Origin of the sequence: Kineococcus sp. NPDC059986, from assembly GCF_040702905.1 — a bacterium.
GTDB lineage: Bacteria > Actinomycetota > Actinomycetes > Actinomycetales > Kineococcaceae > Kineococcus.
In genome coordinates this window covers 57,672-113,912 of record NZ_JBFBND010000011.1, presented here as the reverse complement: position 1 = coordinate 113,912, position 56,241 = coordinate 57,672, and the positions used below count along the sequence as shown (strand labels likewise).

The following is a 56,241-nucleotide window of genomic DNA, read 5'->3' as shown; positions in this document are numbered from 1 at the left end:
CGCACGTCCTGCCCGCGGACTCCTCGGTCGCCGTGCTCATGACCCAGACGCTCGTCGACTCCCCCCGGCCGCCGACGTTCCTGCAGGAGTTCTGGTCGGCGGCCTGGTAGTGCTCAGGCGCGCTGCGGGGCGCGGGCGAGCCGCCAGTCGTCCCCGGCGCCCTCGACGACCACGGAGGTCGCGTTCGCCATCCGCGGCAGCTCGACCCCCACGAGGCCCTCGACGGTGGCCCGCAGCAGCGTCCCGTGCGCGACGACGACGAGCGGGACGTCACCGTGCTCGGCGCGGAGCCGGCGCAGCGCGGCCGACCCGCGCGCGACGAGGTCCTCCCACGGTTCCTGGCCCGGCCGCTCCCCGTGCGGGTACCGGGCGGTCAGCTCGGCGAGGTCGCCGCCCTCGGCCTCGCCGAAGTGCCGCTCGACGAGGTCGTCGTGCGGCGGCAGCAGCTCCAGGCCGAGGCGGTCGGCGAGGATCTGCGCCGTCTCGCGGGCGCGGGACAGCGGGGAGGACGTGACCGCGGCCCACGGGAGGTCGTCCCCGAGGGGTTCGGCGAGCAGTTCGGCCAGGGCGCGAGCCTGCGCGCGGCCGGTGTCGTTGAGCGGGATGTCGGTGCGGCCCTGGAGCCGCCCGTCGCGGTTCCAGTCCGTCTCGCCGTGGCGGACGAGGGCGGTCCGGGCGGGGGTGGGGGAGGTCACGTGGTCGGGCACGTGCCCCATGGTCCCACCTGGCACCCTGGTGCCCGTGCCCGTGACCGGACCCCGACGACGCCGCTCCGCCCCGACCTCCCCGCGCCAGGGGCGCCCGGTCGTCCCGCCGCCGCCGCACCCCTCGGGCGCGCGACCGCCGCAGCTGCCGGCCGACCAGGTCCCGAAGCACGTCGCGATCGTCATGGACGGCAACGGCCGCTGGGCGAACCAGCAGGGGTTGTCCCGCATCGAGGGCCACAAGATGGGCGAGGCGTCCCTGCTGGACGTCGTCGCGGGCGCCGTGGAGATCGGTGTCACCCACGTCTCGGCGTACGCGTTCTCCACGGAGAACTGGCGGCGCAGCCCCGAGGAGGTCAAGTTCCTCATGGGGTTCAACCGCGACGTGATCCGCCGGCGCCGCGACGTCATGGACTCCTGGGGGGTCCGCGTGCGGTGGGCGGGTCGTCGTCCCCGCCTGTGGCGCAGCGTCATCAGCGAGCTGGAGACGGCCGAGGAGATGACGCGCGAGAACACCGTCTGCACGCTGACGATGTGCGTGAACTACGGCGGTCGCGCCGAGATCGCCGACGCCGCCCGCGCGCTGGCGCAGGACGTCGCCGCGGGCGTCGTGAACCCCGACCGGATCGACGAGCGCACGTTCGCCCGCTACCTCGACGAACCCGACATGCCGGACGTGGACCTGTTCTGGCGGTCCTCGGGGGAGCAGCGGACGTCGGGGTTCCTGCCCTGGCAGTCGACGTACGCCGAGATGGTGTTCTCGGACGTGCTCTGGCCCGACGTCGACCGGCGGGCGCTGTGGGCGGCGATCGAGACGTACGCGACGCGCAACCGCCGCTACGGCGGGGCGGCCGACGCCCCGGACCCGACGGACGAGCAGGCCGCGGGGGAGTGATCGTTGTCCGGCGCCTTGGCGCCGGACAACGATCCCCCCGGGAGGGCGGTCTCAGCCGGTGTTGCGCATCCCGGCGGCGATCCCGTTGATCGTCAGCAGGAGGGCGCGGCGCAGGGCCGGGTCGACGTCCTCACCGCTGGCGCGCGAACGCGCCAGCAGCGACACCTGCAACGCGTGCAACGGCGCTAGGTAGGCGTCGCGCAGTTCCAGGGTGCGGCGCAGGACGGGGGCGGACTCGAGCAGTTCGTCCTGGCCCGTCAGCCACAGCACCTGCTCGAGCGTCGTGGCGTGCTCGGCCCGGATGGTCTCGAAGGCGCTGCGCGCGTCGGGGTCGACGAGTTCCTCGACGTAGTGCGCCGCGATCCCCAGGTCGGTCTTGGCCAACGTCATCTGCACGTTGGAGACGAAGCTGCGGAAGAACGCCCAGTCGGCGAACATCGCGCGCAGGTCGTCCTCGCGGCCGGCCTCGCGCGCGGCTTTCAGACCCGACCCGACGCCGAACCAGCCGGGGACGTTGATGCGGCTCTGCGTCCAGCCGAACACCCACGGGATGGCCCGCAGGTCCTCCAGCCCACCGGTGCCGCCGGGGCGGCGGGAGGGGCGGGAGCCGATGTTGAGGTTGCCCAGTTCCTCCACGGGCGTGGCGGACAGGAAGAACGGCACCAGACCGGGGTCGCGCACGAGCGCGCGGTAGGCGACCTGGCCGGCGGCGGCCACGACGGACATCGTGTCGTCCCAACCGTCGAGGACGGACCGCGGCTGCAACGGCGTGCGGTGCAACGTGGACGCCTCGAGCGCGGCCGACAGGGCGACCTCGAGGTTGTGCCGGGCCAGCCGCGGCTGCACGTACTTGTCGGAGATCACCTCGCCCTGCTCGGTGACCTTGATCGGGCCGTCGAGCGTGCCGTAGGGCTGGGCGAGGATGGCCTCGCCGGTGGGGCCGCCGCCGCGGCCGACGGACCCGCCGCGGCCGTGGAACAGCCGCAGCGTGACGCCGCGACGCAGGGCCACGTCGCGCAGCGCGCGCTGGGCGCGGTGGATCTGCCAGCGGGAGGCCGCGATCCCGGCGTCCTTGGAGGAGTCGGAGTAGCCGAGCATGATCTCCTGCACGTCCCCGCGGGCGGCGACGACGCGACGGTAGGAGGGGTCCGACAGCAGCCCCTCGAGGAGTTCCTCGGCGTTCTCGAGTTCGGTGACCGTCTCGAACAGCGGGGCGAACCCGATGCGCGCCACGTCGTTGGCCCCGGGCGTCTCGGCGAGGTCGACGAGTCCGACCTCCCGGGCCAGGACGACGACGGCGAAGATGTCGTCGATGCCCTTGGTCATGGAGACGATGTACGTCTCGATGACGTCGTCGCCGTAGCGGTCCAGCGAGGTGCGGATCGTCGAGAACAGCTGCAGCACCCGGGCGGGGGTGTCCGTCAGCGTCCGCGCGGCCGAACCGATGAGCGGCCGGTGCCCCGTGAGCTCCTTCGACAGCAGCTTCGTGCGCGCGGTCCGGTCCAGGTCGGCGTAGGGCGTGATGAGTTCGCCGAGGCGGTCGTAGATCGCGGCCAGCGCGGTGTGGTGCTTGCCGGCGTCCTCGCGCACGTCGAGCGTGGCCAGCCCGAACCCGACGGCGCGGGCCACGCGCAGCAGGCGGGCGACGGCGCCGTCGGCGACGAGGTCACCGTCGTTGACGCGCAAGGAGTCCTGCAGCATCCGGATCTCGGCGGTGTACTCCTCGACCCCGGCGTAGTCGCGGCCGGGGACGTGCTCGGCCCCGCTGTGCAGGCGGGCGCGGGTGCCCTCCAACCGGGCCAGGACGTAGGACAGCTTGAACCGGTACGGCTCTTCGCCGTTGAGGTGGGCGCGCGCGGCCCGCACCTCGGGCATCGCCTGCGCGTCCGCCTCGAGGGAGGCCAGCAGCTCGTCGGAGACGCCGACGATCTGGGTGGAGGCCGCGAGCTCGGTCATGAGGTCGCGCGTGGCCGCGGCGAGGACGTCGAGGGCGGCGTCGTGCTGCATGCCGAGGACCTCGGCGGTCACCTCGGGCGTGACGTTGGGGTTGCCGTCGCGGTCGCCGCCGACCCAGTTGCCGAAGCGCAGGGGCTGGGCGTCGGCGGGGAGCTCGAGCCCGAGCTGGCCGAGCCCGACGGCCAGGTCCTCGAGCAGGTCGGGCAGCACCGTGGAGGTGAGGTTGCGCAGGTAGTGCAGAGCCGAGCGGGCCTCGTCGGCCGGTCGCGGGCGCAGCACGCGCAGCTCGTCGGTCTGCCACAGCTCGTCGACGAGCTCGGCGAGGCGGCGCTGGCCGCGACGGGCCTCCAGCGGACGCTGGGAGCCGTCCTCGGAGGCCTCGACGATCGTCGTGATCCGCAGCAGCAGGTCCAGGACCGAGCGGCGGCTGGACTCGGTGGGGTGCGCCGTGAAGACGGGACGCAGCTGCAGGCGGCCGAGGATCTCCCCGGCGGTGGCCTGGTCGAGGTCGCCCGAGCGCAGGGCCTCGCCGAGCCGTTCGAGCGTGCCGTCGAGGCCGCCCGCGGAGGCGCGGGACAGCTCCAGGCCGCGGTGCAGCTGCTCGGAGGCGTTGGCCAGCTGGAAGTAGGCCGTGAAGGCGCGGGCCAGGTTGATCGCGGTGGCGTCGTCGACGCCGGACAGCAGCTGGGCCAGTTCCGCGCCGTCGTCGGGGCGGCGGGCCAGCTGGCGGACCTGCTCGACGAGGTCGAGGAGTTCGCGGCCCTCGTGGCGGGTGAGGGACTCCCCGAGGAGTTCCCCGAGCTTGCGGACCGACGCCCGCAGTGCGGCGTGGCCCTCGTCCGAGGAGACCCCGTCGACCGTGAGCGCGTCGTGCGACGCGCGGGGGGTCTCGGACGCGGTCTGCTCGGGCGGGGTCTGCAGGTCGGGCTGCAGTCCTTCGTCCGTCGGTGCGCTCATCGACGCCTCGCCTCCCTGCCGAGTGCTCGGAGGTCGACACTGACTCCTGTGCACGTGCTGACTGCTTCTCGCGGGGCAGTCTGGCGTGTCACCCCCCGGAAGCGAAACCGAGGGGGTCCTGCGGCGGGGAGGCGGGCGGCGGGACGGCTCAGCTGCCGTTGGCGGCGGCCTTGAGCTTGGAGCCGGCGGTCAGCTTGGCGCCGTAGGAGGCGGCGATCTCCATGGTCTCGCCCGTGCGCGGGTTGCGGCCGGTGCGGGCGGCCCGCTCGACGCGCTCGACCGTGAGCAGACCCGGCAGCTTGACGGGCTCGCCCTTGCCGACGGCCTCGACGAGCACGTCGCCCAGCGCGTTGATCACGGAGTCGGTGTCGGACTGCGTCAGGCCGGCGCGCTGGGCGACGGCGGTGACGAGCTCGGAGCGGTTCACGGGTACTCCCGGTGGTGTCGACAACGGTGGTTGGAGGCTGACGTTACCGGGGGTCACTGCCTGTGCTCGGCACCCGGGACCGCGTGGGGCGCGTCGGGGCGTCTGCTAGCGTCGTTCTTCTTGAGAACGGATCTCATCAAGGAGTGCTCGTGAGCCTGCCCGTGACCGTGCTGACGTCGATGGACCCCGTGCTGCGCGACAGCGCGACCGCCGCCGCCCTGTGGGGCCGGCCCGGAGCGGTCCTGCTGCGCTACGACCTGGCCCCCGGCCGGTTGCACCGCCTCGCCGCCACCGTCGAGCGGGTCCTGGAGGACGTGCGGGTCCCCGTGGAGCACGCCTGCCTCGGCTGCGCCCTGCGGGAGGACGTGCTGCCGACGGTCGCCGCGCTCGCCCGCGCCGGGACGGCCGAGCACCTCGTCCTCGCGCTGCCCGCGGCCGCCGAACCGCTCGCCGTCCTGCAGGCGCTGACCCACGGCGTCGACGGCCCGGACGCGCTCGCCGACCTCGTCGCGGTCGCCGGCGTCGTCTCGGTCGTGCACGGTCCGGGCCTGCTCGAGGACCTCCTCGGCGACGAGCTCGTGCCCGGCGCCGACGGGGAGGAGGGCGAGCGCGCGGTGGGGGAGGTGCTGGCCCACCAGCTCGACGAGGCCGACCTCGTGCTCGTCGACGGCGACCTGCCCGCGCGCTCGGCCGTGCTGCTCGACCACGTCACCGCCCCCGGGTGCGTCGTCGCCGACCTGCTGGCCGTCGACGCGTCCGACGTCCTGGCTCCGCGCCGCCTCGCCACCCCCGGTCTCGCAGCGGAACCCTTGCGCCGCAGCGACCTGCGCGCCGTCCGACCGAGCGGCGCCCGCGACCGGCTGGGCGTCTTCACGCTCGACCTGCACACCCCGGCGCCCCTGCACCCGGGCCGGTTGCTGGAGGAGATCGAGGCCGTCGGGGCGGGCCGGCTGCGGGCCCGCGGCTACTTCTGGGTGCCTTCGCGTCCGGACGTCGTGTGCGCGTGGGACGGGGCCGGCGGGCAGCTCAGCATCGGCACGATCGGGACCTGGGACGGCCGTCGCGGGGAACGTCCCCGTACGCGCCTCGTCGTCACCGGGGTGGACGAGGGGGACGCCGACCGCGTCAGCGCGGCCTTCGAGCGCATCCTCGCCACCCCCGCCGAGAGCACCGCGTGGACCGCGCCCGAGGACGGCCTCGAACCCTGGCTCGGGGACCGCTGACCCCCACCCCCGCCCTGCCTCCACGCCCTGCCTGCACGCCCTGCCTGCACGCCCCCGGACCCCGGGCGGAAAACACTCTCTCCGCCCCTGAAGTCGTCTTGGAGGGGCGGAAAGAGTGTTTTCCGCCGCGGGTCGGGGCGCCGGGGTAAGGCGCGGGACGGGGCGGGGCGGGGTGCGGGGAGGGTCAGGCCTGGGCGCTGCAGGCGGCGCAGACGCCGAAGACCTCGACGACGTGCTGGACGGCCGTGAAGCCGTGCTCGGCACCGATGCGCCGTGCCCACGCCTCGACCTGCGGGCCCTCGACCTCGACGGTCGCGCCGCAGCGGCGGCAGACGAGGTGGTGGTGGTGACCGGTGCTGCAGCGGCGGTAGACGGCCTCGCCGCCGTCGTCGGTGCGCAGGACGTCGACGTCACCGTCCTCCGCGAGCACCTGCAGCGCGCGGTAGACGGTGGCCAGACCGACGTTCTCGCCGCGTTCGCGCAGCTTGGCGTGCAGGTCCTGGGCCGAGATGAACGCGTCCGCCTCGTCGAGGACCGCCGAGACGGCCGTCCGCTGCTTCGTGGACCGACGAGCCGGCACCGTCACGGTTCCTCGCACTCCTCACGGATCGGCCCGGAGCCCCCGGGCGGGTCAGGTCAGCCTACGGCGGCTGGGCCGTCCGGGCCGAACGGTCGCGACCCGTCGCCGTGGGCGCTCGCTCACCGCGTAACCTCACAGGGTCCGCGCCGGTGGCGCGGGCGCCGCCGACACCCAGCCGGACAGGAGACCCAGCGTGGCCGCATCCCGCCTCGACGCCGTCATCAACCTCGCCAAGCGGCGGGGCTTCGTGTTCCCGTCGGGGGAGATCTACGGCGGTACCCGCTCGGCCTGGGACTACGGACCCCTCGGCGTGGAGCTGAAGGAGAACATCAAGCGCCAGTGGTGGCGCCGGATGGTCACGACCCGCGAGGACGTCGTGGGCCTGGACTCCTCGGTCATCCTCCCGCGCCGCGTGTGGGAGGCGTCGGGTCACGTCGCCGTCTTCACCGACCCGCTCGTGGAGTCCCTGCAGACCCACAAGCGCTACCGCGCCGACCACCTCCTCGAGGCGTACGAGGCCAAGCACGGCCACCCGCCGGAGAACGGCCTCGCCGACGTCCCCGACCCCGACACCGGGGTGCGCGGGCAGTGGACCGAACCCCGTGACTTCTCGGGCCTCATGAAGACCTACCTCGGCGCCGTCGACAACGAGGAGGGCCTGCACTACCTGCGGCCCGAGACGGCCCAGGGCATCTTCGTGAACTTCGCCAACGTCATGGGCTCGGCGCGCAAGAAGCCGCCGTTCGGCATCGGCCAGATCGGCAAGAGCTTCCGCAACGAGATCACGCCGGGGAACTTCATCTTCCGCACGCGCGAGTTCGAGCAGATGGAGATGGAGTTCTTCGTCGAACCCGGCACGGACGAGGAGTGGCACCAGTACTGGCTCGACGAGCGCATGTCCTGGTACACGGGCCTGGGCATCGACGCCGGGAACCTGCGGTTCTTCGAGCACCCCGCCGAGAAGCTGTCGCACTACTCCAAGCGGACCGTGGACATCGAGTACCGCTTCGGGTTCCAGGGGTCGGAGTGGGGTGAGCTGGAGGGCATCGCCAACCGCACCGACTACGACCTGACGACGCACGGCAAGGAGTCCGGCGTCGACCTGTCGTACTTCGACCAGACCAAGGGCGAGCGCTGGGTGCCCTACGTCATCGAACCGGCAGCGGGCCTGACCCGTTCGCTCATGGCGTTCCTCGTCGACGCCTACACCGAGGACGAGGCCCCCAACACCAAGGGTGGCGTCGACAAGCGCACCGTGCTGCGCCTGGACCACCGCCTCGCCCCGGTCAAGGCCGCCGTGTTCCCGCTCTCGCGCAACGAGCAGCTCTCGCCCAAGGCGAAGGACCTCGCGGCGGAGCTGCGGAAGTACTGGAACGTCGAGTTCGACGACGCCGGCGCCATCGGCCGCCGCTACCGCCGCCACGACGAGGTCGGCACGCCGTACTGCATCACGGTGGACTTCGACACCCTCGAGGACCAGGCCGTGACCATCCGCGAGCGCGACACCATGGCGCAGGAGCGCGTCGGCCTCGGTCAGGTGGCCGACTGGCTGGGGGCCCGCCTCCTCGGCGCCTGACGCCCCGGTGGCGCAGACCCGGCCCGGGCCGCTCCGCCAGCCGCTGGCGGCCGGGGCGGTCGCCGCCGTCACGGGGTTCGCCTCCTCGTTCGTGCTCGTCCTCGCCGGTCTCGCGGCCGTCGGGGCGAGCCCGGCGCAGGCGGCGTCGGGGCTCCTGGCGCTGTGCCTGGCGCAGTTCGTCCTGGCGGGGCTGCTGTCGTGGCGCACCCGGTTGCCGCTGTCGTTCGTCTGGTCCACCCCGGGCGCCGCACTCCTCGTGGCGGCCCAGGGCAGGACCGGTTCGCTCGGCGCGGCCGTCGGCGCCTTCCTGCTGTGCGCGCTGCTCGTCGTCGTCACCGGCGCCTGGCCCGCCCTGGCCCGCTGGGTGCGCCGCGTCCCGACGCCCGTCGCCGGCGCGTTGCTGGCCGGTGTCCTGTTCCCGCTGTGCCTGGCGCCCGTGACGGCGGTGCGCCGCACACCGGTCGTGGCGCTGCTCGTCGTCGCCGTGTGGCTCGTGCTGCGGCGGTGGCGCCCGGCGCTGGCCGTGCCCGGGGCGATGGTCGTCGCGCTCGCCGCGACCGTCGCCGACCTGCCGACGGGCACTGCGCTGCACTGGGTCCCCACGCTGGCACCCGTCCTGCCGCAGTTCGACGCGTACCTCCTGGTCTCCCTCGGCGTGCCCCTGTACGTCGTGACGATGGCCGGGCAGAACATCCCCGGGTTCACGATCCTCGAGCAGCTCGGCTACCGGGACGTGCCGACGGGGCGGGTGCTCGTGGGTGCGGGTCTGGGCAGCGGCGTGGCGGCCCTCTTCGGCGGGCACAGCGTCAACCTGTCGGCGCTCGCGGCCGGCATCATCGCCGGGCCGGGCGCCGACCGGGACCCCGGGCGGCGCTGGATCGCGGCCGTCGCCGGGGGGACGGGCTACCTCGTCCTCGGGCTGCTCGCCGCCCCCATCGCGGGCCTGGTCGGCACCACCGACCCCGTGCTCGTCGAGGCCGTCGCCGGTCTGGCCCTCCTGGACTCCTTCGTCGGAGGGCTCGTCTCGGCCCTGGCCGACACCGCGCACCGGGTGACGGCGGGGGCCACGTTCGCCGTCGTCGCCTCGGGGCTCACCTTCGCCGGCATCGGCAGCGCGTTCTGGGGGCTGCTGGCCGGGCTCGCCGTCTTCGCCGTCCTGCGCCGCCCGGACGGGACGCCGCAGCACCGGGCATGACATCCGTCACGGCCCGGGGGTGACGCGGGGCCGGGGTGCGGTGGTGCGGCCGTCGGCAGGGTGGTCGGCATGGAGATGAGCACGCCGGCAGCGCCGGCCACCACGACCGACCCGGGCGCCGTCCCCACGGTGGCGCCGCCCGCGATCGCCATCGAGTCCCTCCACAAGCGCTTCGGTCAGGTCAGTGCCGTCGACGGCCTCGACCTCGTCGTGCGCCCGGGGGAGGTCGTCGCCTTCCTCGGTCCCAACGGCGCCGGGAAGACGTCGACCATCGACGTCGTCCTCGGTCTGTCCCAGCCCACGTCGGGCTCGGTGAGCGTCTACGGCACCAGTCCGCGCGACGCCGTCGCCCACGGCTGGGTCTCGGCCGTCATGCAGAGCGGCGGGCTCCTCAAGGACCTCACCGTCCGCGAGACCGTCCAGATGACCGCCTCCCTCTTCGCCCGCACGCAGCCCGTCGACGTCGTCCTCGACCGCGCCGGCATCACCGCCATCGCCGACCGGCGCGTCGGCAAGTGCTCCGGCGGGGAGCAGCAGCGGCTCCGCTTCGCCATGGCCCTGCTGCCCGACCCGCGCCTGCTCGTGCTCGACGAGCCGACGACCGGCATGGACGTCGAGGGCCGCCGGGCGTTCTGGGGCGCCATCCGCGACGACGCCCGCCGCGGACGGACCGTCGTGTTCGCCACCCACTACCTGGAGGAGGCGGACACCTACGCCGACCGCATCGTCCTCGTGGCCCACGGCAAGGTCGTCGCCGACGGCACGCCGTCGCAGATCAAGGCCCTGTCCTCCGGACGGCTCGTGCGCGCGACGTGGCCGGGGGCGCACCTGGCCGACCTGGACGGCCTGCCCGGTGTCGACGACCTCGAACTCAACGGCGACCAGGTCGTCGTGCACGCCAACGACTCCGACGCCGTCGCGCGGTTCCTGCTGACCCGCACGCCGGCCACCGACCTCGAGATCACGGCCCGCGGGCTCGAGGACGCCTTCGTCTCCCTCACCAGCGCCACCACCTCGGAGGTCTCCCGATGAGCACGCTCACCGTCACTCCCGCGCCGGCTGCGGAGGTCCCGCGGGGCCTGGTCAACCCGCTCTACGTGCAGCTCGACATCCGCCGCGTGCTGCGCAACCGGCGGACGCTGGTCTTCACGCTCGTCATGCCCGTCGTCTTCTACTTCTCCTTCGGCGCCTCCCAGCCCGGGGCGGACGCCAAGGCGTACGTGATGCTGAGCTTCGCCGTCTACGGCGCCATGGTCGCCGCGACGAGCGTCGGGGCGTCGGTCGCGGTGGAACGCGCGAGCGGGTGGAGCCGGCAGCTGCGGCTGACCCCGATGCGGCCGGCCACCTACGTCGCCAGCAAGGTCATCGCCGCCGCGAGCATCGCCGTCATCCCCGTCGCCGTGGAACTCGTCATCGGCGCCGCGACGGGCGCCCGGATGCGCGCCTCGGCGTGGGTCGTGGGCGGGCTCGTCGCGTGGATCGGCTCGCTCGTCTTCGCCGCCCTCGGGCTGGCGATCGGCTACCTCGTGCCGTCCGAGAACGCCATGCAGGTCATGGGTCCGGTGCTCGCGCTGCTCGCCCTGCTCGGCGGGTTGTTCGTGCCGCTGAGCATCTTCGGCCACACCCTGCAGACGGTCGCCTCGTTCACCCCCGCCTACGGGGTCGGGGTGCTGGCGCACTGGCAGCTGTCGCACGACGGGTCCTTCGTCGGGGCGATCGCCAACCTCGTCGTGTGGACCGCGGTCTTCGGCGCGGGGGCGGCCCTGCTGTTCCGCCGGGACACCGGCCGGGTGTGAGCACCTCGCAGCAGGACGAGGTGCGGGACGGGTCGGGCGCGGCGGCGTGGGAGGGTGCTCCCGTGCCGCCGCGCGAACCGCTGGCCCCGTTGGCGGTGCCCCGCATGCGCGGTTCGGGGTACCTGTTCGCGGGCGTCTGGCTGCTCATCCTCGTCCAGACCGTCGAGGACGCCTGGGGCAACCCCGACCGCCGCCTCGGGACGCTGTCCATCCTCGCCACGCTCGCCTTCGGGGTGACCTACTTCCTGCTGCTGTCCCGCGGCTGGGGCCGGATGCGGGTCGCGGGCCGGCTCGAGGTCGCCCCCCGCGAGGCCGTCCTGGGCCTGGTGGCGTTGTCGGTCCTCACCGCCCTCATGGTGCCGGGGGCCGGGACGAGCGGGTTCAACAGCGTCTTCTTCCTCTGCGCGTACGCCGCCTTCGCCCTGCCGTTCCGGCAGGCCGCCGCCGTCGCCGTCTCCCTCATCGTGCTGGTGGCGGCGCTCGGCCGCGTCGTGCCCGGGTGGGACGGGCTCGAGGGCACCGCGATCGGCGCGTTCTTCGCCACGGCCGCCACCCTCGGGACCACCCGGCTCGTCGCCCGCGGCCACCAGCTCGCCGTCGCGCGGCAGGACCTGGCCCGGCTGGCGGTCGCCGAGGAGCGCGGCCGCTTCTCCCGCGACCTGCACGACCTGCTCGGGCACTCCCTCACCGTCATCACGCTCAAGGCCGAGCTCGCCGGGCGCCTGCTCGACACCGACCCGGCCCGGGCCCGCGCCGAGGTGGCCGACGTCGAACGCCTGGCCCGCACCGCGCTCAGCGACGTCCGCGCCGCGCTCGAGGGGTTCCGCGACGTCTCGCTCGGCACCGAGCTCGCCGGTGCCCGGCAGGCCCTCGCCGCCGCCGGCATCACCGCGCAACTGCCGGGAACGGTCGACGAGGTCGACCCCGAACTCCAGGAGCTGTTCGGCTGGGTCGTGCGCGAGGGCGTCACGAACGTCGTCCGGCACTCCGGGGCCCGCACCTGCTGGGTCCGCGTCGAGCCGGGCGGTGTCGTCGTCGCCGACGACGGGACCGGGCCGCGGCCGGCGGGGGAACGGGGGAACGGCCTGGCCGGGCTGGCGGTCCGCGCGCAGGCCGTCGGCGGGGCCGTGACCGTCGGGCGGTCCGAGCACGGCGGGTTCGAGCTGGCGGTGCGGGTGTGATCCGGCTCCTGCTCGCCGACGACCAGGCCCTCGTGCGGGGCGCCCTCGCCGCCCTGCTCTCGCTCGAGGGCGACCTGGAGGTCGTCGGCGAGGTCTCGCGCGGCGACGAGGTCGTCGAAGCGTGCCGGACGCTGCGCCCCGACGTCGTCCTCATGGACATCGAGATGCCGGGCCTGGACGGCATCGCCGCCACGGCCGCCGTCCGCCGCGCGGTCCCCGCCACCCGCGTGCTCGTCGTCACGACGTTCGGCCGCCCCGGGTACCTGCGCCGGGCCATGGAGGCCGGCGCGGCGGGCTTCGTCGTCAAGGACACCCCGGCCCGGGAGCTCGCCGACGTCGTCCGCCGCGTCGCCTCCGGTCTGCGCGTCGTGGACCCGGCGCTCGCGGCCGAGTCCCTCGCCGCCGGTCTGACCCCGCTCACCGAGCGCGAGACGCAGGTGCTGCGCGCCGCCCGCGACGGCTGCACGGTCGCGGACCTCGCCGCCGCCCTGCACCTGTCCGAGGGCACGGTGCGCAACCACCTGTCCGCCGCGATCGGCAAGACGGGCGCCCGCACCCGCGCCGAGGCCGTCCGGCTCGCGGAGTCGAACGGCTGGCTCTGACGCCACTCCGACGGACGGGTCCGCCCGGGGGGTCACAATGGGTGCGTGAGTGCACCCACGTCGACCGCCGTCCGGCCGCTGAGGATCGGCCCCCTCGTCTCGGCGACCCCGGTCGTCCTGGCGCCGATGGCCGGCATCACCAACGCCGCCTACCGCCAGCTCTGCCGTGAGCAGGGGGAGGGGTTCTACGTCAGCGAGATGATCACCTCCCGCGCGCTCGTGGAGCGGACGCCGGAGACGATGAAGCTCATCTCCTTCACCCCCGACGAGCGCCCGCGCAGCCTGCAGCTGTACGGCGTCGACCCCGTCACGGTGTCCAAGGCCGTCGAGATGGTCGTGGCCGAGGACCTCGCCGACCACGTCGACCTGAACTTCGGCTGCCCCGTGCCGAAGGTGACGCGCAAGGGCGGTGGGTCCGCCCTGCCGTGGAAGGCGGACCTCTTCCGGCAGATCGTGCGCGGCGCGGTGACCGAGGCCGCCAAGGGCGGCATCCCCGTCACGGTGAAGATGCGCAAGGGCATCGACGACGACCACCTCACCTACCTGCAGGCCGGTCGCACCGCCGAGCAGGAGGGCGTCGCGGCCGTCGCCCTGCACGGACGCACGGCCTCCCAGCACTACTCCGGCCACGCCGACTGGGACGCCATCGCGCGCCTGCGCGAGACCGTGACGTCGATCCCGGTCCTCGGCAACGGTGACGTGTGGAGCGCCGAGGACGCCCTCGACATGGTGCAGCGCACCGGGGTCGACGGTGTCGTCGTCGGCCGCGGCTGCCTGGGCCGGCCCTGGCTGTTCGCCGACCTCGAGGCGGGGTTCGCGGGACGCCCGGACCGGGTCCGCCCCGGTCTGCGCCAGGTGACGGCCGTCCTGCGCCGGCACGCCGAACTGCTCGTCGCGTTCCACGAGGACGAGCTGCGCGGCTGCCGCGACATCCGCAAGCACATCTCCTGGTACTTCAAGGGGTACGCCGTCGGCGGCGACATGCGGGCCAGGCTGGGCCTCGTCGACACGCTCGAGGCCCTCGACGAGCTCATCGCCGACCTCGACCTGGACCAGCCGTACCCCGGCGCCGCGGCGGAGGGTTCGCGCGGACGGGCCGGGTCCCCGCAGGCGCGGGTCGCGCTGCCCGAGGGGTGGCTGGACTCCCAGGAACTCACCGGCGCCGCCGCCGAGATGATCCGCGCGGCCGAGCTCTCGGTGTCCGGCGGATGACGGGCTACGGTCCCGCGGACCTCGAACGGTGGGCCACCGAACCTCCGAAGACCCACGGCCGCAGCGCTTTCATGCGCGACCGTGCCCGCGTCCTGCACTCCTCGGCGCTGCGCCGGCTGGCGGCCAAGACGCAGGTCGTCGGCCCCGGGACCGACGACTTCGTCCGCAACCGGCTGACGCACTCCCTCGAGGTCGCCCAGGTCGGCCGGGAGCTCGGCGCCGCGCTGGGGTGCGACCCGGACGTCGTCGACACCGCGTGCCTCGCGCACGACCTCGGGCACCCGCCCTTCGGGCACAACGGCGAACGCGCGCTGGCCGAGGCCGCGGTGGGCATCGGCGGATTCGAGGGCAACGCCCAGACCCTGCGCATCCTCACGCGTCTGGAACCCAAGTCCGTCGCCGTGGACGGCTCCCCGGTGGGGCTGAACCTCACCCGGGCCAGCCTCGACGCCTCGACGAAGTACCCGTGGCTGCACGGCAAGGCTCCCCGGGTCACGTCGAAGTTCGGGGCCTACACCGACGACGCCGAGGTGTTCACCTGGTTGCGCGGGGCAGCGCCGGAGAACCGGCCGTGCGTCGAGGCGCAGGTCATGGACTTCGCCGACGACGTGGCCTACTCGGTGCACGACGTCGAGGACGCGGTGGTCGCCGGTCACGTCCGCCTCGACTGGCTCGAGCAGGCCGAGATCCGCGCCCGCGTGGCCGAGCAGGTGCGCGCCTGGTACGTGCCCGACGCGACCGACGACGCGGTGGGTGCTGCGCTGCAACGACTCTCCTCCTCCGGGTTCTGGGCCGCCGAACGGCCCGGCGAGGTGTTCGGCGGCCGCCGGCACCTGGCCGCGCTCAAGGACATGACCTCCCAGCTCATCGGGCGCTTCGCGGGGGCCGCCGAACGCGCCACGCGCGAGCGGCACGGCGACGGCCGGCTCACGCGGTACGCGGCCGACGTCGTCGTCCCGGAGGAGACGGCCCTGGAGGTCGCCGTCCTCAAGGGGGTCGCGGCGACCTTCGTCATGAGTGCGCAGGAACGGCAGCCGTTCTACGCGCGCCAGCGCGAACTCCTGCACGAACTGCTCGAGGCGCTCGTCGCGGGCGGCCCCGAACTCCTGGAACCGCCGTTCCGCGAGGACCACGCCCACGCCGTCGACGACGCCGCCCGGTTGCGCGTCGTCGTGGACCAGGTCGCCTCGCTCACCGACGTCTCGGCCCTGGCCTGGCACCGTCGGCTCACCGGACCCCGTGGCGTGTCACTCGAACGGTAGGGGCGGTGTCGGCGGACGCAGGTCGCCGGTCGTCAGCGAGCCCACCAGCGGGCTGCGACGGGGTGCGACCAGGAGGCACGTGACGCGGTCGTCCTGCCGGGACACCTCCTCGGAGGGGTACAGCGAGGCGTAGGTGAACAGCGCCGGCCGCAGGTCGGCGGCGAGGGTGGTCACGGTCCGGGCGCACGCGGCGTCGGCCGTCCAGCGCCGCACGTCCTCCGTGGGCACGCCGCCGGGGTCGGTGATGGCCACGACCTCCGCGTCGTGCCCGTCGGCGCACGGGGCACGTCGTTCCTCGCGCAGGCAGGTGCCGACGGGCCAGGGCGGCGGGGAGTCCAGCTCCCGCGCCACGGGTGGGTTCGTGGTCGTCTCGCGGTCGTCGCCGTCGGTCGAGAAGGCGTGGGCGACGAGGCCGAGCCCGGCGGCGGACTGCACGGCGATGACGCCGCCGGCGCCGAGGGCCACCCAGGGGAGTCGTCTGGTCATTCCCCGGACGCTAGGCGCGGCCCGGTGCTCCCGGCCGCGGCCGCCGTCCGGTGGTGGACGGCGGGGGCCTGTGGAGACCGGGACGTCACCGGCTGCGGCGCCGCGCGGAGATCACCCCGGTGTCGAACCCGGCCAGGTGCAGCCCACCGTGGAACCGGGCGTGCTCGATCTTCAGGCAGCGGTTCATGACGACGGTGACGCCGTGCTCGGCGCCCCGGCGGGCGACGGCCTCGTCGGCGAGCCCGAGCTGCATCCACATCACGGGGGAGCCGACCGCGATGACGTCGTCGAGGACCGCGTCGAGTTCGCTGGGCCGGCGGAACACGTCCACCAGGTCCGGCACCCCGGGCAGTTCCGCGAGCGAGGGGTACGCCGGACGGCCGAGGACCTCCGTCTCGTTCGGGTTGACGAACCAGAGCTCGAAGTCGGAGTCGGCCAGCAGGTACGTCTGCACGAAGTAGGACGCGCGGGACGGCTTGTTCGACGCTCCGAGGACCGCGACGGTCTTCGTGCGGCGCAGGATGCGCAGCCGTTCACCCGCCGTGGGGGCCTTCCAGGTCGTGGCGGGGGCGTCCTTCGACCCCGTCGCCGCGGGCTGTTCCTGCAGGTTCTCCGGGGCCGCGACGGTGCCGACGTCGGAGGGGCTGCCCGACGTGGTCTGCGGGTCGCTCACGAGTTCCCCTTCACGGCCGCGGCGAGGGCCTGGTCGAGGTCCCACAGGACGTCCTCGACGTCCTCGAGGCCCACGCTGATGCGGATGAGGTCCGCGGGCACTCCGGCGGCCTGGAGCTGGTCGGCGGACAACTGCTGGTGCGTCGTCGAGGCGGGGTGCAGGACGAGGGTGCGCGCGTCGCCGATGTTCGCCAGGTGCGAGCACAGCTGCACGCTGTCGATGAACCGTTCTCCCGCAGCGCGTCCGCCGACGACGCCGAACGAGAACACCGCGCCCGGTCCTTCGGGCAGGTACCGCTGGGCGAGGTCGTGGTGGGAGTGCGAGGGCAGGCCCGAGTACCGCACCCAGGACACCCGTTCGTCGGCCTCGAGCCACGTCGCGATGCGCTGGGCGTTGGCGACGTGCTCGCGCATGCGCTGCGGCAGCGTCTCCACGCCCATGAGGAGCAGGAACGCCGAGTGCGGGGACAGGGTCGCGCCGATGTCGCGCAGCTGCTCGCTGCGCAGCTTCGTGAGGAACCCGTACTCGGCGAAGTTCCCCCACCAGGACAGGCCGCCGTAGGAGGCGACCGGTTCGGTCATGGCCGGGAACTTGCCGTTGTCCCACGGGAACGTGCCGGCGTCGACGACCACCCCGCCGAGCGTGGTGCCGTGGCCGCCGAGGAACTTCGTGGCGGAGTGGATGACGATGTCGGCTCCGTGCTCGATCGGTCGGCACAGGTACGGCGTCGCGGTGGTGGCGTCGACGATGAGGGGGATGCCCGCCGCGTGGGCCACGTCGGCCAGGGCCCGGATGTCGGCGACGACCGTGGAGGGGTTCGCGACGAGCTCGGTGAAGACGAACCGGGTCTCGTCCGTGATCGCGGCGCGGACCGCGTCCGGGGTCGGGTCGACGAACACGGTGTCGACGCCGAAGCGGCGCATCGTCACGTCGAGCTGGGTGACGGTTCCGCCGTAGAGGTTGTTGGAGGCCACGACGTGGTCGCCCGCCCCTGCGAGCGCGGCGAACGTGAGGAACTCCGCGGACTGCCCGCTCGCGCAGGCCAGGGCACCGAGCCCGCCCTCGAGGGAGGCGATGCGTTCCTCGAACGCGGCGACCGTGGGGTTGGAGATGCGCGAGTAGATGTTGCCGTACTTCTGCAGCGCGAAGAGGTTCGCGGCGTCGGCGGCGTCCTCGAAGACGAAGCTCGTCGTCTGGAAGATCGGGACGGCGCGGGCCCCGGTGGTGGGCTCCGGGACGGCGCCCGCGTGCACGGCGCGGGTGCGGAAGCCCCAGGTGCGGTCGTCACCGCTGGTCTGCTCGCTGCTCACGGGGCGATCCTGCCACCCGCCGCCCGCGGGTCGTGTCGGTACCGGCGCCTAGACTCGACCCGTGGCAGGGCGCATCCATCCAGACGACCTCGTGGCCGTCAAGGAGCGTGTCCGCCTCGACGAGGTCGTGGGGGAGCAGGTGACCCTGCGCTCCGGCGGTGTCGGCTCCTTCAAGGGCCTGTGCCCCTTCCACGACGAGCGCACCCCGAGCTTCACGGTGCGCCCCGCGACGGGCCGCTGGCGCTGCTTCGGCTGCGGGGAGTCCGGCGACGCCATCGAGTTCGTCATGAAGATCGACGGCCTCGCCTTCGCCGACGCCGTCGAGCGCCTGGCCCAGCGGGCCGGGATCCAGCTGCGCTACGTCGACGACGGCGGGCGCGCCGCCCAGCGCCCCGCGGGCAACGCCGGGCAGCGCCAGCGACTGCTGCAGATGCACGAGGTCGCCGAGGAGTTCTACGGCCGCCAGCTCGAGGCGCCCGGCCCCGCGGAGACCGCGCGGGCCTTCCTCGCCGCCCGGGGTTTCAGCCGCGAGGACGCCGCCCGGTTCGGCGTGGGGTTCGCCCCGAACACGGGGGACGCGCTGCTGCGCCAGTTGCGCGCCAAGGGGTTCGGCGAGGACGACCTCGTCACGTCCGGACTCGCGGGGCAGAGCCAGCGCGGCCTCTACGACCGGTTCCGCGGCCGGTTGGTGTGGCCGATCCGCGACGTCAGCGGGCACACCGTGGCCTTCGGCGCCCGTCGTCTGTTCGACGACGACCGGATCGAGGCGAAGTACCTCAACTCACCCGAGACGCCGGTCTACAAGAAGTCCCAGGCCCTCTACGGGCTGGACCTGGCCAAGCGGGAGATCTCGCGCACCAAGCGGATCGTCGTCGTCGAGGGCTACACGGACGTCATGGCCTGCCACCTCGCCGGCGTCGGCACGGCCGTCGCGACGTGCGGGACGGCGTTCGGGGAGGAGCACGCCCGCATCGTGCAGCGGATGCTCGGCGGGGCCGACGGGGACGCCGAGGTCGTCTTCACCTTCGACGGCGACGCCGCCGGGCAGAAGGCCGCGATGAAGGCGTACGAGCTGGACCAGCGCTTCAGCGCGCAGACCTACGTGGCCGTCGCGCCGGGCGGGCAGGACCCGTGCGACCTGCGGTTGTCCGCCGGCGACGAGGCGGTGCGCCAGCTCGTGGAGGGGCGGGTGCCCCTGTTCGAGTTCGCCATCCGCTCGACGATCGAGCGGTACGACCTGGACTCCGAGAGCGGCCGCCTCGCCGCCCTCGACGCCGCCGCCCCGATCATCGCGGCGATCCGGGACCGAGGGCTCCAGCAGCGCTACGCCATCAACCTCGACCGCTGGACGGGGTTCCTCGACGAGCGGTTCGTCCTCGACCGGGTACGGCGCCACTCCGGCGGTCCCGGCCCGGGGGGGCGTCCGTCGTCCCCGCCGCCCGCGCCCCCGCGGTCGACGGTGGACCTCAGCGACCCCGTCGCGCAGCTGGAGAGGCGCGTGCTGTCGTGCGCGCTGCAGGCGCCCTGGTCGGTGGCGGAGGTCTTCGACGCCCTCGAGGCGGACGCCTTCGGGGCGCCGGGCCACCGCGCCGTGCACGACGCCGTCGTCGCCGCCGGGGGACCGGCTGAGGCGCCGCAGGGTCCGGCGTGGCTGACACGGGTGCTCGACTACGCCGACGGGCCCGTCGCCGCGCTCGTCGACGAGCTCGCAGCCGTCGACCTGCCCGTCTCCAGCGAGGAGGAGCTCGAACGCTGGGGGCGCTCGCTCGTGGCGGCCCTCGCCGGGCAGGCCGCGACGCGGGCCGTGGCCGACGCCCGCCGGACGCTCATGCGGCTCGACCCGACCGGCCAGTCGGAGGAGTACCTGGCCGCTTCAGCCGAGCTGTTCCGCCTCGAGCAGGCCCGCCGGACCTGGCAGGAACGGGCGCAGGGCGGGTCGTAGCGTCCCGTCGCGCGCGTGCACGAGGACGTCTGAGGGGCTGGTACGGTTGGAGAGTCGTCACGGCGGGTTGACCGCACTGACGTGGAGTGGTCCCGCATAGCTCAATTGGCAGAGCAGCCGGCTGTTAACCGGCAGGTTGTTGGTTCGAGTCCAACTGCGGGAGCTTCCTTGAGAGGGCGTACCGGTTCCCGGTGCGCCCTCTCGGCGTTCCGGTGCCACCGGCTCGGACGTTCCGCCTCGGATATCCTCGCCGGGCGGCTCGTGGGCCGCGCGGGGCGGTAGCTCAGTCGGTCAGAGCAGGGAACTCATAATTCCTCGGTCGTGGGTTCGAGCCCCACCCGCCCCACCTGCGCCGGCAAGTCCGGCTCGACGCTCGTGTCGACGATCCGCCCGACGAGCCGCTGCGCCAGTCGCGGCGGGAGGGCCAGCAGCCGCTCCTGCACGGAACCGTGCGACCGCAGCAGCGACGCCAACGCGTCGAGGGTGAAGTCGTCGCCCTGCACGACGAGGCCCTCGCCGCGGCCGTGGTCGTCGTCGCTGTGGACGGCGTCGGTCATGACGGTGTGCACCGGGTCGGGGGACGGTGGCAGTTCGTCGCCCCACATCTCCTCCAGGTACGTCACGACCTGCCGCGCTCGGCGGGCAGCGGACGTCACGTCGGCCGTCGTCGGCACGCGCACGGTTTCCACGCGCCTCACATCGGCGCGGGCACCGGGAACCGGAGACGAACGCCCGCCCCACTTCCGGGGGACGGTGCCGTGGAACGTCTCAGGCCGCCGGCTTCGCCCGCAGCACCGCGAGCAGTCGCCCGCGCGACGAACGACCCGCCGGCCGGACGGCGGCGGGAGGCGTCGACGCGGACGCAGGACGGACCGGGGCGGGGGCGGGACGTGCGGGCATCGCGACGGGCTCCTGAGGATCGTTGGGTGTCCTCAAGAGGTCGGTGCGCGGCCCGCGGTGGTCGAGCCGCTGTTCAGGTGACGGCCGACCGGGGGAGCGCACCGGCGACCGCCGCCAGCAGTTGCGGCAGGGTGGGAACCCCCGCGGCGCGGAACACCTCGCGTCCGTCCGCGTCCCGCAGCACCACCGTCGGGGTTCCCGAGATCCCTTCGGCCGCAGCGCGTTCGACGTCGGCAGCGACGTCGACCTCGACCGCTCGCAACGCCGGGACGAGGTCGGCCGCCCGCTGCACGACGCGTCGTGCGCTCCGGCACGGCGCGCAGAACGCCGACGTCCACAGTTCGACCACCACGACCTGTCCAACGCCGGGACGCCACCGGGGCTTCCGGCTCAGAGCAGGTAGCGGTACAGCGGGTCGTCCGCGGTGATCTTGTCGAAGGTCGGAGGAGCCGCGTCCATCCGCGCGAGCAGACCGGGCAGCTCGTCCTTGGAGGGGATCTCGATGCCGACGAGGGCGGGACCGAACTCGCGGTTGCTGCGCTTGACGTACTCGAACAGCGTGATGTCGTCGTCCGGCCCGAGCACCTCGTCGAGGAAGCGCCGCAACGCCCCCGGTTCCTGCGGGAACTCGACGAGGAAGTAGTGCTTGCGGCCCTCGTGCACGAGCGCGCGCTCGATGATCTCGGCGTACCGGGAGATGTCGTTGTTCCCGCCGGAGACGACGGCGACGACCTTCTGGCCGGGCTCGATGCGGACGTACCCGGCGAGCGCCGCCGTCGCGAGGGCCCCGGCGGGTTCGGCGATGATCCCGTCCGTCTGGTACATCGCGAGCATCTCCACGCAGATCGCACCCTCGGGCACGGCGACGAGTTCCACCGGGTGCTGCGCGAGGACCGCGTGCGTGACGTCGCCGACGCGGCGGACCGAGGCCCCGTCGACGAAGGTGTCGAGCTCGTCCAGGCGCACCGGGGCGCCGGCCGCCAGGGCGGCGGCCATGGACGCGGCCCCCTCCGGTTCGACGCCCACGACGCGCACCTGCGGGTGCCGTTCGCGGACCCACGTCAGGACGCCCGCGAGCAGCCCTCCACCGCCGACGGGGACGACGAGGACGTCCGGCGGGTCCTCCCCCAGGGCGGCCAGCTGCTCGACGACCTCGACCGCGACGGTGCCCTGGCCGGCGACGGTCCGGGCGTCGTCGAAGGCGGGGACCATCGTGGCGCCCGTGCGCACGGCGTCCTGCGCGGCGGCCGCCGCGGCGTCGTCGTAGGTGTCACCCAGGACGATCGTCTCGACGAACTCCTGGCCGAGCGCGGCGATCCGGTCCCGCTTCTGGCGGGGGGTCGTGCGGGGCACGTAGATGCGCCCGCGCACCCGCAGCGCCGCGCAGGCGTAGGCCAGGCCCTGGGCGTGGTTGCCGGCGCTCGCGGTGACGACGCCGTGGGCCCGCTGCTCGGCGTCGAGCTGGGCGACGAGGTTGTAGGCGCCCCGCAGCTTGTAGGACCGGACGGCCTGCAGGTCCTCGCGCTTGACGCGCACGTGGGCGTCGAGCTCCGCGGACCACCGGCTGTTCGTCGCCAGCGGTGTGCGCGTGACGACCTTCGCCAGGCGCGCAGCGGCGGCCTCGACGTCGGCCGCGTCGGGCAGGGCGATCGGCTCCTGCTCCGGGGCGCGCGCGGACGAGGGGGACTGCACGGCGTCGAGCGACATGGGGACGATCCTGCCTCCCGGGGCCACCGCCTGACCACCAGGGTCGTGCACAGGAAGGTCTCAACGTGGGGCTCGGTGCCGAGTTCCGGGTCGTGATGTGAAGTGAGCCACACCCGGGGGCCCGGAGCGTCCAGGCCAGGTGAGGCAGCGCTATCTTCGGCGAGGCTCACCTCACCCGGTGGGTCGTCGACCCCAGGTGGAGGAGGAGCGCGCCGTGCTCGCGACGTTCGTCATCGGACTGCGGGAGGGCCTCGAGGCGTCGCTGATCGTCGGCATCGTCTCGGCCTTCCTCGTCCAGCGCGGTGAGCGCCGGGCCCTGCGCTCGGTCTGGGTCGGCGTCGTCGCCGCCGCCGTCCTCTGCGTCGGTGTCGCGTTCGCGCTGCAGGCGGCCACGCAGTCCCTGCCCCAGCGCGAGCAGGAGCAGCTCGAGACCGTCCTGGCCCTCGTGGCCGTCGCGATGGTGACCTGGATGATCGTGTGGACCACCCGCAACGCGCGGACGATGCGCGCGGACCTGGAGTCCTCCGCCTCCTCGGCCCTGGCCCGCGGCTCGTCGTGGGCGCTCGTGGCCATGGCCTTCCTCGCCGTCCTGCGCGAGGGTCTGGAGACGTCGGTCTTCCTGCTCGCCACGTTCCAGGCCTCCGGCAGCAGCGCCGAGGGCGCCTTCGGGGCCTCCCTCGGCATCGCGCTGGCCGTCGTCCTGGGGTACCTGATCTACCGCGGTGGCGTCCGGATCGACCTCGGTCGGCTCTTCCGCGCGACGGGCGTCGTGCTGGTCCTCGTCGCGGCGGGGCTCGTCATGTCGGCGGCACACACCGCCTACGAGGCCGGCTGGCTGCTCGCGGGCCAGGAGAAGGTCCTCGACCTCACCGCCGTCGTCGCCCCCGGCACCGTCCGCTCGGCACTGCTCACCGGTGTCCTCGGCTGGCAGCCCCGGCCCACGCAGGCCGAGCTCCTCGGTTGGTTCGTCTACCTCGTCCCCATGCTCGTCGTCGTCCTGCGGCCGCGCAGGCGCAGCGCCGCCCCGCAGCGCGTCGCCGCCTGACCCCCGCTCCCGCTCCTCCCGAGAGGTCCTCCGTGATCCGGTCGTCCCGTCCCCTCCTCGCGCTCGCCGCCGCCCCCCTGCTCCTCCTCGTCGCGTGCGGCGGCGGCTCCGGCGCCGCCGACGAGTCCGCCTCCGGCGGCGGCGCCGCGAACGGGGCCGTCAAGATCACCCTCACCGACGACGGCTGCACCGCCGAACCGAACTCCGTGCCGGCCGGCCCCGCCTCGTTCGAGGTCGTGAACTCCGGCGCCAGTGCGGTCACCGAGGCCGAGCTCGTGAACGCCGGGGGTCGCATCCTGGGGGAGCGGGAGAACCTGACCCCGGGGCTGACGGGGAAGTTCTCGCTCAAGCTCGACGCCGGTGAGTACACGGTCCAGTGCCCCAACGCCACGACGGACACGTCGAAGTTCACGGTCACCGGCGCCGCGCCGAGCAGCACCGAGGACCCGTTGTTCGCCTCCGCCACGACCGGGTACCAGGACTACGTCAAGCAGCAGGTCGCCGACCTCGTCACGGCGACGGGCGCCTTCGCGGCGGCGGTCGAGTCCGGTGACGTCGCCAAGGCCAAGGAGCTCTACGGCCCGGCACGCGCGCCCTACGAGCGGATCGAGCCGGTCGCGGAGAGCTTCGGCGACCTCGACCCGAAGATCGACGCCCGCATCGCCGACGTGGCCGACCCGGCGAGCTGGACCGGGTTCCACCGCATCGAGCAGTCGCTGTGGGAGAAGGGGAGCACCGAGGGCATGGCTCCGGTGGCCCAGCAGCTCGTGGCCGACGTCGGGCAGCTGAACACCCTCGTGCAGACGACGACGTACCAGCCCGCCGACCTCGCCAACGGCGCCTCCGGCCTGCTCGACGAGGTGGCCAAGTCCAAGGTCACCGGTGAGGAGGAGGCCTACTCCCACCTCGACCTGCTCGACTTCGCGGCCAACGTCGAGGGCTCGCGCAAGGCCTTCGACCTGCTCACCCCGGCCCTGCAGGTCACCGACGCCGGCCTCGTGACGACCATCCAGGGCCGCTTCGACGACGTCGCCACGGCGCTGAAGCCCTACCAGCGCGGCTCCGGCTACGCCCTGTACACCGAGCTGACGCCGGACCAGGTCAAGGACCTCGCCACCGCCGTCGACGCCCTCGCCGAACCGCTCTCGCAGGTGTCCGGCAAGGTCGTCGGCGCTGCCAACCAGTGAGGTCCCGCCGATGAGCACCGTCCGTCCCAGCCGCCGGGGCGTCCTCACGGGCGCCGCGGTCGTCGGTGCCGCCGGGATCGGGGCCGGCGTCAGCGCCGTCGCCTCGCGGCCCGCCGCCGGCTCGCCCACGCCCGCCCGCACCGTCGCCTTCCACGGGGACCGGCAGGCCGGGATCACCACGCCGGCGCAGGACTCCCTCGTCTTCGCCGCCCTCGACGTCACGACGACGCGGGCCGGCGACCTCGCCGACGTCCTGCGGCGCTGGAGCGCCGCGGCCGCGACGATGGCGACGGGTGTCCCCGTCGGCGGCCCCGGCGGTCTCGGCGGCGCGCTCGACGAGCCGCCGCAGGACACGGGGGAGGCGCACGAGCTGCCCGCCGCGAACCTCACCGTGACCCTCGGGTACGGGCCGTCGCTGTTCGACGGTCGCTTCGGCCTGGCCGACCGCCGGCCGGCCGCCCTCGAGGAGCTGCCGGCCCTGCCGGGGGAGCAGCTCGACCCCACGAAGGTCGGCGGTGACCTGTGCCTGCAGGCCTGCGCCGACGATCCGCAGGTGGCCTTCCACGCCGTCCGCAACCTCGTCCGCATCGGGCGCGGGACGGTCCGGGTCCGGTGGATGCAGCTCGGGTTCGGGCGGACCTCGACGACGTCGACGTCCCAGTCCACCCCGCGCAACCTCATGGGGTTCAAGGACGGCACGGCCAACCTGCGCGCCGAGGACACGGCCGACCTCGACCGGCACGTCTGGGTCGGGGGCGAGGGCGCACCGGCGGCGGACCAGGACTGGATGCGCGGGGGGACCTACCTCGTCGCGCGCCGCATCCGCATGCTCATCGAGTCCTGGGACCGCGCCTCGCTCGGGGAGCAGGAGCGGGTCATCGGACGGGCCAAGGAGTCCGGTGCCCCGCTGTCCGGGACCAAGGAGTTCGACACCCTCGACCTCACCAAGACCGTCCACGGCAAGCCGGCCATCGACGTCGCCGCCCACGTCCGTCTCGCGGCGCCGGAGACGAACGGCGGGGTGAAGATGCTGCGGCGCGGCTACTCCTACACCGACGGTCTCGACCTCGCGACGGGTCAGCTCGACGCCGGCCTCTTCTTCATCGTGTTCGGCAACGACCCGCACCAGCAGTTCGTCCCGGTGCAGCGCCGGCTCGGGGCGCACGACGCGCTCACGGAGTACCTCAAGCACACGGGCTCGGGGATCTTCGCCTGCCCGCCCGGCGTCCGGCAGGGCGGCGCCTGGGGCGAGGGGCTGTTCAGCTGAAGGTGCGCCGGACCGGGAAGCGCCTCACGGCGCACGGCCGCTCGTAGCGGCTTCAATTTGGGACCCGGGGCTACCGCGGTCCGACGCACTGCCATTGTAACGAGCCGTCCGGCCCGGGCGCAGCCCCTGGGTCAGCCGAGGTCGCCGGCCCGCCAGCGGACGGCGACGTGCTCGAGCTGCTCGGCGGTGCGCACGAGCCGTGCGGCGGAACGGGTCAGGGTCGCCCCCGCGTCGTCGTCGGCGTCGTCCTGCGCGCCCGTCCAGCCCGCGTCGGCGTGGTGGGCGCGACCGATGGCGAGGATGCGGCAGAAGGCGGCGGCGCGTTCGAGCGTCACGGCGAAGTCGCCCTCGGCGACGCCGCGCAGCACCTGGTCGACGACGGTCGCGACCTCCTGCGGACCGGGCGGGTCCGCGACACCCGCGACGACCTCGAGGACGGGCGCGTGCCGGCGGCCCTCGGCGAACTGCCGGGACACGGCCACCGGCTGGCGGTGCACCCACGTGCGCAGCACGTAGAGCCGCCACAGCGCCCCGGCGAGGGAGTCGGCGGGGGCGTCGGCCCACAGGTCGGCGATGACCTCCAGCCCCTCGTCCTGGGCCAGCCGGACGACGCGACGGGTCACCTCCGCGTCCTGGGCGCTGCGGGCGCCGTGCACGAGGGCGCTGGCCGCGGCGTGCGCGGCCTCCTGGACGGCGGAGGGGTCGACGCCCCCGGCGAGGCTGACGATCGCCTCGTCACCGGGCAGGGCGGGTCGGTGGTGCCGGCGGGGTGGGACGGGATCGGGCACCAGGAGATGGTGCCACCCGTCGGAGGGCTCCGCTCAGCCCCGGAAGGGCGGCGGCGGTGTCGACATGGTCGCCCGCGGACAGTCCTGCAGGCGCAGGCCGCCGTGACCGAGGGCCTCGTCGCACAGCGACTCCACGCTCCAGCCGAGCTGGCTGCCGAAGAGCGTCACCGTGACGCGGTAGACGGTGATCTCGTACTTGGTGGGGGTCCCGTACGCGACGTGGATGCGGCCGATGAGCTCGGCTCCCGCGGCGTTGTCCGGGCCGTGCCAGGGGCGGTCGTAGCGGCTCCACAGCGACGGGCCCGCCTGCCACACGCCGCCGTTCTGCACGTCGCGCAGCGCCAGCTCGACGAGGACGGACCGGGCGGCGTCCTCGGGGACGATCGCCGCCGGCCGGATGACCTCGGAGATCTCGCCCGCCGCCGAACGCGTCGCGGGCTGGGTGAGCTGGTCGTCCACGCGGGGTCCCTTCGTCGACTGCGGTCGGTCCTCTGCCTCCTCCATCGGCGTCCGGTCGGGGGACTTGAGCGTGGAGGAAGTGTGGACAGCGGTGGTGTCGGGCGTGATCCGTGGGGCATGATGGCGGCGTACGGAGTACCACGACGTGTAGTCGAAGCATCACAGCCAGTTGTTCTGCGTGACGTGAGGTCGTAGGGGAAGACGTTCCTCACACCGACGCAGAAGGAGACAGGCATGTCCGGTGCGACGACCCGCGGCGTGCTCTTCGTGCACTCCGCACCGCGAGCGCTCGTCCCGCACATCGAGTGGGCAGCCGGCGGTGTCCTCGGCGTGCGCGCGTCCTTCGACTGGACGGGCCAGCCGATCGCTCCCGGCTGCCTGCGGGCCGAGTACTCCTGGCAGGCACCGCAGGGGACCGGGGCGCTCCTGGCCTCCGCGCTGCGCGGCTGGGCCCACCTGCGCTTCGAGGTCACCGAGGAGCCGTCCCAGGGCTGCGACGGCGGCCGCTGGAGCCACACCCCTGCGCTGGGCATCTTCCACGCCGCCACGGACGTGCACGGCAACGTGCAGGTGCCCGAGGACCGCGTGCACGCCGCCATGGACCTGCTGAGCTCTGGTGACGCCGCGGGGGCTCGTCGCGCCCTCGCGCTCGCCGTGGGCGAGGCCTGGGACTGCGAGCTCGAGGCGTTCCGCCACGCCGGGGACGACACCCCCGTCCGCTGGCTGCACCAGGTCGGCTGAGCGCCGGGACCCGCGAACGACGGAAGGCCCGCCGCGAGCGGCGAGCCTCCCCGGAGCGCCTCCGGTCAGCGGGAGGCGAACACCGCGCTGACGTTGTGGCCGCCGAAGCCGAACGCGTTGTTCAGCCCGATGAGCGTGCCCGTGGCCGGCAGCGGCCGCGGGTCCTTGCGGACGACGTCCAGCGTCACCTCGGGGTCGAGGTCGTCGACGTTGATCGTCGGCGGGGCCATCCGGTCGCGCAGCGCCAGGATCGTGAAGATGCTCTCCACGGCCCCGGCCGCGCCCAGCAGGTGACCCGTCATGGACTTCGTCGCGGACACCGCGATGCCGTCCACGGCGTCGCCGAGGGCGAGGCGCAGACCCTTGTCCTCGGCCACGTCGCCGACCGGGGTCGACGTCGCGTGCGCGTTGACGTGGACGACGTCGGAGGCGCTGACCCCGGCCTCCCTGAGCCCGTCGAGGATCGCGCGGCTGACGCCCGCACCCTCGGGCTCGGGGGCCGCCACGTGGTAGGCGTCGGCCGACAGCCCGGTGCCCAGGACGTCGGCGTAGACGCGGGCGCCACGGGCCCGCGCGTGCTCCTCGGACTCCAGCACGAGGATGCCCGCGCCTTCACCGAGGACGAAGCCGTCGCGGGCGGTGTCGAACGGCCGCGAGGCGCGCTCGGGGTCCTCGTTGCGCTTGGACATGGCGTGCATCGACGTGAAGGAGGCGATCGGCAGCGGGTGGATGGCCGCCTCGGTGCCGCCGCACAGGACGATGTCGGCGCGGCCGGAGCGGATCATCTCCGCGCCGTAGGCGATGGCCTCGGCGCCGGAGGCGCACGCGCTGACGGGGGTGTGCGCGCCGGCACGGGCGGTGAACTCGATGCTGATGGCGGCCGTCGGGCCGTTGGCCATGAGCATCGGGACGGTGAGGGGCAGGACGCGGCGCGCGCCCTTCTCCTTGAGGGTGTCGTAGGCCGTCAGGAGGGTCCAGATGCCGCCGATCCCGGTCGCCACGACGGAGCCCAGGCGCAGCGGGTCGACCTCGGGGGAGCCGGCGTCGGCCCACGCCTCGCGGGCGGCGATGACCGCGAACTGCTGGGAGGGGTCGAGGCGCTTGATCTCGCGACGCTCCAGCACGCTGTCGGCGCGCACGGCGGCCGTGGCGGCGAACGTCACGGGCAGCTCGAACTGGTTGATCCAGTCGTCGGTGATGGGACGCGCCCCCGAGCGGCCGGCGAGAGCGGCCTCCCAGCTGGAGCGGACGTCGCCGCCGAGCGGTGTCGTGGCGCCCAGCCCGGTGACGACGACGCGGCGCGACGAGGTCGTCGCGGTCGACGGGGTCGACGGGGTCGTGGTCATGTCGGTCAGCTCCTCCTGGAACTCAGACGGCGTGCGAGGGTCCTGCGGGTGGCCGGCCCGCCGAGGCGGGCCGGCCGGGTCCAGCGTGTCGGGCGTGCTCAGCCCTGGGCCTGGGAGATGTAGGCGACGGCGTCGCCCACGGTCCGCAGGTTCTTGACGTCCTCGTCCGGGATCCGGACGCCGAACTTCTCCTCGGCGTTGACGACGATCGTCATCATCGACAGCGAGTCGATGTCGAGGTCGTCGGTGAACGACTTGTCCGCGAGGACGCTGTCGGTGGGCAGGCCCGTCTCCTCGTTGACGATCTCGGCGAGACCGCTGAGGATCTCCTGCTCACTGGCCATGCGTGGCTCCTCCATGTGGACGGTGGTCCGCCTGGACCACCGGAACGGCCTGACCGCGGGATTCGCGGCCAGGAGAACGCAGCCGGCTACGGGAGCCGGACGACCTGGGCGGCGTAGGACAGGCCCGCGCCGTAGCCGATGAGCAGCGCGAGGCCACCGGACGGGGCGTCCCCGTCGGCCATCGCGCGCTCGAGGGCGAGGGGGATCGAGGCGGCCGAGGTGTTGCCCATGTCGACGATGTCGCGGGCGACGTGCACGCTCTCGGGCAGCTTGAGCTGCTTGACCATGGCGTCGATGATCCGCGCGTTGGCTTGGTGCGGGACGAACACGTCGATGTCCTCCGCGCTCACCCCGGCGGCGTCGAGCGCGGCCTGGGCGACGGGCGCCATCTGCCAGACGGCCCAGCGGAACACCGACTGGCCCTGCTGCTCGAGGTAGGGCCAGCGGTCGACGTCCCCGACCTCGGCCGGGTCCTCGGCGACGAGGGCGGCGTCGGCCTGCTGGGCCGCTCGCAGCTCCAGCCAGGAGAACTTCGACTTGATGAGTTCGGCCTGCCCGCCGTCCGAACCCCACACCGTCGGGCCGACACCGGCCTCCTCGCCCCTGCCGATCACCACGGCGCCCGCGCCGTCGGCGAAGAGGAACGCGGTGGAGCGGTCGTGCTGGTCGGTGAAGTCGGACAGCTTCTCGGCCCCGACGACGACGACGTTGCGGGCGGTCCCGCCGCGGACGAGGTCGGCCGCGAGGGCGACGCCGTGGCAGAAGCCGGCGCAGCCCGCGGAGACGTCGAAGGCCGCGGCCGGCGTGGCGCCGAGCCGGTGCGCGACGACGGCGGCGGCGGCCGGGGTCTGGTACGGGTGGGAGACGGTCGCCAGGATGACGGCGTCGACGTCGGAGCCGGTGAGCCCGGCCTGGGCCAGCGCCTTCGCGGCGGCGTCCTCGCTCATGTCGACGACGGAGACGTCCGGGGCCGCCCAGCGGCGCGTCCGGATGCCGGTGCGCTGCTGGATCCACTCGTCGGAGGAGTCGATCCAGGTGCACACCTCCTCGTTGTCGATGACGCGCGGCGGGCGGTGCGCCCCGACGCCGAGCAGGCGTGCCTCACGGGTCGGTGCGGTCTTGATCGCGGTCACAGGGCGGCCTCCGTCGTGGTCAGCGTCGCGGCCACGCCACCGTGCTCGGTGATCATGGTCCGGGCCTTGTCCAGGTCGTCCGGCGTCTTCAGGGCCAGGACGTCCACGCCCTTCAGTGTGCGCTTGGCCAGGTTGGTCAACGTCCCCGCGGGGGGGACCTCGATCAGCGCGGTCACGCCGAGGCGGGCGAACGCCTCCGTCACCAGGTCCCAGCGCACCGGACGGCTCACCTGGGCCACGAGGCGCTGGAGGAACTGCGCGCCGTCGGTGACCAGCTCGCCGTCGGCGTTGGCGGCGATCGGCACCCGCGCGGTGCCGGGGTCGATGCCGGCGGCCAGCTGCTCCAGCGCACCGACGGCAGGGGCCATGTGCTCCGTGTGGAAGGCGCCAGCGACCTGCAGCGGGATGACGCGTGCCTTGGCGGGCGGGTCGGCGGCCAGGGCGGCGAGGGCCTCGGTCGTGCCGGCGGCGACGGTCTGCCCGCCGCCGTTGGCGTTGGCGGGCGTCAGCTCGAGCGCGGCGAGCTTCGCGGCGACCTCGTCGTGGTCCCCGCCCAGGACGGCGCTCATGCCCGTCGGTCGGGCGGCCGCGGCGGCGGCCATGCCCCGGCCGCGTTCGCGGACCAGGACGAGCGCCTGCTCGGGCGTCAGTGCGCCCGTCGCGGCGGCCGCGGTCAGCTCGCCGACGGAGTGGCCGGCGACGGCGCCGGCGACGGCGGCCAGGTCGGCGGGTGAGCTGACGAGCTCGCGCAGCCCGAGCAGCCCGGCGGCGACGATGAGGGGCTGGGCCACGGCCGTGTCGCGCAGGGTGTCGGCGTCGGAGACGGTGCCGTGCGCCACGAGGTCGTCGCCCACGACGGCGGAGGCCCAGCGCAGGCGGTCCACGACACCGGGCAGTTCGAGCCACGGGGCGAGGAAGCCGGGCGACTGTGAGCCCTGACCGGGGAAGACGAAGACGAGCACCGGCTCAGCCTGCCGGTCGCGACCCCTGGATCACGGTCACGACGCTCACCGACTTACCGCCCGTGAGTTGTAGGGATCCTCCAAGCGACCGCCGACGGGTCGGCGCCGATCGCGTAGCCGATCGGGCACGCTGGGTAGGAATCGGCGAGGAACCGGTCAGCGGGAGGTGGGGGACTGGTCCCCGCGGGACCCGGTCCCGCCCTGCGACAACCGGCCGAGCGCCAGGGCCGTCTGCAGCACGAAGCGTTCGCGTGGCGCCGACGGCGTCCACCCCGAGACCTCCGCCACCCGCCGCAGCCGGTACCGGACCGTGTTGGCGTGGACGAACAGCGAGCGGGCGCACGCCTCGAGGGAGCCGCCGTGCGCGAGGTAGGCCGTGAGCGTCTCCAGCAGCGAACCCCCGGCCTCGGCCAGCGGCGCGTAGGCCCGGTCCACGAGGGCACGACGGGCCGTCGCGTCCCCCGACAGGGCGCGTTCGGGCAGGAGGTCGTCGGCCAGCACCGGGCGCGGGGCCTCGGGCCACGCGCGGGCCGCGACGATCCCCGCCTGCGCCGCGCGGGCGGAGCGCGCCGCGACGGGCAGTCCGCCGACGGTGGGTCCCACGACGACCGGACCGGGACCGAACTCGCTGCGCGCGAGGCGGTCCGCGGTGGCCGCGACGTCGAGGTCGCCCGTCAGCACGACGACCAGACGGTCCCCCTGCACGCCGACGAGGGCCTCCCCGCCGGCCGCGCGGGCCAGCGTGCGGACCCGCGCCACGGCCGCGGCCGACGTCTGGTCGCCGGAGGGACCGATGACGACGGTGGTCGGGGCGTCGAGCGTCCAGCCCAGGGCGGCGGCGCGCGAGGCGATGGTGTCCTCCCCGTCCCCGCGCAGGACCGCGTCGACGACCAGGGCCTCCAGGCGGGCGTCCCACGCCCCGCGCGACTCCGCGGCCCGGGCGTAGACGGCGGCCGCGGCGAAGGCCACCTCCCGCGAGTAGCGCAGCAGCGCCTCCCGGGCCGCGACCTGCTCGGCCGGTTCGCCGTCGCCGACGACGGCGTCGAGCCCCTCCTCGACGACCGTGATCGCGGTGCGGACGAGCTCGACCGTCTGCTGCAACGTCACCGAGCGCATGAGCTCGCGGGGGGCCGTCCCGAAGACCGCCGTGCCGGCCAGGACGTCGGGGTCCGGTTCGGACAGCCAGCGCAGGAAGTCGCCGAACCCGGCCTGCGCCACGAGTCCCACCCAGGACCGCTCGTCGGCCGGGAGCTCGGCGTACCAGGGGTGCGCGGAGTCCATCCGGGCGGCGATCGCGGAGGCGAAGGAGCCCTGGGCCTGTTCCAGCCGTCGGACCGTCGCGGGCGACAGCTCGGTCGGGTCCTTCGGCACCCCGCGAGCCTAGGGGGTGGGCTAGGACGCGGCCGGATCCCGGTGGGCCCCATCGTGGGCGGGAGGGCCGACGTCGCCCGTCTGCACTAGGGTCGCGAACGGGTGACCTGCCGAAGATCCCGAGGAGTCGCCTCGGAGGGACGCACGGAAGGGGACGCATGGGACTGCTCGACCGGTGGCGCAAGTCGACTCCGGGAGGCGGTACGTCCCGGACCGGTCCTCCCGGCCGGCGGAACCGCCGCCGTGCGAGGCGCACCGAACCCGTCGTCAACGAGGCCTCCCTGCGCGAGGTGCTGCGCGAGGACCCCAACGACGCCACAGCCTTCACCACGCTCGCCGAGGTCGTCCGCACGCGCGCGGCCCTGGCCCGCGAGGAGGACGCCGACGGAACGCCCGACCCCGACGAGGTCCGCCGCGCGGCGGACAACGCCGAGTGGGCGCTGGCCGAGGAGATGGCGCAGAGCCCGCAGGCCTGGCGTCCCCTGCTCGTGCTGGGACGGCTCTCGCTCGCCGACGACCGGGACGCCGCCCTGCGCCGGCTCGGGATCGCCGCCGAACGCGACGGGTCCGGGACCGGCCTGGCCGCGGCCCTGGGGATCCTGCGCGAGGCCGGGATGAACGACGAGGCCCTCTCGCTCGGCGTGGGGCACTGGCGTCCGCGCGAGCACGACCTGGAGGCCGGACGGCACCTCGTCGCGGCGGCCATCGACGCCGGACGGCTGTCCGAGGCGCGCCGGCACCTCAAGGCCCTCGGCATGCACCCCGACTCCGCCCGCGTGGACAGCCTCCGCGCCGAGCTGGAACGTCAGATCGCCCGCGCCGCCCGCTGAGCCGCCTCAGCGGGCCGTGCGCGGTCGCGGCGCGACCACCCGCACGGGGATCACCGCGCGGGGATCAGCAGACCGGGGTCACCAGACGGGGACCAGGTACGGCGCCAGGCACCAGCGCACGGTCGCGCGGGCGGCCACAGCCGCCAGGGAGACCGCCGCCACGGCCCCGGCGAAGGCCAGGTCCGGGGGCAGGGGATCGCTGACGGCCAGGGCCACGGCCCCCGAGCCCAGCACCGGGGGCAGCAGTGCCGTCCGCAGGACGGTGTCCCACTGCACGCGCCGGTGGACGACGTGCACGACGAGGGCTGTCACGGCCTGTGTCAGCAGTCCCGCGAGGAACCCGGTCAGCACCCCGAGGTAGACGAAGACGGCGTCCCAGGACCCGAGCGTGCCGCCCGAGCCCAGGACCGCCCCCGTGGCGGCGCCGACGAGACCGCCGGCGCCCAGACCCACGAGCAGCAGCCGCCCGAGGACGGTGATCCCCACCTCCTCGGGCAGCAACTGCCGCGAGCTCATGTCAGCTCTCGCCGCCCGCGTTCCCGCTGCGGCCCGCGCGCACGTCGTGCAGCTGGTACTTCTCGATGGCCTGACCCGGTGCGCGCCAGTCCACCTCGCCGCGACGGGCGAGCATCTCCAGGGCGCGGACCGCGACGGACGGACCGTCGATGTGGAAGTACCGGCGCGCCGCCGCCCGGGTGTCCGACAGGCCGAAGCCGTCGGCGCCGAGGGAGGCGAAGTCGCCCGGGACCCACTGCGCGATCTGGTCGGGGACCTGTCGCATCCAGTCGCTCACGGCCACGACGGGGCCGGGGGCGTCCTGGAGCTTCTGCGTCACGTAGGGCGTGCGCGCGTCCTGCCCGGGGTTGAGGAAGGAGTGCTCGTCACAGGCCAGCCCGTCGCGGCGCAGTTCGTTCCAGCTCGTCACCGACCACACGTCGGCCACGACCCCGAAGTCGTCCTTGAGGAGCTGCTGGGCCTCCAGGGCCCACGGCACCCCGACTCCGGAGGCGAGCAGCTGGGTCCGCGGACCGTCGCCCTGACCCTGGGAGATGCGGTGCATCCCGCGCACGATGCCCTCGACGTCCACGCCCTCGGGTTCGGCGGGCATGACCATCGGCTCGTTGTAGACCGTCAGGTAGTAGATGACGTTCTCGGGGTCCTCGCCGTACATCCGGCGCAGACCGTCCTTGACGATGTGGCCGATCTCGTAGGCGTAGGCGGGGTCGTAGGAGACGACCGCCGGGTTCGTCGCCGCCAGCAGCAGCGAGTGCCCGTCGGCGTGCTGCAGGCCCTCGCCCGTCAGCGTCGTCCGGCCCGCGGTCGCGCCGATCATGAACCCGCGCGCCATGGTGTCGGCCGCGGCCCAGATGTTGTCGCCCGTGCGCTGGAACCCGAACATCGAGTAGAAGACGTAGATCGGGACCATCGGCTGGCCGTGCGTCGCGTACGACGACCCGGCCGCCGTGAAGGCCGCGATCGAGCCGCCCTCGTTGATGCCCACGTGCAGGATCTGGCCGTCGGTGGCCTCCTTGTAGGCGAGCATCAGCTCGCGGTCCACCGACGTGTAGTTCTGCCCGTGCGGGTTGTAGATCTTGATCGTCGGGAAGAGCGAGTCCATCCCGAAGGTGCGGGCCTCGTCGGGGATGATCGGCACGACGCGGGCGCCGAACTCCTTGTCCCGCATGAGGTCCTTGAGCAGCCGGACGAACGCCATCGTCGTGGCGATCTCCTGCTTGCCCGACCCCTTGGCCGCGATCTTGTAGGAGTCGTGGCCGGGCAGGTGCAGCGGCGCGTGCTGGACGCGGCGCTGGGGGACGGGCCCACCGAGGTCGGCCCGACGCTTGCGCAGGTACTGGATCGCCTCGTCGCCGTCACCGGGGTGGAAGTACGGCGGACGGTACGGGTCCTTCTCCAGCTGCTCGTCGCTGATCGGAATGCGCAGGGAGTCGCGCAGGAGCTTGAGGTCCTCCAGCGTCAGCTTCTTCATCTGGTGCGTGGCGTTGCGCCCGGCGAAGTGCGGGCCCAGGCCGTAGCCCTTGATGGTCTTGGCGAGGATCACCGTCGGCTGCCCGGTGTGGTTCACCGCCGCCTGGTACGCCGCGAACACCTTGCGGTAGTCGTGGCCGCCGCGCTTGAGGTTCCAGACCTCGTCGTCGCTCATGCCCTCGACGAGCTTGGCCGTGCGCGGGTCGCGCCCGAAGAAGTTCTCCTTGACGTACGCGCCGTTCTCGGCCTTGAACGTCTGGTAGTCCCCGTCCGGGGTCGCGTTCATGAGGTTCACCAGGGCGCCCTGGTTGTCCTGCGCCAGCAGGGTGTCCCACTCGCGGCCCCACAGGACCTTGATGACGTTCCAGCCCGCACCGCGGAAGAACGCCTCGAGCTCCTGGACGATCTTGCCGTTGCCGCGCACGGGGCCGTCGAGGCGCTGCAGGTTGCAGTTCACGACGAACGTGAGGTTGTCCAGCTCCTCGTACGCCGCGAGCTGGGCGAAACCGCGCGACTCCGGCTCGTCCATCTCGCCGTCGCCGAGGTAGGCCCACACGTGCTGCTGGGACGTGTCCTTGAACCCGCGGTTGTGCAGGTACTTGTTGAACTGGGCCTGGTAGATGGCGTTCGCGGGGCCGAGGCCCATCGACACCGTCGGGAACTCCCAGAAGTCCGGCATGAGCCGGGGGTGGGGGTAGGACGACAGGCCGTTCGGCGCCTTGGAGACCTCCTGCCGGAAGCCGTCGAGCTGCTCGGCGCTGAGCCGACCCTCCAGGAAGGCGCGGGCGTAGACCCCGGGGGAGGCGTGGCCCTGGATGAAGACCTGGTCGCCGCCGCCGGCGTGGTCCTTGCCGCGGAAGAAGTGGTTGAAGCCCACCTCGTACAGCGTCGCCGAGGACGCGTAGGTCGAGATGTGGCCGCCGACGCCGATGCCCGGCTGCTGGGCGCGGTGCACCATGACCGCGGCGTTCCAGCGGATCCAGGCGCGGTAGCGGCGCTCGACCTCCTCGTCCCCGGGGAACCACGGTTCCTGCTCGGGGCCGATGGTGTTGATGTAGTCGGTCGCGGTGAGGCTGGGGACCCCGACCTGGCGTTCACGGGCCCGCTGCAACAGCTGCAGCATGAGGTAGCGCGCGCGGGTCTGGCCGCGCTCGTCGACGATCCCGTCGAGGGAGGCCAGCCACTCGGCCGTCTCCTCGGGGTCGATGTCCGGCAACTGCGACGGCAGGCCGTTGAGGATGGGGCCCTTGCCGGCGGGCGCGCCCGCTTCATCGCGTCTGGCCACGGTGGTGGTCCTCCCGCATCGGTCGAGGGTCGTGCCGCCCGGACCGTGGTGTCGGTCGGGAGGGGCGGCGGGACCCAGCTGGTGGGATCAGGTTAGGACGGACGTCGGACACTGCCCCACCCCGGTCCCCACCCCGCTCTCCGGCGCGGTGCTCGGCGCGTCCGGTCGGAGGTCGAGGCGGTGGCCTCCCGCGTACACGTTCGCCCGCGGCGGGCGGACGAACCCCAGGAGCGTCATGCCCGCCTCGCGCGCCAGCGAGACCGCCAGGGAGGACGGCGCGGAGACGGCGACCAGCACGGGGACCCCGGCCACCGCGGCCTTCTGCACCAGCTCGAAGGAGGCGCGTCCGGAGACCACGAGGACGGTGCCGCGCAACGGGACCCGCCCTTCGCGCAGAGCCCAGCCGACCACCTTGTCGACGGCGTTGTGCCGGCCCACGTCCTCGCGCGCGCACAGCAGCTCACCGTCGGCGGTGAAGAGCCCGGCCGCGTGCAGGCCGCCGGTGCGCTCGAACGTCGACTGGGCGGCCCGCAGGGCGTCGGGCAGGCCCGCGAGGACGTCGGCGCGGACCCGGACGGCGTCGTCGTGGACGGGGTCGGGGACGCGCGCGAGGACCTCGTCCACGCTGACCGACCCGCACACCCCGCACGCCGACGTCGTCGTGAAGGGGCGGGCGACCCGGTCCCCGGCGAGCCGGCTGCCCGGCCGGGCGCCGATCTTCAGCAGGTTCCAGGTCGGCTGCCCGTCGGGGCCCACGTCGGTGCAGTGGCGCATCGCCACGACGTCCTCGGCCGAGCGCAGCAGGCCCTCGGCGTGCAGGAAGCCCAGCGCCAGCTCGACGTCGTGGCCGGGGGTGCGCATGGTGACCGTCAGCTGTTCGCCGTCGACCTCCAGCTGCAACGGCTCCTCGACCGCCAGGGTGTCGGCGCGTTCGGTCGCCGACCCCGTGTCGAGGTCGAGGCGGGTCGTGCGGGTGCGGGTCGACGCCGTGGCCACCGGACCAGCGTCCCACCGCGGCGCGCCGGGGGCTCGTCGCGGGCCTCGGGAGGGGACGTGGACGGCTCGTGAACGGTCCGTGGCGCGGTTCGCCTTGCGCAGGGCACCGTTCCTCCGCTCAACTAGGAGGTCAGGACTGTCGAAGGAGCCCCACCTCCAGGGGTCTCGAGGAAGGTAGGACATCAGTGGGTGCGACCGCGGACCCTGCGGCTGAAGTGGCTGCAGCGGCCAAGCTGGGCTTCAAGTCCGGGCAACTGGTCCAGGAGTACGGCTGGGACGAGCAGGTCGACGAGGACTTCCGAGAGGCCGTCGAGGAGCTCGTGGGGAGCGAGCTGCTCGACGAGGACGCGGACGACGTCGCGGACGTCGTCATCTGCTGGTACCGGGAGGGCGAGGGCGACCTCGTGGACGCCCTGGTGGACGCGATCACCAACCTCGCCGACGGCGGCATCGTCTGGCTCCTGACGCCGAAGAAGGGTCGTCCCGGGCACGTGACGGCGTCCGAGATCGACGAGGCCGCCCCCACCGCGGGGTTGCACGCGACCTCGAGCGTGAGCGCGTGCTCCAACTGGGCCGGTACCCGGATGACGACGCCGAAGAGCGGGCGCCGCTGAACCTGGAGGTCGGGGACGCCGTCCCGGTGCCCGACGCGGTCCTGCCCGACCAGCACGGTGAACGGGTGGCGCTGCGCGAGCTCTGGGAGCAGGGACCGGCGTTGCTGGTCTGCGTCCCCGCGGCGTTCTCCACCCACTGCACGGCCGAGCTCGGGGCGCTCGCCTTCGAGATCGACCGCTTCGACGCGGCGGGCGTGCAGCTCGCCGCGTTGTCGTGCGATCCCGTCCCCGCGCTGCGGGCGTGGGCCGACGACCGCGTCTACCCGTTCCCCCTGCTCAGCGACTTCTGGCCGCACGGGGCCGTCGCCCGCGCCCTCGGCGCCTTCGACGAGGAGCTCGGGGTCGCCCGGCGGCTCTCCCTGCTCGTCGAGGACGATCGCGTGCGGTGGGTCCTGCGTGGTGTGCACGACGCGCCGCGCCCGCTCGCCGCGCACCTGGCCTCGCTCGCGGGGTGAGGCCCGGGTGGCCGGGGTCTGGAGCACCGGTGGGAAGCACTGCGGAACGACCGCGCTCGCGGTGCTGCTGCGGGGGAGCTGGCCACCCTCGGCCTGGACCGGCGGGCCCGGGACCTGCACCCGCGTCCCTGCGGGAGGCGGGCCGGGTCCTGGCGGAGGTCGCCGATCCGGAGAGGGAGGCGGCGCGGGTGCTGCGGGAGGTGGGCCCGGCCGGGCTCGAACCGACGACAGCCGCGGTGTAAACGCGGTGCTCTACCAACTGAGCTACAGGCCCCTCGCCGGCCCCCACGGGACGCGGCGGCACCACGGTAGCCGCCCGTGACCCGTCGGTGGACCCGTTAGTGTTCGCCCCCGTGATGCCCGCGGCTCCTTCGTCCTCGGCGGACGCGCCCACCCTCCGGCAGGTCACCGACGCCCTGGAGGCCATGCACCCCCTCGACTGGGCCCAGTCGTGGGACGCGGTCGGGCTCGTCTGCGGCGACCCGGACGCCTCCGTCCGGCGCATCCACTTCGCCGTCGACCCCGTCGCCGAGGTCGTGGAGGAGGCGATCGCCGCCGGGGCGGACCTGCTCGTGACGCACCACCCGCTGCTGCTGCGGCCGGTGAACTCGGTGGCCGCGACGACGTTCAAGGGCGGGGTCGTGCACCGCGCGATCACGGCCGGCCTGGCCGTCTACGTCGCCCACACCAACGCCGACGCGGGCGCCCCCGGCGTGTCCGACGCCCTCGCGCGCGTCCTCGACCTCGCCGACCTCGTGCCGCTGGACCCGCTGCCGGGCCGCCCGGACCTCGGCATCGGTCGCGTCGGGACCCTCGCCGCCCCCGAACGGCTGGGAGACTTCGCCGACCGCGTCGCCGCCGCGCTGCCCGAGACCGAGCAGGGGGTCCGCGTCGCGGGCGACCCCGACGCCCTCGTCCGGCGCGTCGCCGTCTGCGGTGGGTCCGGCGACAGCCTCTTCGACCAGGTCCGCGCGAGCGGTGCCGACGTCTACGTGACCGCGGACCTGCGGCACCACCCGGCGTCGGAGGCGCGCGAGTGCGCGGTCTTCGGCGACGGGCGTCCCCACCTCGTCGACGTGGCGCACTGGGCCAGCGAGTGGCCGTGGCTGGCGGGCTGCGCCGACCGCCTGGTCGTCGCCCTCGCCGCGGGCGGCCGTACGGTTGAGGCCCACGTGTCCACCACGCGCACCGACCCCTGGACGTTGCGCGTCCCCAGCCGAGGAGAGTGAGCAGGGGCGATGCCCAAGGCTCCGGCGATCGACCAGCAGCGACTGCTGGACCTGCAAGCCGTCGACACGCGCCTGGCGCAGCTCGCGCACCGGCGCGCGACGCTGCCCGAGCAGACCGAGCTGGACGGCCTCGAGAAGGAGCGCCGCCGGTCCGCGGACATGCTCGTCGCCGCCCGCACCCTCGTCGGGGACGCCGAACGGCAGGTCGCCAAGGCCGAGGCCGACGTCACCCAGGTCCGCGACCGCGCCGCCCGCAACACGAAGCGGCTGGAGTCCGGCACCGGGTCGGCCAAGGACCTGCAGAACCTGCAGCACGAGCTGGAGTCCCTCGCCCGCCGGCAGGACGTGCTGGAGGAGGAGGAGCTCCTCGTCATGGAGCGCCTGGAGCAGGTGCAGTTCGCGGCCGCCGAGCTGACGACGACCGACACCGAGCTCGCCGAGCAGATCGAGGACGTCACGGCCCGCCGGGACGCCTCGCTGGGGGAGATCTCCCGGGAGGAGACGGCCGTCCTGGCCCGCCGGCAGGCCATCGTCATGGGGATCGACGACGCCCTCGTGGCGCTCTACGAGAAGGTCCGCGCCCCGCGCGGCGGGGTCGGTGCGTCCCTGCTGCGCTCGCGCCGCTGCGGCGGCTGCCAGCTGGAGCTCAACGCCTCCGACCTGTCCGAGATCCGCAAGGCGGCCTCCGACGACGTCGTGTTCTGCGAGGAGTGCGGGCGCATCCTCGTGCGCACGGAGGAATCGGGGCTGTGAGCCGCGTCCTGCGGATCGAGGCGGACGGCGGCTCGCGCGGCAACCCCGGTCCCGCGGGGTTCGGCGCCGTCGTCAAGGACGCCACGACGGGGGAGGTCCTCGCGGAGGTCGCCGAGTCCATCGGCCGGGCGACGAACAACGTCGCCGAGTACCGCGGTCTCATCGCCGGACTCCGTGCGGCGCAGGCGATCGACCCCGACGCCCGGGTCGAGGTGCGGATGGACTCCAAACTGGTCGTCGAGCAGATGTCCGGGCGCTGGCAGGTCAAGCACGCCGACATGCGCGTCCTCGCGCAGGAGGCCCGGTCGCTCGCGGGGTCGCACGTCGACTACGGCTGGATCCCGCGCGCGCAGAACTCCCACGCCGACCGGCTCGCGAACGAGGCCATGGACGCGGCGGCGGCCGGACGGCAGTGGCAGCGCGCGACGGCGGCCGCCGAACCCGTCACCCCGTCCGCGGCCGCCCGGGCGGTCGACCCCGACGGGCCGCCGACGACGATCGTCCTCGTGCGGCACGGTTCGACGTTGCTCACCGAGCAGCGGCGCGTCTCGGGCCGCTACGGCGCCGACCCGGGGCTGTCCGAGCGCGGCCTGGCCGAGGCCGCGGCCGCCGCGGCGTGCAGCGAGGTGCGGGACGCGGACGTCGTCCTGTCCTCCACGATGCGCCGCTCCCGCCAGACGGCCGAGACCATCGCCGACCGGCTCGGGCTGAGCGTCGTCGTGGACCCGCAGTGGGACGAGACCGACTTCGGCGACTGGGACGGCCTGACGTCGGCCGAGGTGGTCAAGCGCTGGCCGCGGGAGTTCGCGGTCTGGAACGACTCCGGTGAGGCGGCGCCGCCCGGCGGCGAGTCGCTGCGGACGGTGGAGCGTCGCGTGCTCGCCGCGCGCGACGAGGTGCTGCGCCGGTGGTCCGGGCAGCGGGTCGTCCTCGTCACGCACGGCGATCCGTTGCGCGTCCTGCTGCGGTCGGTGCTGGGGGTCGGGGCGCAGGTGCAGCGCCGCATCCACGTCGACCCCGGGTCCCGCACGCTCCTGCGCTACCGCGCCGACGGCTCCTCGGAGGTGCTGGCCGTCAACCGCGTCTGACCCCGGTGCCGGCCCCCGCCCCGCGGGGAGTCCAGCCGGCTCGGCCACCAGACCCGGTGTCCCAGCAGCGCGAACAGCGCCGGCACGAGGACCGTGCGGACGAGCAGGGTGTCCAGCAGGACGCCGATGCCGACGACCACCCCGATCTGGGTGAGGACGATGAGCGGCAGCACGCCGAGGACGGCGAAGACGGCCGCCAGCAGGATGCCAGCGCTCGTGATGACCCCGCCGGTGACGGCGACGCCCACGCGGATGGCCTCCCGCGTGCCGTGCTCCGGTGTCTCCTCCCTGATCCGGGTGACGAGGAAGATGTTGTAGTCCACCCCCAGCGCCACGAGGAAGAGCAGCGAGAGCAGCGGGACCTGCGTGTCGAGGGCGGGGATGCCCGCCACCTGCGTGAACACCAGGTAGGCCGCCCCGAGCGCGGCGACGTACGTCGCGAGCACCGTCGCGACGAGCAGCAGCGGCGCCACGATCGAGCGCAGCAGGACGACGAGCACCACGAGCACGACGAGCACGATGAGCGGGGTCACGACCTTCAGGTCGCGCACCGTCGCCGTCCGCACGTCGAGCGCCTCGGCCTCCGTCCCGCCGACGAGCGTGCCCGGCGCGACGGCCTGCACCGCCTCGCGCAGGGCCCGGACGGTGTCGCGGCTGGCGGCCGAGCCCGGCGCGGCCCCCAGGCGGGCCAGCAGTTCGGTGGTGCCGTCGGCGCTGCGACCGACGCTGACGCCGTCGACGCCGCGGACCCCCTCGGCGGCGGTCTGCACCGCGGAGACGTCCCCGCCGCGGACGAGGACCTGCGCGGGTTCGGCGGCCGCGCCCGGGAAGTGCTCGGACAGGGTGGTCGATCCGTCCACGGACTCGGCGCTGACGCGGAACTGCTGGGTCTGCGAGAGCCCGAGGGAGGCGCCGGACAGGCCGGCCCCGAGGATCCCGAGCAGGACGACGGAGCCGACGACGATGCGCACCGGACGGGCCAGGACGGCGCCGGCGATGCGTGCCCAGACCCCCGTGCGGGTCGTGTCGGTGGACCCGACCGTCGGCACGAACGGCCAGAAGAGGCGGCGGCCGCAGACGACGAGGGCGCTCGGCAGGACGAACAGGCCGAAGAGCAGGGCGACGACGATCCCGATGGCGGCGTCACGCCCGATCGTCTTGTCGCTCGGCAGGACGGCGGCCTGCAGCGTCAGCAGGGCCAGGACGACGGTGACCGCGCTGGCCGCGATGGCCGGTCCGGCCCCGCGCAGGGCAGCGCGCATGGCGGCGCGGCGGTCCGGTTCCCGGCGCAGTTCCTCGCGGTACCGGGCGATGAGCAGCAGGGCGTAGTCCGTGCCCGCGCCGAAGACGAGGACGCTCGTGATGCCCGTGGCGGAGGGGTCGACGGGGGTCTCGGTGAGGCGTCCGACGAGTTCGAGCAGCCGCGTCGTCACCTGGTCGGCGATGCCGACGACGGCCAGCGGGACGAGCCACAGGACGGGCGAGCGGTACGTCACGAGCAGCAGCAGCGCGACGACGCCGGCGGTGACGAGCAGCAGGCGCGTGTTGGCGCCGGAGAAGGAGTCGGCGATGTCCACGCTGAAGGCGGGGCCGCCGGTGACCTGGACCGTCAGTCCGGAGGGCAGGTCCTGGCGGGACTCCTCCCGCAGGTCCGCGACGGTCTGAGCGAGCTCCTCGCGGGGGACGTCGACCGGGACCGTCACCGTGACGAGGGCCGCCTCGCCGTCCTGGCTCGGGATCGGGCGGCCGAGGCGGGAGGCCGCGGCGAGGTCATCGGCGGTGAGCCCGCTGTCGCGGGAGTAGACGACGAGGAGGGCGCCCTGCCCGTCGTCGGGGAGCTGGTCGGCGAGGGCCGCGGCGCGCACCGACTCGGCCGAGGCGGGGGGTCCGCCCGTGGCGGAGGTGCCCTCGGGGGCCGAGCCGGCCACGCCGTTGACGAGCCCGGCGAAGGCGACGGCGGCGAGCAGCACGAGCCAGGCCGTGACGCGGCCGGTGAGGAGTCGCACGGGAACCTCTTTCGGTTGATCTCTCAGTCACTGAGAAGTCTGGCGTGCGAGCGGTAGGATTTCAACTCGATGAGCATGTACCGACCCCGCGACACGCCCCGGGCCCGTCTCGAGCAGGACGTCGTCGAAGAACTGCGCGACCTCGCCGCGACGTCGCAGCGCATCGGCGACGTCTTCGCGGCACGCCACGGACTGCACCCGACCGACCTGCAGGCCCTCATCCACGTCATGCGCCGCGAGAGCGCCGACGACCCGCTGACGGCGGGGGAGCTCGCCGGCCTGCTGAACCTCACGACCGGTGCGGCGACGGGTGTCGTGGACCGCCTGGAGAAGAAGGGGCACCTGCGCCGGGACCGCAGCGAGACCGACCGCCGCAAGGTGTTCCTGCGCTACGGCGAACCCGGCCAGGAGCTCGCGACGGAGTTCTTCGGGCCCCTCGGCCGCCGCAGCAGCGAGGTCATGGCCGCGTTCGACGACGCCGACCTGGACGTCGTCCGGCGCTTCCTCGTCGGGATGCGCGCCGCCTTCGACGAGCACCACCGCGAGCTGTGAACCTCAGCGGGTGAGCTGCAGGGCCGCCGTCGCGCCCGTCACGCAGACCGTCGCGCCGACGAGCCCGAGCAGGGCGAAGCGGGGCAGCGAGATCGTCACCCCGCGCGCCTTGCAGCGGTCCAGCCACAGCAGCGTCGCCAGCGACGCCCAGGGCGTGACGAGCGGCCCGAGGTTCACGCCGATGAGGACGGCGAGGAGGCGGTGCGCGCTGCCCGCCAACGGTTCCACGGCCAGGTAGGCGGGCAGGTTGTCGGCGACGTTCGCTGTCAGGGCCGCCGTCCCCGCGAGCTGCAGGTGGTCGGTGAACCCCTCGCCGCGGCCGGCCAGCGGGCGCAGGAGGTCCTCCAGACCGTGCACCTGGGCCGCCTCGACGACGAGGAAGAGGCCGCTGACGAGCACGACCGTCTGCCACGGCAGCAGCTTCACCGACAGCGCCTCGCGCCGGCGCACGGCGAAGACCGCGACGAGCACGACCGCCGCCACCCCCGCGGGGATCGCCGGGGTGATCCCGCTGACGAAGGCCGGGGCGAGGAGCAGGCAGACCACCGCGGACGTCCGGAAGAGCACCGGGTCACGGTCGGGGGCCGGTGGCGGCTCGTCGTAGTTCCCGCGCAGCCGGCGCCGGTAGGTCAGGCCGAGGACGAGCACCGCGCCCAGCAGCCCGGCCAGGAACGGGGCCCACGACAGCGACGTGAACCCGGCCGTCCCGCGGACCCCGAACTCCTCCATCGTGCTCAGGCCGATGAGGTTCGTCAGGTTCGACACCGGCAGCAGCAGGGACGCCGTGTTCGCCAGCCACACCGTCGTCACCGCGAACGGCAGGGGGTCGAGCTTGAGCTGCGACGCGAGCGCCAGCACGACGGGTGTGAGCAGCACGGCCGTGGTGTCCAGCGACAGGACGACGGTCGACAGGGTCCCGAGGACGACGACCAGGAGCCACAGCAGCCACGTCCGGCCCCGGCCGATCCGCGCGGCCAGCCGGGCGGCGGCGTCGAAGACCCCGGCCGCGTCGGCCAGCTCGGCGACGACCGTCACCGCGAGGAGGAAGGCCAGGACGGGCCCGGCGCGCCCGGCCACCTCGGCGATGTCGTCGCGGCCCAGCAGACCCGTGACGACGACGACGACCCCGGCGATCCCGCACACCCACCACACGTCAGGCCGCCTCGACTTCCAGCGTCCAGGAGGCCCCGCGGCGCGCGGGTTCCAGCAGCTTCGCGTCGAAGCGTTCCGACACGACCGCGAGCAGGGCGGCGGGGTCCTTCGGAGGCCGGCCGCCGCGCTCGAGGAGGGCGCGGGCGACGAGCCCCCGCGTGTGCTTGGCGTTGTGCGACACGACCTTGCCGCCCGACAGGACACGCACGGCGACCGTGCGGGCCGCGGTGGCGGCGTCCGGGACCCAGGCCGCGGCGTAGGTGCTGGAGCGGCAGTCCACGACGACCCCCGACGGCCGGAGCACCTCGGTGAGGTGCCGGCGCCAGAACGCCGCGAGCGGTCCGGTCCCCGGCAGGGACGTGCCCATCGACAGCCGGTAGCCCGGCACGCGGTCGCGCGGCTGCAGGACACCCCACAGCGCCGAGACCACGAGCACGCGCCGCGCGGCGCTCGCGGGCAGGGACGCCAGGTCGAGCGCGTCGTAGAGGACGCCGGTGTAGACCTGCGACGCCCTCGCGGCCGGGCGGGAGCGCAGGGTCGTGTTCGCGGCGACGACGTCCGCCAGGCTCGCGCCCGCCCCCAGCAGCTCCGTGGCGTCCGGCCGCGCGGAGACCTCGACGAGCGCGTCGAGCACCTGCTCGCGCGCCGCCGTCAGCTCGGGGTGGGAGAGGGCGTCGAGGCGGACCGGGGCGCCGCGACGCGGTCCCGCCCACTTGGTCTCCGACGGCGGGAGCAGCACGAGCACGAGGGGGGAGCCTAGGGCCTGGGCGGCACCGCGGCGCTTCCGGATGGCCTAGGCTGGCGCCGGACGAGTCGGCCGGGCGGCCGCGTCGACCGGGTTCGCCCGGTCGCCGAGGAAAGTCCGGACTCCACAGGGCAGGGTGGTGGGTAACGCCCACCCGGCGTGAGCCGCGGGACAGTGCCACAGAAAGGAAACCGCCTCCCCGAGCGATCGGGGCGGTAAGGGTGAAACGGTGGTGCAAGAGACCACCAGCGCGCTGGGTGACCAGCGCGGCTCGGCAAACCCCACCCGGAGCAAGACCAGACAGGCAGCGTTCGAGGGCGGCCCGCCCGAGCTGCCGGGTAGGTCGCTTGAGGCGTGCGGCAACGCACGTCCTAGAGGGATGGTCGCCACCGCCGGCAACGGCGGTACAGGATCCGGCTTACAGGCCGGCTCGTCCCCTCCTTGGCGCAGCGTTCCTGCACGTCGTGTGCGGCGGAACCCCGCTCAGACCTCGCCGGCGGGCGGTCGCAGGTGCTCGTGCCACAACCGGGCCAGCCGCGGGTTGTCCGGGACGGGGTGGGCGGGGCACACGACGTCGTGCAGGACGCGGGCGCCGAGGGCGTCCTCGTCGACCTCGTCCGGCGCGGGCACGGCGCGGCCGTCGCGCACCTCCCACCGGTCGGCGGCGGGCACGCTCTGCGCGAGCACCGGCTCCTTGGCCAACCGCACGGTGTCCCCGTCGGCGCCGGGGTAGCGGTGCACGAGGTGGCCGCAGTGGCGGCAGTCCTCCTCGGTGTACGGCCGCTGCTCCGCGCGCCGCTGCAGGCGGCGCACGTGCTCCAGGACGGCCGACGTCTGCTGGCCGAGCGTGGGCGGCAGGTCGCCGCCCTCCACGGGCACGGCCGCCGGTCGGACCGCCGGGCGGGGCGCGAACTTCTCCCGGCACGCGGCGCACACGGCGACCTCGACGCCGAGGCGCTCGCTGACGACGACCTGCGCCTCCTCACCACCGGCACCGCAGAAGGCGCACACGTCCGGACCACCCACGGGCCCAGTCTGCCGCGAGCCTCCACGCGGGTGGTGCGGCGGGCTGAACGGGTGGCGCGGAGACGTCGTCCGGGTCCTGGGCGTCACGGCGTCTGCACAGTGGGTGCACGGGGCCACGAGGGCCGCCGAGGAGGAGGACCGTGGTGGACGACCGGCAGTTCGGGAGCGGCGCTGCGCCGCGAACCGGGGACCTCCCGTTCTTCGCGCCGCCCGCAGGGGAGTTCGGCGCCTCCTCCCAGGTCGCCGCCGGCCCTCTCGCACCGAGGTTCGGCGGACCGCAGACCGTCCCGCCGGCACCCGCGGCGTGGCCGCCGGCGCCGGGCGGTCCCACGCCGGTGGCCCTGGAACCCGCGGCGGGGCTGGGCACCGCCGCCACCGCGCTCGCGGGTGTGGTGGCCGGGACGGTGCTCCTCACCGGGCTCGTCACCGTCGCGGCCGACCGCAGTCCCGTCGCGGCCCTCCTCAGCGGTCTGGGGTCCCTGGCGACCTTCGGGCTGCTGCTGGCGAACTGGGTCGTGGTCGCCCTGTGGCTGGGCCGGGTGCGCCGCAACGCCGTCCGCCTCGCCCCGTACGCGGTCCAGCGCCGGAACCCGGCGTGGGCGTGGTTCGGGTGGATCGTCCCCGTGGCGCTGTTGTTCGTCCCTTACCAGCTCGTCCACGACGTCTGGGTCGCGTGCCGCGACCGGGCCCGGAACGTCCCCGCCCCGCACCTGCGGGTGTGGTGGGGGCTGTGGCTCTCCGGCGGGGCCGCGATGAACGCCGCCTCCAGGCTGCCGGACGACGCGGCCGCCTCGACGGTCGCCGCCCTGCTCGTCTTGTCGGGGGCCCTGCTCGCCGGGGCCGCCGTGGCGTTCGCCGGGGTCCTGCGGGCCGTCGCTGCGGCGCAGGCGGTCTCCCCGCGCTGAAGGCTCAGCGCGGGGAGTGGAGTGCTCAGCCCGCGAGGAGCGCGGGCACGACCTCGCGCTCGAACAGTTCCAGCCCCGAGGTGTCAGTCGCGAGTTCGGGGAAGTAGAAGTTCGCGTGCCCCAGGCCGGCGGCCAGCAGCGGCTTGAGCTTCTCGACGATCTGCTCCGGGGTGCCGACGCCCACCGCCGAGGAGGAGAAGTTCCCCACCTCGCGTTCGGCGGCCTCCGCGCTGACGTACTGCTCCAGGGACGCCTTGCGGGCCGCGATGCGGTCCGCGACCTCCTTCTCGTCCCGGCCGATGGCCACGTTGTAGTCGGCGGTCCGGGTGATGCTCGCGAAGTCGCGCCCGACGTCCTCGCAGTGCCCGCGCAGCACCTCGGACTTGTGCGCGAACGTCTCGAGCGATCCGTCGAAGTTCGTGTGGGTGGCGTACTTCGCGGCCGTCTTCAGTGTCTTGCGCTCCCCGCCGCCCGCGATCCACAGCGGGATCCCGCCGGCCTGCACGGGCAGGGGACGGTTGATCGCACCGGCCGTCTGGTAGTGCTTGCCCTCGAACGTCGAGACGCCCTCGCTCCACAGCTGGCGCATGATCTGCACGCCCTCGTCGAGGCGGGCGAGACGTTCCCCGGCGGAGGGGAACCCGTAGCCGTAGGCGAGCCACTCGTGCTCGTACCAGCCGGCGCCGATCCCCATGTTGAGGCGGCCGCCGGAGATCACGTCGACGGTCGTCGCGACCTTGGCGAGGTAGGCGGGGTTGCGGTAGCTCATGCAGGAGCACATCTGCCCCAACCGGATCCGCCGCGTGGAGGCGGCGAAGGCGGCCATGAGCGACCAGGCCTCGTGGGTGGCCTGGTCGGTGGGTTCGGGAACCGTGTGGAAGTGGTCGTAGACCCAGATCGAGTCCCAGACGTCGCCCTCGTCGGCGTGGCGGGCCAGGCCGCTCATCACGCTCCAGTGGTCGACCGGGTCCACCTGGACGAGGTCGTGCTTCCAGCCCTGTGGGAGGAAGAGTCCGAACGTCAGCCGCGGCGTCGCGTCAGTCATGGGGCGACCCTAGTGCGACCGGGTCACCACCGGAAGCACCCGTTCCAACGTTGGACGCGCGACCCCCCGGGTCAGTCCTGGAGTTCGGCCGCCAGCATCGCCGCGCCGATGATGCCGGCGTCGTTGCGCAGCTGAGCGGGCACGATGGGAGCCCGCAGGTCCAGGTGCGGCAGGAACTTCTCGTGCTTCTTGCTCACCCCGCCACCGACGACGATGAGGTCCGGCCACAACAGGTCCTCGACGTGGGAGTAGTAGCGCTGCAGGCGCTTGGCCCACTGCGACCACGACAGGTCGTGGCGTTCGCGGGCAGAGTCCGCGGCCTTCTTCTCGGCGTCGTGGCCGTCGATCTCCAGGTGGCCGAGTTCGGTGTTCGGCACGAGCCGGCCGTCGACGAACAGGGCGCTGCCGATGCCCGTGCCCAGCGTCGTGACGAGGACGACCCCGCGCACGCCCTTGCCGGCGCCGAACGTGACCTCGGCGTACCCCGCGGCGTCCGCGTCGTTGACGACGAGGACCTTGCGCCCCAGCGTCTCGGAGAACAGGGTTCCGGCGTCGGTCCCGATCCACGACGGGTCGACGTTGGCCGCCGTGCGCGCGATGCCGTGCTGGATGACCGCGGGGAACGTGATCCCCACCGGAGTGTCCGACGGGACGTCGAAACCCGACAGGACGTCGGCCACGACGGGGGCGACGGCGGCGGGCGTGGACGGCTGCGGCGTCTCCTGGCGGACGCGGTCGGCGGCGAACGCACCCTCGGCCAGGTCGACCGGGGCGGCCTTGATGCCCGAACCGCCGATGTCGACGCCCAGACCGGTCGCCCGGCCGGAGGTGCGCCCGCCGACGGCGTCGGGGCGGGCCTGCGGGGTGCTGCTCTGCTCGGTCTCGCTCACGAGTCCGGAGCCTAGGGCGAGCAGCGCCCCGCGGCCACGCGGCTCACCGGCCGTAGCCCCCGGTGTCCTTCGGCAGCACGATCCACAGCACCACGTAGACGATGAACTGCGGCCCCGGCAGCAGGCACGAGACAAGGAACAGCAGGCGCACCACGTTGGGGGACAACCCGAAGCGCCGGGCCAGGCCGGCGCACACGCCGGCGATCAGCTTGCCGTGGGTCGGGCGGGACAGGACGGGGGTGCTCACGGGGTCCTCCTCGTGGGTCGAGCGGCGGGGTGCCGTACGAGGAGTCAACGCTGGAGCAGCCCGCCGTGTCCCGCACCCCGAGGGGGATCTCGGCCCGGGCCGGGTCCGACCGGGGGAGGACCCGCGCCAGGACCTACGGGAGGGTGAGGATCTCCGCGCCGCTGTCCGTCACGACGATCGTGTGCTCGAACTGCGCGGTCCGGCGGCGGTCCTTCGTGACGACCGTCCAGCCGTCCTCCCACATGTCCCACTCGTGGGTGCCGAGCGTCAGCATCGGCTCGATGGTGAACACCATCCCCGGTTCCATGACGGTGGCGTGCTGCGGGGCCGCGTCGTAGTGGGGGACGACGAGACCGGAGTGGAACGCCGGCCCGACGCCGTGCCCGGTGAAGTCGCGCACGACGCCGTACCCGAAGCGGGCCGCGTACTTCTCGATGACCCGGCCGACGACGTTGATCGCACGTCCGGGGGCGACGGCCTTGATGGCGCGCACCGTCGCCTCGTGGGTCCGCTCCACCAGCAGCCGCGACTCCTCGTCGACGTCGCCGCAGAGGAACGTGGCGTTGGTGTCGCCGTGCATGCCGTCGAGGTAGGCCGTGATGTCGATGTTGACGATGTCGCCGTCGGCCAGCACCGTCGTGTCCGGGATGCCGTGGCAGATGACCTCGTTGAGGCTGCTGCACAAGGACTTCGGGAACCCGCGGTACCCGAGCGTCGAGGGGTAGGCGCCGTGGTCGCAGAGGAACTCGTGGCCGATGCGGTCCAGTTCGTCGGTCGTCGTCCCCGGCACGACGTGCTCACCGACGAGGGCCATCGCCTGCGCCGCGAGCTTCGAGGACCTGCGGATGCGCTCGACGCCCTCGGGGTCGATGACGTGCGACCCCGTGTACGGCGCGGGCGCCGGGCGGTCGACGTACTCGGGACGGGCGATGCTCGCGGGGACCGGCCGGCGGGGGGAGATCGTGCCGGGCTCGAGGGTGCCCAGCGGTGCGGTGGAGGTCCCGGTGCTCATGGAGGCCGAGTCTAGGTCCCGGTCGGGGCACCGGAGCCGGGGCGCGGGCGGGCGCGGGACGCGCCAGGATTGCGCCCATGAGCACGCAGTGGTTCTACGACACGAGCACCGGTCAGGTGCAGGAGCTGGAGCACAAGGGTCAGCAGAAGGACCTGCTGGGGCCCTACGCCACGCGCGAGGAGGCGCAGCAGGCGCTCGACACGGCGCGCGCGCGGACCGAGGAGAACGAGCGGCGCGACCGCGAGGAGGACGACTGGTGACCGGTGGGTGCCCTCGGGGTCTTCCCTGAGGGCACCCCCGGGACGACCCGCACGTTCCCCTGAGGACCGCGACGTCCGGCGTACGGGGCGTCACGACACCTCCACCGAGGGGTGGATGCCCGCCGGCGCCGGCTCGGCGAGGATCGGACGACGCCCGCGGCACCGTCGGCGGGGACCGACCTAGGATCGGTCCACGCCGGGAACGGCGCGGGTGGCACGCAGATCGAGGACGAGGGGAACCGCCTGATGTCGGAGTCGCTGGACCTGAGCAAGCCGTTGAGTCCGCCGGCCGGGGCGAGCGCGCCCGCCGCGGCGACCTCGGACCTGCAGCTGACCCCGCCCGCGCCCGTGCCGGTCGTCGCCGACGACACCGCCGAGGGGATGATCCCGCTCGACGAGGCGACGAAGGTCGAGCTGAACCGCAAGGCCCAGGCGTTCGTCGCCGACCTCGCCGCGCAGGACCCCCGCAGCCCCGCCTTCCAGAAGAAGGTGGACGACATCACGCGCATGGGGGAGCAGGAGGTCCGCGCCTCCGCGCAGGTCTCCAACCGGATGCTCGAACGGCCGCAGTCCAGCCTGGCGGGAGCCAAGGGGCAGAAGGCGTCCGGCCCCGGGGCGGACGCCCAGGTGAAGGTCGCTAACACCCTGCTCGAACTGCGGCAGACGGTCACCGACCTCGACCCCGGCCGCGCCGACCTCAAGGGTGCCAAGAAGCTGCTCGGGATCATCCCCTTCGGGAACAAGATCCAGCGCTACTTCGAGCGCTACCAGGACGCCCAGTCCCAGCTCGACGCCATCATCAAGTCGCTCGCGAGCGGCCAGGACGAACTGCGCAAGGACAACGCCTCGATCGAGTCCGAGAAGCAGAACCTCTGGACGACGATGGGCCGGCTCACGGAGTACGCCACGTTGGCCAAGGCCCTCGACGCGGCGACCGTCGCCAAGATCGACGAACTGCGCGTGAGCAGCCCGCAGGCCGCCGACGCGCTGACGTCGGACGCGTTGTTCCCGATCCGGCAGCGCCACCAGGACCTGCTGACCCAGCTGGCCGTCAGCGTCCAGGGGTACCTGGCGCTGGACCTGGTGCGCAAGAACAACATCGAACTCATCAAGGGTGTCGACCGGGCGCAGACGACGACGGTCGCGGCGTTGCGCACCGCTGTCATCGTGGCGCAGGCGCTGGCCAACCAGAAGCTCGTCCTGGACCAGATCAACGCCCTCAACACGACGACGAACCAGATGATCCTGTCGACCTCGGAGATGCTCAAGCAGCAGACGGGCCAGATCCACCAGCAGGCGTCCACGGCCATGGTGGACGTGGCCACGTTGCAGAAGGCCTTCGACAACGTGTTCGCGACGATGGACGCCATCGACACCTTCAAGCAGCAGGCCGTCGTCAGCATGGCCAGCACCGTCGACGCGCTCGAGGGTCAGGTGCACCGTTCCCGGTCCTACCTGGAACGGGCCCGCAACGGGGAAGAGGGCCCCGGCCCGGCGCTGGAAGGTCCCCGGTGAGTTCGACGGCCCCGCCCCGCGGGGAGACGGACCAGCGCCCGTCCCGTGCCCTGCGGCGGGCGGTCGTCGAGGGTCGGGTCGTCCCTCGAGGTGGGCGCGGCGGTCGCCGGGGTGGGTCCTCGCGCGCCGTCGCCCCGCCCGAGGTGGTCTCCCGCCGGTTGCGCAGCCGCACGTGGCGCGCGGCGAACTCGTGGTGGCTCGCCGTCCCGGCGGTCGGCCTGCAGTGGCTGTCGTTCCTCTACATGGGGTTGCGCGGACGACGGCCGGTGTGGGTGCTGTCCGCCCTGGCGTACTTCGCGGCCAACGGGGCCGCGTTCGCGCTCCTCTCCAGGGGGGCGTTCCTGTGGTACGTGCTCGGCGGGCTGCTGCTCGCGGGCACCTGGGGTCTGGGACTGGTGCACTCGGTCATGGCGAACTCGACGTGGTTGCGGCTCAAGGCGGCGTTCACGGGGGAGGAGCTCGCCCCGGCCCCCGCGCCGGCACCGGTGGAACCCGCCGCGCCCGCTGACCCCGTGGTCGCGCTGCAGGACCGGTTGCGCGACGTCGTCCGCACCGCCAACCGCAACGGGGGCCGGCTGCCCGACGGCGCCGTCCCGGCCGTGCGCGAGGTGGAGGACGTCCTGAAGCCCCTGCTCGCCCACGTCGCCAAGCGCGGCGCGGACGTCGAGGAGCTGCACAACCTCGAGGCCATCGTCACCGAGTACCTGCCCGGCGCCCTCGAGCACTACCTCGACCTGCCCGAGGAGTACGCGCTGACCAACCGCGGCCCCGGCGGGCACACGCCGGCCGAGGAACTCGTCGCACAGCTGCGACTGCTGGTGGACGGGGCGAAGGACCTGCAGCGCGCGGTGTACGACCAGGACGCCCGCAAGCTCGCCGTGCAGGGCCGGTTCCTCGACGCGAAGTTCCGTCGCAGCGACCTGGACCTGTAGGGATCGGAGGGGGAGTCGGACCGGTGGGAGTCGAACTGGGCAAGGGTGGCGGCGGCGAGCGCCCGCAGGGGACGGGGCAGGCTCCGTCGCCCGCTCCTCAGGTGCGGACCGACGGCACGATCGCGCGTACGACGCCCCCGCCCGCCCCCTACGAGAAGCGCGAGCCCGCGGTCCCGGACGCGGAGGACGGCCGCCGCGGACCCAGTCCGCACGCCATGAGGCTGTTCACCGGGGCGTGGACGGCGGGCTGGATCGTCGCCTTCTCGTCGGGGACGTTCTGGTACATCGGTCTGATCATGCTGTTGATGCAGGGAGCCGTCTTCGGTTACGTCGCCAAGGAGGGCTTGCCCTGGGCGGGTGCCAACCGCGAGGCCCTGCGCGCCCGCCGCCTCGAACGTCACCGGCTGCGCGCCGAGCGCCACCGGCCCCCGGCCGTCGAATCGCCCGCGACGGCCGCGACCCCGGTCCTGTCCGACTCCTTGTCCGCGGCCGAACGTGCGCTCGCCGGCGCCGTCGTCCGGGCCGAGACCTCCGGTGGCCGGATGGACGCCGACGCCGTCGAGCTGGTGCGCGAGGTCGACCGGTTGCTGCGCCCGCTGCTGGCGCAGCTGCGGACCCGCGACGCCGACCCGCAGGTCCGCCACGACCTCGAGACCCTCGCGGGGGAGCACCTGCCCCGCACGGTCGACGACTACCTCGTCCTGCCCGACGACTACGCGCACGAGCACCGGACGTCGACGGGCACGACCCCGGCCGACGAGCTCCGCAGCCAGCTGCTGCTGCTCGTCGAGGGCTGCAAGCAGCTGCGGGAGGCCGTCCTGTCCCGCGACGTCGACCGCCAGCAGCAGCAGAGCCGGTTCCTCGAGGCCAAGTTCCGCCGCAGCGACCTGGACCTGTGAGCAGGTCGTGGGCGTCGAGCTGGGCAAGCCGGGTGGGTCGGCGGAGCGTTCCCCGCGTCCGTCGCCCCCGGACCGACCCGCACCCGGGACGGCGGAGGTGGTGGGTCCCGAGCAGCTCGAACCCCGGCTCGGCACGGACCTCCCGGTCCTGGGGTTCGTCCCGGACCCGGTCTTCCAGCTCGTGCGGTGGGTCGGCCTCGGCGGCTGGATCACGCTCTACGCCACCCTCGGTCCGCACGGTCTGTGGTGGATCGGGTTCCTCGCCATGTGGGCCTGGCTGGCCCTCGAGGTCGCGCACGACAACCAGGCCAGGCGTCGCCGCCGGCTGCGACGGCACTACCGCCGGGCCCTGCGCTCCGGCCAGGTCGTCCTGGCGCTCCCCCCGCCCGCCGGGGGCCCGGCGGGCGGCGTGTCCGCACCGGTGACAGCACCCGGACCTGCGACGGGACACGGCAGCGCGAGCGCCGCGCTGCGGGCCACCGTCGTCCGGGTGGACGGCAGCGGTCGCCTGGCCCCCGGTGAGCGGGCCCTCGTCCACGAGGTCGCCGACCTCCTCGACCCGCTGCTGCACCGGATCGCCGAGCGCGGGGCG

56 protein-coding genes, 3 tRNA genes and 1 other RNA gene (2 of these 60 running past the window's edge) are annotated in these 56,241 nt (G+C 73.9%); 32 read left to right on the top strand and 28 right to left on the bottom strand.

Features of this window, described 5'->3' with window-relative positions; translation table 11 throughout:
* Positions 1 to 110 carry the end of a serine hydrolase domain-containing protein gene (locus AB0637_RS10890; protein WP_366172109.1) on the top strand. It extends 1,015 nt beyond the left edge of the window, so only the last 110 of its 1,125 coding nucleotides appear in the window; its start codon lies off the left edge, out of view; its stop codon occupies positions 108 to 110.
* A gap of 3 nt (positions 111 to 113) precedes the next feature.
* Here AB0637_RS10890 and AB0637_RS10885 read toward each other — a convergent pair whose 3' ends face one another.
* Entirely contained in the window at positions 114 to 707 is a 594-nt protein-coding gene (locus AB0637_RS10885; RefSeq protein WP_366172107.1) for a histidine phosphatase family protein, read from the bottom strand.
* 40 nt (positions 708 to 747) lie between these two features.
* Between AB0637_RS10885 and AB0637_RS10880 the strand changes: the two genes are divergently transcribed.
* Entirely contained in the window at positions 748 to 1,599 is an 852-nt protein-coding gene (locus AB0637_RS10880; RefSeq protein ID WP_366172171.1) for an isoprenyl transferase, read from the top strand.
* Positions 1,600 to 1,650: 51 nt separating this feature from the next.
* On the opposite strand, the gene ppc is transcribed toward AB0637_RS10880, so the two are convergent.
* On the bottom strand, positions 1,651 to 4,512 hold the full coding sequence (ppc, locus tag AB0637_RS10875) for a phosphoenolpyruvate carboxylase (RefSeq protein ID WP_366172105.1): 2,862 nt from the start codon (positions 4,510 to 4,512) through the stop codon (positions 1,651 to 1,653).
* 148 nt (positions 4,513 to 4,660) lie between these two features.
* Positions 4,661 to 4,939 (bottom strand): HU family DNA-binding protein, encoded by a 279-nt coding sequence (locus tag AB0637_RS10870; RefSeq protein WP_366172103.1) that lies wholly within the window; start codon positions 4,937 to 4,939, stop codon positions 4,661 to 4,663.
* A gap of 149 nt (positions 4,940 to 5,088) precedes the next feature.
* Here AB0637_RS10870 and AB0637_RS10865 point away from each other — a divergent pair, with 149 nt between their 5' ends.
* A complete protein-coding gene (locus AB0637_RS10865; RefSeq protein ID WP_366172101.1) occupies positions 5,089 to 6,162 on the top strand; it encodes a GTP-binding protein in 1,074 nt (357 codons plus the stop codon).
* A gap of 184 nt (positions 6,163 to 6,346) precedes the next feature.
* Here AB0637_RS10865 and AB0637_RS10860 read toward each other — a convergent pair whose 3' ends face one another.
* The gene (locus AB0637_RS10860; protein ID WP_366172099.1) at positions 6,347 to 6,748 is read right to left on the bottom strand and encodes a Fur family transcriptional regulator; all 402 of its coding nucleotides are present in this window, start codon (positions 6,746 to 6,748) and stop codon (positions 6,347 to 6,349) included.
* A gap of 187 nt (positions 6,749 to 6,935) precedes the next feature.
* On the opposite strand from AB0637_RS10860, the gene AB0637_RS10855 reads away from it, so the two are divergent.
* The 8 genes from AB0637_RS10855 (at position 6,936) to AB0637_RS10820 (ending at position 15,566) form a co-directional block, all read left to right on the top strand.
* Entirely contained in the window at positions 6,936 to 8,318 is a 1,383-nt protein-coding gene (locus tag AB0637_RS10855; protein WP_366172097.1) for a glycine--tRNA ligase, read from the top strand.
* Positions 8,319 to 8,325: 7 nt separating this feature from the next.
* A complete protein-coding gene (locus AB0637_RS10850; protein WP_366172095.1) occupies positions 8,326 to 9,513 on the top strand; it encodes a benzoate/H(+) symporter BenE family transporter in 1,188 nt (395 codons plus the stop codon).
* 69 nt (positions 9,514 to 9,582) lie between these two features.
* Positions 9,583 to 10,545 (top strand): ABC transporter ATP-binding protein, encoded by a 963-nt coding sequence (locus AB0637_RS10845; protein ID WP_366172093.1) that lies wholly within the window; start codon positions 9,583 to 9,585, stop codon positions 10,543 to 10,545.
* A complete protein-coding gene (locus tag AB0637_RS10840; RefSeq protein ID WP_366172091.1) occupies positions 10,542 to 11,309 on the top strand; it encodes an ABC transporter permease in 768 nt (255 codons plus the stop codon). Before AB0637_RS10845 ends, AB0637_RS10840 begins: the two co-directional genes overlap by 4 nt.
* Positions 11,306 to 12,490 carry a histidine kinase gene (locus tag AB0637_RS10835; protein ID WP_366172089.1) on the top strand — a complete coding sequence of 395 codons (1,185 nt, stop codon included), beginning with the start codon at positions 11,306 to 11,308 and terminating at the stop codon, positions 12,488 to 12,490. The genes AB0637_RS10840 and AB0637_RS10835 overlap by 4 nt, the downstream gene beginning before the upstream one ends.
* The gene (locus AB0637_RS10830; protein ID WP_366172088.1) at positions 12,487 to 13,092 is read left to right on the top strand and encodes a response regulator transcription factor; all 606 of its coding nucleotides are present in this window, start codon (positions 12,487 to 12,489) and stop codon (positions 13,090 to 13,092) included. The genes AB0637_RS10835 and AB0637_RS10830 overlap by 4 nt, the downstream gene beginning before the upstream one ends.
* Before the next feature lie 45 nt (positions 13,093 to 13,137).
* Complete coding sequence (gene dusB / locus AB0637_RS10825) at positions 13,138 to 14,304, top strand: tRNA dihydrouridine synthase DusB (RefSeq protein ID WP_366172086.1); 1,167 nt, start codon at positions 13,138 to 13,140, stop codon at positions 14,302 to 14,304.
* Positions 14,301 to 15,566, top strand: coding sequence for a deoxyguanosinetriphosphate triphosphohydrolase (locus AB0637_RS10820; RefSeq protein WP_366172084.1), 1,266 nt, complete (start codon positions 14,301 to 14,303; stop codon positions 15,564 to 15,566). Before dusB ends, AB0637_RS10820 begins: the two co-directional genes overlap by 4 nt.
* Here the strand turns inward: AB0637_RS10820 and AB0637_RS10815 are convergent.
* The 3 genes from AB0637_RS10815 to AB0637_RS10805 all read right to left on the bottom strand — a co-directional run bounded on the left by AB0637_RS10815 (position 15,552) and on the right by AB0637_RS10805 (position 18,035).
* A complete protein-coding gene (locus tag AB0637_RS10815) occupies positions 15,552 to 16,052 on the bottom strand; it encodes a hypothetical protein (protein ID WP_366172082.1) in 501 nt (166 codons plus the stop codon). The two genes, AB0637_RS10820 and AB0637_RS10815, sit on opposite strands and share 15 nt — an antisense overlap.
* An 85-nt stretch (positions 16,053 to 16,137) precedes the next feature.
* Positions 16,138 to 16,659 carry a CoA-binding protein gene (locus AB0637_RS10810; protein ID WP_366172169.1) on the bottom strand — a complete coding sequence of 174 codons (522 nt, stop codon included), beginning with the start codon at positions 16,657 to 16,659 and terminating at the stop codon, positions 16,138 to 16,140.
* A gap of 62 nt (positions 16,660 to 16,721) precedes the next feature.
* Positions 16,722 to 18,035, bottom strand: coding sequence for an O-acetylhomoserine aminocarboxypropyltransferase/cysteine synthase family protein (locus tag AB0637_RS10805; RefSeq protein WP_366172080.1), 1,314 nt, complete (start codon positions 18,033 to 18,035; stop codon positions 16,722 to 16,724).
* A gap of 61 nt (positions 18,036 to 18,096) precedes the next feature.
* Between AB0637_RS10805 and dnaG the strand changes: the two genes are divergently transcribed.
* The 3 genes from dnaG to AB0637_RS10790 all read left to right on the top strand — a co-directional run bounded on the left by dnaG (position 18,097) and on the right by AB0637_RS10790 (position 20,323).
* Positions 18,097 to 19,977, top strand: coding sequence for a DNA primase (gene dnaG / locus AB0637_RS10800; protein WP_366172078.1), 1,881 nt, complete (start codon positions 18,097 to 18,099; stop codon positions 19,975 to 19,977).
* Positions 19,978 to 20,067: 90 nt separating this feature from the next.
* Positions 20,068 to 20,140 (top strand) — tRNA-Asn (locus AB0637_RS10795).
* A 109-nt stretch (positions 20,141 to 20,249) separates the two neighbouring features.
* Positions 20,250 to 20,323: transfer RNA gene (locus tag AB0637_RS10790), tRNA-Ile, on the top strand.
* Between the two features lie 627 nt (positions 20,324 to 20,950).
* Here AB0637_RS10790 and AB0637_RS10785 read toward each other — a convergent pair.
* Both AB0637_RS10785 and ilvA read right to left on the bottom strand, forming a co-directional pair.
* Positions 20,951 to 21,229 carry a thioredoxin family protein gene (locus AB0637_RS10785; protein ID WP_366172076.1) on the bottom strand — a complete coding sequence of 93 codons (279 nt, stop codon included), beginning with the start codon at positions 21,227 to 21,229 and terminating at the stop codon, positions 20,951 to 20,953.
* Positions 21,230 to 21,267: 38 nt separating this feature from the next.
* Complete coding sequence (gene ilvA, locus AB0637_RS10780) at positions 21,268 to 22,584, bottom strand: threonine ammonia-lyase IlvA (RefSeq protein WP_366172074.1); 1,317 nt, start codon at positions 22,582 to 22,584, stop codon at positions 21,268 to 21,270.
* 178 nt (positions 22,585 to 22,762) lie between these two features.
* Between ilvA and efeU the strand changes: the two genes are divergently transcribed.
* From efeU to efeB, 3 genes are read left to right on the top strand one after another with little or no spacing between them, the layout of a single operon-like run.
* The gene (efeU, locus tag AB0637_RS10775) at positions 22,763 to 23,629 is read left to right on the top strand and encodes an iron uptake transporter permease EfeU (RefSeq protein ID WP_366172072.1); all 867 of its coding nucleotides are present in this window, start codon (positions 22,763 to 22,765) and stop codon (positions 23,627 to 23,629) included.
* 32 nt (positions 23,630 to 23,661) lie between these two features.
* Positions 23,662 to 24,816, top strand: a complete 1,155-nt coding sequence (gene efeO / locus AB0637_RS10770; protein WP_366172070.1) for an iron uptake system protein EfeO — start codon at positions 23,662 to 23,664, stop codon at positions 24,814 to 24,816.
* Positions 24,817 to 24,826: 10 nt separating this feature from the next.
* Entirely contained in the window at positions 24,827 to 26,083 is a 1,257-nt protein-coding gene (gene efeB / locus AB0637_RS10765; RefSeq protein WP_366172068.1) for an iron uptake transporter deferrochelatase/peroxidase subunit, read from the top strand.
* 131 nt (positions 26,084 to 26,214) lie between these two features.
* On the opposite strand, the gene AB0637_RS10760 is transcribed toward efeB, so the two are convergent.
* Both AB0637_RS10760 and AB0637_RS10755 read right to left on the bottom strand, forming a co-directional pair.
* A complete protein-coding gene (locus tag AB0637_RS10760) occupies positions 26,215 to 26,871 on the bottom strand; it encodes a hypothetical protein (RefSeq protein WP_366172066.1) in 657 nt (218 codons plus the stop codon).
* A gap of 33 nt (positions 26,872 to 26,904) precedes the next feature.
* Entirely contained in the window at positions 26,905 to 27,330 is a 426-nt protein-coding gene (locus AB0637_RS10755) for a hypothetical protein (protein WP_366172064.1), read from the bottom strand.
* A 234-nt stretch (positions 27,331 to 27,564) separates the two neighbouring features.
* Between AB0637_RS10755 and AB0637_RS10750 the strand changes: the two genes are divergently transcribed.
* Entirely contained in the window at positions 27,565 to 28,071 is a 507-nt protein-coding gene (locus AB0637_RS10750) for a DUF3145 domain-containing protein (protein ID WP_366172062.1), read from the top strand.
* Between the two features lie 65 nt (positions 28,072 to 28,136).
* Here AB0637_RS10750 and AB0637_RS10745 read toward each other — a convergent pair whose 3' ends face one another.
* From AB0637_RS10745 to AB0637_RS10725, 5 genes are all read right to left on the bottom strand, one after another.
* The gene (locus AB0637_RS10745) at positions 28,137 to 29,417 is read right to left on the bottom strand and encodes a beta-ketoacyl-[acyl-carrier-protein] synthase family protein (RefSeq protein WP_366172060.1); all 1,281 of its coding nucleotides are present in this window, start codon (positions 29,415 to 29,417) and stop codon (positions 28,137 to 28,139) included.
* Positions 29,418 to 29,515: 98 nt separating this feature from the next.
* Entirely contained in the window at positions 29,516 to 29,761 is a 246-nt protein-coding gene (locus AB0637_RS10740; RefSeq protein ID WP_366172058.1) for an acyl carrier protein, read from the bottom strand.
* A gap of 86 nt (positions 29,762 to 29,847) precedes the next feature.
* The gene (locus AB0637_RS10735) at positions 29,848 to 30,894 is read right to left on the bottom strand and encodes a beta-ketoacyl-ACP synthase III (protein ID WP_366172056.1); all 1,047 of its coding nucleotides are present in this window, start codon (positions 30,892 to 30,894) and stop codon (positions 29,848 to 29,850) included.
* On the bottom strand, positions 30,891 to 31,856 hold the full coding sequence (locus AB0637_RS10730) for an ACP S-malonyltransferase (RefSeq protein ID WP_366172054.1): 966 nt from the start codon (positions 31,854 to 31,856) through the stop codon (positions 30,891 to 30,893). The genes AB0637_RS10735 and AB0637_RS10730 overlap by 4 nt, the downstream gene beginning before the upstream one ends.
* A 156-nt stretch (positions 31,857 to 32,012) precedes the next feature.
* On the bottom strand, positions 32,013 to 33,227 hold the full coding sequence (locus AB0637_RS10725) for a helix-turn-helix domain-containing protein (protein WP_366172052.1): 1,215 nt from the start codon (positions 33,225 to 33,227) through the stop codon (positions 32,013 to 32,015).
* 158 nt (positions 33,228 to 33,385) lie between these two features.
* Between AB0637_RS10725 and AB0637_RS10720 the strand changes: the two genes are divergently transcribed.
* Positions 33,386 to 34,057, top strand: a complete 672-nt coding sequence (locus tag AB0637_RS10720) for a hypothetical protein (RefSeq protein WP_366172050.1) — start codon at positions 33,386 to 33,388, stop codon at positions 34,055 to 34,057.
* A 78-nt stretch (positions 34,058 to 34,135) separates the two neighbouring features.
* Here the strand turns inward: AB0637_RS10720 and AB0637_RS10715 are convergent, their stop codons facing one another.
* From AB0637_RS10715 to fdhD, 3 genes are all read right to left on the bottom strand, one after another.
* Positions 34,136 to 34,573, bottom strand: coding sequence for a hypothetical protein (locus AB0637_RS10715; RefSeq protein WP_366172048.1), 438 nt, complete (start codon positions 34,571 to 34,573; stop codon positions 34,136 to 34,138).
* A 1-nt stretch (position 34,574) separates the two neighbouring features.
* Entirely contained in the window at positions 34,575 to 37,328 is a 2,754-nt protein-coding gene (gene aceE, locus AB0637_RS10710; protein WP_366172046.1) for a pyruvate dehydrogenase (acetyl-transferring), homodimeric type, read from the bottom strand.
* Between the two features lie 87 nt (positions 37,329 to 37,415).
* Positions 37,416 to 38,324: a formate dehydrogenase accessory sulfurtransferase FdhD gene (fdhD, locus tag AB0637_RS10705; protein WP_366172044.1), complete on the bottom strand. Its 909-nt coding sequence runs from the start codon at positions 38,322 to 38,324 to the stop codon at positions 37,416 to 37,418.
* A gap of 185 nt (positions 38,325 to 38,509) precedes the next feature.
* Between fdhD and AB0637_RS10700 the strand changes: the two genes are divergently transcribed.
* On the top strand, positions 38,510 to 38,938 hold the full coding sequence (locus tag AB0637_RS10700; RefSeq protein WP_366172042.1) for a DUF3052 domain-containing protein: 429 nt from the start codon (positions 38,510 to 38,512) through the stop codon (positions 38,936 to 38,938).
* On the top strand, positions 38,884 to 39,393 hold the full coding sequence (locus AB0637_RS10695) for a redoxin domain-containing protein (protein WP_366172040.1): 510 nt from the start codon (positions 38,884 to 38,886) through the stop codon (positions 39,391 to 39,393). The genes AB0637_RS10700 and AB0637_RS10695 overlap by 55 nt, the downstream gene beginning before the upstream one ends.
* A gap of 201 nt (positions 39,394 to 39,594) precedes the next feature.
* On the opposite strand, the gene AB0637_RS10690 is transcribed toward AB0637_RS10695, so the two are convergent.
* A tRNA-Val gene (locus AB0637_RS10690) sits at positions 39,595 to 39,667 on the bottom strand.
* Positions 39,668 to 39,749: 82 nt separating this feature from the next.
* Between AB0637_RS10690 and AB0637_RS10685 the strand changes: the two genes are divergently transcribed.
* From AB0637_RS10685 to AB0637_RS10675, 3 genes are read left to right on the top strand one after another with little or no spacing between them, the layout of a single operon-like run.
* On the top strand, positions 39,750 to 40,622 hold the full coding sequence (locus tag AB0637_RS10685) for a Nif3-like dinuclear metal center hexameric protein (RefSeq protein ID WP_366172167.1): 873 nt from the start codon (positions 39,750 to 39,752) through the stop codon (positions 40,620 to 40,622).
* A gap of 9 nt (positions 40,623 to 40,631) precedes the next feature.
* On the top strand, positions 40,632 to 41,375 hold the full coding sequence (locus AB0637_RS10680; RefSeq protein ID WP_366172038.1) for a C4-type zinc ribbon domain-containing protein: 744 nt from the start codon (positions 40,632 to 40,634) through the stop codon (positions 41,373 to 41,375).
* Positions 41,372 to 42,463, top strand: coding sequence for a bifunctional RNase H/acid phosphatase (locus tag AB0637_RS10675; protein ID WP_366172036.1), 1,092 nt, complete (start codon positions 41,372 to 41,374; stop codon positions 42,461 to 42,463). Before AB0637_RS10680 ends, AB0637_RS10675 begins: the two co-directional genes overlap by 4 nt.
* Here AB0637_RS10675 and AB0637_RS10670 read toward each other — a convergent pair.
* The gene (locus AB0637_RS10670) at positions 42,415 to 44,469 is read right to left on the bottom strand and encodes an MMPL family transporter (RefSeq protein WP_366172034.1); all 2,055 of its coding nucleotides are present in this window, start codon (positions 44,467 to 44,469) and stop codon (positions 42,415 to 42,417) included. The genes AB0637_RS10675 and AB0637_RS10670 overlap by 49 nt on opposite strands.
* Before the next feature lie 69 nt (positions 44,470 to 44,538).
* On the opposite strand from AB0637_RS10670, the gene AB0637_RS10665 reads away from it, so the two are divergent.
* Entirely contained in the window at positions 44,539 to 45,021 is a 483-nt protein-coding gene (locus tag AB0637_RS10665) for a MarR family transcriptional regulator (protein WP_366172032.1), read from the top strand.
* 3 nt (positions 45,022 to 45,024) lie between these two features.
* On the opposite strand, the gene AB0637_RS10660 is transcribed toward AB0637_RS10665, so the two are convergent.
* Positions 45,025 to 46,164: an SLC13 family permease gene (locus tag AB0637_RS10660; protein ID WP_366172030.1), complete on the bottom strand. Its 1,140-nt coding sequence runs from the start codon at positions 46,162 to 46,164 to the stop codon at positions 45,025 to 45,027.
* 10 nt (positions 46,165 to 46,174) lie between these two features.
* Positions 46,175 to 46,918 carry a peroxide stress protein YaaA gene (locus AB0637_RS10655; RefSeq protein WP_366172028.1) on the bottom strand — a complete coding sequence of 248 codons (744 nt, stop codon included), beginning with the start codon at positions 46,916 to 46,918 and terminating at the stop codon, positions 46,175 to 46,177.
* Positions 46,919 to 46,982: 64 nt separating this feature from the next.
* Between AB0637_RS10655 and rnpB the strand changes: the two genes are divergently transcribed.
* An RNA gene (gene rnpB, locus AB0637_RS10650) (RNase P RNA component class A) lies at positions 46,983 to 47,355 on the top strand.
* A 46-nt stretch (positions 47,356 to 47,401) separates the two neighbouring features.
* On the opposite strand, the gene AB0637_RS10645 is transcribed toward rnpB, so the two are convergent.
* Positions 47,402 to 47,944, bottom strand: coding sequence for a DUF6083 domain-containing protein (locus AB0637_RS10645; protein ID WP_366172026.1), 543 nt, complete (start codon positions 47,942 to 47,944; stop codon positions 47,402 to 47,404).
* A 143-nt stretch (positions 47,945 to 48,087) separates the two neighbouring features.
* On the opposite strand from AB0637_RS10645, the gene AB0637_RS10640 reads away from it, so the two are divergent.
* Positions 48,088 to 48,849, top strand: coding sequence for a DUF4328 domain-containing protein (locus tag AB0637_RS10640; protein WP_366172024.1), 762 nt, complete (start codon positions 48,088 to 48,090; stop codon positions 48,847 to 48,849).
* A 25-nt stretch (positions 48,850 to 48,874) separates the two neighbouring features.
* Here the strand turns inward: AB0637_RS10640 and AB0637_RS10635 are convergent, their stop codons facing one another.
* From AB0637_RS10635 to map, 4 genes are all read right to left on the bottom strand, one after another.
* On the bottom strand, positions 48,875 to 49,873 hold the full coding sequence (locus AB0637_RS10635) for an LLM class F420-dependent oxidoreductase (RefSeq protein ID WP_366172165.1): 999 nt from the start codon (positions 49,871 to 49,873) through the stop codon (positions 48,875 to 48,877).
* Positions 49,874 to 49,965: 92 nt separating this feature from the next.
* On the bottom strand, positions 49,966 to 50,703 hold the full coding sequence (gene ppgK, locus AB0637_RS10630; protein WP_366172163.1) for a polyphosphate--glucose phosphotransferase: 738 nt from the start codon (positions 50,701 to 50,703) through the stop codon (positions 49,966 to 49,968).
* Between the two features lie 124 nt (positions 50,704 to 50,827).
* On the bottom strand, positions 50,828 to 51,031 hold the full coding sequence (locus tag AB0637_RS10625; protein WP_366172022.1) for a PspC domain-containing protein: 204 nt from the start codon (positions 51,029 to 51,031) through the stop codon (positions 50,828 to 50,830).
* A 133-nt stretch (positions 51,032 to 51,164) separates the two neighbouring features.
* Entirely contained in the window at positions 51,165 to 52,043 is an 879-nt protein-coding gene (map, locus tag AB0637_RS10620; protein ID WP_366172020.1) for a type I methionyl aminopeptidase, read from the bottom strand.
* Between the two features lie 77 nt (positions 52,044 to 52,120).
* Here map and AB0637_RS10615 point away from each other — a divergent pair, with 77 nt between their 5' ends.
* From AB0637_RS10615 to AB0637_RS10595, 5 genes are all read left to right on the top strand, one after another.
* The gene (locus AB0637_RS10615; RefSeq protein WP_366172019.1) at positions 52,121 to 52,303 is read left to right on the top strand and encodes an SPOR domain-containing protein; all 183 of its coding nucleotides are present in this window, start codon (positions 52,121 to 52,123) and stop codon (positions 52,301 to 52,303) included.
* Positions 52,304 to 52,549: 246 nt separating this feature from the next.
* Positions 52,550 to 53,818 (top strand): toxic anion resistance protein, encoded by a 1,269-nt coding sequence (locus tag AB0637_RS10610; RefSeq protein WP_366172018.1) that lies wholly within the window; start codon positions 52,550 to 52,552, stop codon positions 53,816 to 53,818.
* Positions 53,815 to 54,750, top strand: coding sequence for a hypothetical protein (locus tag AB0637_RS10605; protein ID WP_366172017.1), 936 nt, complete (start codon positions 53,815 to 53,817; stop codon positions 54,748 to 54,750). Before AB0637_RS10610 ends, AB0637_RS10605 begins: the two co-directional genes overlap by 4 nt.
* Positions 54,751 to 54,773: 23 nt before the next feature.
* Positions 54,774 to 55,649 carry a hypothetical protein gene (locus AB0637_RS10600; protein ID WP_366172015.1) on the top strand — a complete coding sequence of 292 codons (876 nt, stop codon included), beginning with the start codon at positions 54,774 to 54,776 and terminating at the stop codon, positions 55,647 to 55,649.
* A 100-nt stretch (positions 55,650 to 55,749) separates the two neighbouring features.
* A protein-coding gene (locus AB0637_RS10595; RefSeq protein WP_366172013.1) for a hypothetical protein crosses the window boundary here: on the top strand, positions 55,750 to 56,241 show its 5' portion. The gene runs 273 nt beyond the window's last position; only the first 492 of its 765 coding nucleotides appear in the window; its start codon is at positions 55,750 to 55,752; its stop codon lies off the right edge, out of view.

Excerpts from the sequence above, each read along its gene's own strand:
- ppc (WP_366172105.1), bottom strand. The coding sequence starts at position 4,512 with ATGAGCGCACCGACGGACGAAGGACTGCAGCCCGACCTGCAGACCCCG.
- AB0637_RS10845 (WP_366172093.1), top strand. The coding sequence starts at position 9,583 with ATGGAGATGAGCACGCCGGCAGCGCCGGCCACCACGACCGACCCGGGC.
- AB0637_RS10840 (WP_366172091.1), top strand. The coding sequence starts at position 10,542 with ATGAGCACGCTCACCGTCACTCCCGCGCCGGCTGCGGAGGTCCCGCGG.
- AB0637_RS10820 (WP_366172084.1), top strand. The coding sequence starts at position 14,301 with ATGACGGGCTACGGTCCCGCGGACCTCGAACGGTGGGCCACCGAACCT.
- AB0637_RS10815 (WP_366172082.1), bottom strand. The coding sequence starts at position 16,052 with ATGACCAGACGACTCCCCTGGGTGGCCCTCGGCGCCGGCGGCGTCATC.
- ilvA (WP_366172074.1), bottom strand. The coding sequence starts at position 22,584 with ATGTCGCTCGACGCCGTGCAGTCCCCCTCGTCCGCGCGCGCCCCGGAG.
- efeB (WP_366172068.1), top strand. The coding sequence starts at position 24,827 with ATGAGCACCGTCCGTCCCAGCCGCCGGGGCGTCCTCACGGGCGCCGCG.
- AB0637_RS10750 (WP_366172062.1), top strand. The coding sequence starts at position 27,565 with ATGTCCGGTGCGACGACCCGCGGCGTGCTCTTCGTGCACTCCGCACCG.
- AB0637_RS10745 (WP_366172060.1), bottom strand. The coding sequence starts at position 29,417 with ATGACCACGACCCCGTCGACCCCGTCGACCGCGACGACCTCGTCGCGC.
- AB0637_RS10740 (WP_366172058.1), bottom strand. The coding sequence starts at position 29,761 with ATGGCCAGTGAGCAGGAGATCCTCAGCGGTCTCGCCGAGATCGTCAAC.
- AB0637_RS10720 (WP_366172050.1), top strand. The coding sequence starts at position 33,386 with ATGGGACTGCTCGACCGGTGGCGCAAGTCGACTCCGGGAGGCGGTACG.
- AB0637_RS10715 (WP_366172048.1), bottom strand. The coding sequence starts at position 34,573 with ATGAGCTCGCGGCAGTTGCTGCCCGAGGAGGTGGGGATCACCGTCCTC.
- AB0637_RS10685 (WP_366172167.1), top strand. The coding sequence starts at position 39,750 with ATGCCCGCGGCTCCTTCGTCCTCGGCGGACGCGCCCACCCTCCGGCAG.
- AB0637_RS10680 (WP_366172038.1), top strand. The coding sequence starts at position 40,632 with ATGCCCAAGGCTCCGGCGATCGACCAGCAGCGACTGCTGGACCTGCAA.
- AB0637_RS10665 (WP_366172032.1), top strand. The coding sequence starts at position 44,539 with ATGAGCATGTACCGACCCCGCGACACGCCCCGGGCCCGTCTCGAGCAG.
- map (WP_366172020.1), bottom strand. The coding sequence starts at position 52,043 with ATGAGCACCGGGACCTCCACCGCACCGCTGGGCACCCTCGAGCCCGGC.
- AB0637_RS10615 (WP_366172019.1), top strand. The coding sequence starts at position 52,121 with ATGAGCACGCAGTGGTTCTACGACACGAGCACCGGTCAGGTGCAGGAG.
- AB0637_RS10610 (WP_366172018.1), top strand. The coding sequence starts at position 52,550 with ATGTCGGAGTCGCTGGACCTGAGCAAGCCGTTGAGTCCGCCGGCCGGG.